Annotated in this window: 53 protein-coding genes, 2 tRNA genes and 1 pseudogene (1 of these 56 running past the window's edge); 18 read left to right on the top strand and 38 right to left on the bottom strand. The window is 69.7% G+C overall.

What is annotated here, in order from left to right; all coding sequences use genetic code 11:
- The 5 genes from clpX to ACFQV6_RS41005 all read right to left on the bottom strand — a co-directional run.
- Window positions 1–380 carry the 5' end (the start) of an ATP-dependent Clp protease ATP-binding subunit ClpX gene (gene clpX / locus ACFQV6_RS41025; RefSeq protein ID WP_378033126.1) on the bottom strand. 913 nt of this gene lie to the left of the window's left edge, so the window shows 380 of its 1293 coding nt (coding positions 1–380); its start codon is at window positions 378–380; its stop codon lies beyond the left edge, outside the window.
- 214 nt (window positions 381–594) lie between these two features.
- Window positions 595–1251, bottom strand: a complete 657-nt coding sequence (locus ACFQV6_RS41020) for an ATP-dependent Clp protease proteolytic subunit (protein ID WP_378033125.1) — start codon at window positions 1249–1251, stop codon at window positions 595–597.
- Between the two features lie 11 nt (window positions 1252–1262).
- Complete coding sequence (locus tag ACFQV6_RS41015) at window positions 1263–1895, bottom strand: ClpP family protease (RefSeq protein WP_378033124.1); 633 nt, start codon at window positions 1893–1895, stop codon at window positions 1263–1265.
- Between the two features lie 219 nt (window positions 1896–2114).
- Window positions 2115–3461 carry a trigger factor gene (gene tig / locus ACFQV6_RS41010; protein ID WP_378033123.1) on the bottom strand — a complete coding sequence of 449 codons (1347 nt, stop codon included), beginning with the start codon at window positions 3459–3461 and terminating at the stop codon, window positions 2115–2117.
- 37 nt (window positions 3462–3498) lie between these two features.
- A tRNA-Pro gene (locus tag ACFQV6_RS41005) sits at window positions 3499–3572 on the bottom strand.
- 131 nt (window positions 3573–3703) lie between these two features.
- Here ACFQV6_RS41005 and ACFQV6_RS41000 point away from each other — a divergent pair.
- A tRNA-Gly gene (locus ACFQV6_RS41000) sits at window positions 3704–3774 on the top strand.
- A gap of 81 nt (window positions 3775–3855) precedes the next feature.
- Here ACFQV6_RS41000 and ACFQV6_RS40995 read toward each other — a convergent pair.
- The 3 genes from ACFQV6_RS40995 to ACFQV6_RS40985 form a co-directional block, all read right to left on the bottom strand.
- The gene (locus ACFQV6_RS40995) at window positions 3856–3984 is read right to left on the bottom strand and encodes a hypothetical protein (RefSeq protein ID WP_378033122.1); all 129 of its coding nucleotides are present in this window, start codon (window positions 3982–3984) and stop codon (window positions 3856–3858) included.
- Window positions 3985–4061: 77 nt separating this feature from the next.
- Window positions 4062–4856, bottom strand: coding sequence for a TylF/MycF/NovP-related O-methyltransferase (locus ACFQV6_RS40990; RefSeq protein ID WP_378033121.1), 795 nt, complete (start codon window positions 4854–4856; stop codon window positions 4062–4064).
- A gap of 579 nt (window positions 4857–5435) precedes the next feature.
- Window positions 5436–5681, bottom strand: coding sequence for a hypothetical protein (locus ACFQV6_RS40985; protein ID WP_378033120.1), 246 nt, complete (start codon window positions 5679–5681; stop codon window positions 5436–5438).
- Window positions 5682–6546: 865 nt separating this feature from the next.
- Here ACFQV6_RS40985 and ACFQV6_RS40980 point away from each other — a divergent pair.
- Window positions 6547–6867 (top strand): ArsR/SmtB family transcription factor, encoded by a 321-nt coding sequence (locus ACFQV6_RS40980; protein ID WP_378033119.1) that lies wholly within the window; start codon window positions 6547–6549, stop codon window positions 6865–6867.
- Window positions 6864–7370: an SRPBCC domain-containing protein gene (locus ACFQV6_RS40975; RefSeq protein WP_378033118.1), complete on the top strand. Its 507-nt coding sequence runs from the start codon at window positions 6864–6866 to the stop codon at window positions 7368–7370. The genes ACFQV6_RS40980 and ACFQV6_RS40975 overlap by 4 nt, the downstream gene beginning before the upstream one ends.
- A 45-nt stretch (window positions 7371–7415) precedes the next feature.
- Here the strand turns inward: ACFQV6_RS40975 and ACFQV6_RS40970 are convergent, their stop codons facing one another.
- From ACFQV6_RS40970 to ACFQV6_RS40960, 3 genes are all read right to left on the bottom strand, one after another.
- Window positions 7416–8153 carry a hypothetical protein gene (locus ACFQV6_RS40970; RefSeq protein WP_378033117.1) on the bottom strand — a complete coding sequence of 246 codons (738 nt, stop codon included), beginning with the start codon at window positions 8151–8153 and terminating at the stop codon, window positions 7416–7418.
- Window positions 8154–8207: 54 nt separating this feature from the next.
- Window positions 8208–11234 carry an NACHT domain-containing protein gene (locus tag ACFQV6_RS40965; protein WP_378033116.1) on the bottom strand — a complete coding sequence of 1009 codons (3027 nt, stop codon included), beginning with the start codon at window positions 11232–11234 and terminating at the stop codon, window positions 8208–8210.
- Window positions 11235–11420: 186 nt separating this feature from the next.
- Complete coding sequence (locus ACFQV6_RS40960; RefSeq protein WP_378033115.1) at window positions 11421–12317, bottom strand: glycosyltransferase family 2 protein; 897 nt, start codon at window positions 12315–12317, stop codon at window positions 11421–11423.
- A gap of 126 nt (window positions 12318–12443) precedes the next feature.
- Here ACFQV6_RS40960 and ACFQV6_RS40955 point away from each other — a divergent pair, with 126 nt between their 5' ends.
- Window positions 12444–13316, top strand: a complete 873-nt coding sequence (locus tag ACFQV6_RS40955) for an SDR family oxidoreductase (RefSeq protein WP_378033114.1) — start codon at window positions 12444–12446, stop codon at window positions 13314–13316.
- 247 nt (window positions 13317–13563) lie between these two features.
- On the opposite strand, the gene ACFQV6_RS40950 is transcribed toward ACFQV6_RS40955, so the two are convergent.
- Complete coding sequence (locus tag ACFQV6_RS40950) at window positions 13564–14061, bottom strand: DNA-directed RNA polymerase II (RefSeq protein ID WP_378033113.1); 498 nt, start codon at window positions 14059–14061, stop codon at window positions 13564–13566.
- Between the two features lie 481 nt (window positions 14062–14542).
- On the opposite strand from ACFQV6_RS40950, the gene ACFQV6_RS40945 reads away from it, so the two are divergent.
- Entirely contained in the window at window positions 14543–15766 is a 1224-nt protein-coding gene (locus ACFQV6_RS40945; protein WP_378033112.1) for a GNAT family N-acetyltransferase, read from the top strand.
- A 35-nt stretch (window positions 15767–15801) separates the two neighbouring features.
- On the opposite strand, the gene ACFQV6_RS40940 is transcribed toward ACFQV6_RS40945, so the two are convergent.
- Window positions 15802–15951 (bottom strand): hypothetical protein, encoded by a 150-nt coding sequence (locus ACFQV6_RS40940; protein ID WP_378033111.1) that lies wholly within the window; start codon window positions 15949–15951, stop codon window positions 15802–15804.
- A 241-nt stretch (window positions 15952–16192) separates the two neighbouring features.
- Here ACFQV6_RS40940 and ACFQV6_RS40935 point away from each other — a divergent pair, with 241 nt between their 5' ends.
- On the top strand, window positions 16193–16510 hold the full coding sequence (locus ACFQV6_RS40935; RefSeq protein ID WP_378033133.1) for a hypothetical protein: 318 nt from the start codon (window positions 16193–16195) through the stop codon (window positions 16508–16510).
- A 171-nt stretch (window positions 16511–16681) separates the two neighbouring features.
- On the opposite strand, the gene ACFQV6_RS40930 is transcribed toward ACFQV6_RS40935, so the two are convergent.
- From ACFQV6_RS40930 to ACFQV6_RS40915, 4 genes are all read right to left on the bottom strand, one after another.
- Window positions 16682–17167 carry a ribose-5-phosphate isomerase gene (locus tag ACFQV6_RS40930; RefSeq protein WP_378033110.1) on the bottom strand — a complete coding sequence of 162 codons (486 nt, stop codon included), beginning with the start codon at window positions 17165–17167 and terminating at the stop codon, window positions 16682–16684.
- 12 nt (window positions 17168–17179) lie between these two features.
- Window positions 17180–18097: an alpha/beta hydrolase gene (locus tag ACFQV6_RS40925; RefSeq protein WP_378033109.1), complete on the bottom strand. Its 918-nt coding sequence runs from the start codon at window positions 18095–18097 to the stop codon at window positions 17180–17182.
- Window positions 18097–19293, bottom strand: a complete 1197-nt coding sequence (locus ACFQV6_RS40920; RefSeq protein ID WP_378033108.1) for a DUF1015 family protein — start codon at window positions 19291–19293, stop codon at window positions 18097–18099. Before ACFQV6_RS40920 ends, ACFQV6_RS40925 begins: the two co-directional genes overlap by 1 nt.
- Window positions 19294–19622: 329 nt before the next feature.
- Complete coding sequence (locus ACFQV6_RS40915; RefSeq protein ID WP_378033107.1) at window positions 19623–20255, bottom strand: DsbA family protein; 633 nt, start codon at window positions 20253–20255, stop codon at window positions 19623–19625.
- 102 nt (window positions 20256–20357) lie between these two features.
- Between ACFQV6_RS40915 and pepN the strand changes: the two genes are divergently transcribed.
- Both pepN and ACFQV6_RS40905 read left to right on the top strand, forming a co-directional pair.
- Complete coding sequence (gene pepN / locus ACFQV6_RS40910; protein WP_378033106.1) at window positions 20358–22916, top strand: aminopeptidase N; 2559 nt, start codon at window positions 20358–20360, stop codon at window positions 22914–22916.
- A 143-nt stretch (window positions 22917–23059) separates the two neighbouring features.
- Window positions 23060–23611 (top strand): Uma2 family endonuclease, encoded by a 552-nt coding sequence (locus ACFQV6_RS40905; protein WP_378033132.1) that lies wholly within the window; start codon window positions 23060–23062, stop codon window positions 23609–23611.
- Here the strand turns inward: ACFQV6_RS40905 and ACFQV6_RS40900 are convergent.
- Window positions 23608–24003, bottom strand: a complete 396-nt coding sequence (locus ACFQV6_RS40900) for a DUF5130 family protein (protein WP_378033105.1) — start codon at window positions 24001–24003, stop codon at window positions 23608–23610. The genes ACFQV6_RS40905 and ACFQV6_RS40900 overlap by 4 nt on opposite strands.
- A complete protein-coding gene (locus ACFQV6_RS40895; RefSeq protein WP_378033104.1) occupies window positions 23990–24262 on the bottom strand; it encodes a hypothetical protein in 273 nt (90 codons plus the stop codon). Before ACFQV6_RS40895 ends, ACFQV6_RS40900 begins: the two co-directional genes overlap by 14 nt.
- Window positions 24263–24462: 200 nt before the next feature.
- Here ACFQV6_RS40895 and ACFQV6_RS40890 point away from each other — a divergent pair, with 200 nt between their 5' ends.
- Together ACFQV6_RS40890 and ACFQV6_RS40885 are read left to right on the top strand one after the other, a co-directional pair.
- Entirely contained in the window at window positions 24463–24966 is a 504-nt protein-coding gene (locus ACFQV6_RS40890; protein WP_378033103.1) for a hypothetical protein, read from the top strand.
- Between the two features lie 166 nt (window positions 24967–25132).
- Window positions 25133–25774, top strand: coding sequence for a class F sortase (locus ACFQV6_RS40885; protein WP_378033102.1), 642 nt, complete (start codon window positions 25133–25135; stop codon window positions 25772–25774).
- A gap of 71 nt (window positions 25775–25845) precedes the next feature.
- On the opposite strand, the gene ACFQV6_RS40880 is transcribed toward ACFQV6_RS40885, so the two are convergent.
- Window positions 25846–26388 carry an HNH endonuclease gene (locus ACFQV6_RS40880; protein WP_378033101.1) on the bottom strand — a complete coding sequence of 181 codons (543 nt, stop codon included), beginning with the start codon at window positions 26386–26388 and terminating at the stop codon, window positions 25846–25848.
- A 189-nt stretch (window positions 26389–26577) separates the two neighbouring features.
- Between ACFQV6_RS40880 and ACFQV6_RS40875 the strand changes: the two genes are divergently transcribed.
- The 4 genes from ACFQV6_RS40875 (at window position 26578) to ACFQV6_RS40860 (ending at window position 30987) form a co-directional block, all read left to right on the top strand.
- Entirely contained in the window at window positions 26578–27675 is a 1098-nt protein-coding gene (locus ACFQV6_RS40875) for a mechanosensitive ion channel family protein (RefSeq protein WP_378033100.1), read from the top strand.
- Window positions 27676–27929: 254 nt separating this feature from the next.
- Window positions 27930–29204 (top strand): MFS transporter, encoded by a 1275-nt coding sequence (locus ACFQV6_RS40870; RefSeq protein WP_378033099.1) that lies wholly within the window; start codon window positions 27930–27932, stop codon window positions 29202–29204.
- A 19-nt stretch (window positions 29205–29223) separates the two neighbouring features.
- Entirely contained in the window at window positions 29224–29637 is a 414-nt protein-coding gene (locus ACFQV6_RS40865; RefSeq protein ID WP_378033098.1) for a globin, read from the top strand.
- An 81-nt stretch (window positions 29638–29718) separates the two neighbouring features.
- Window positions 29719–30987, top strand: coding sequence for a delta-60 repeat domain-containing protein (locus tag ACFQV6_RS40860; RefSeq protein ID WP_378033097.1), 1269 nt, complete (start codon window positions 29719–29721; stop codon window positions 30985–30987).
- 44 nt (window positions 30988–31031) lie between these two features.
- On the opposite strand, the gene ACFQV6_RS40855 is transcribed toward ACFQV6_RS40860, so the two are convergent.
- The 5 genes from ACFQV6_RS40855 to ACFQV6_RS40835 form a co-directional block, all read right to left on the bottom strand.
- Window positions 31032–31613, bottom strand: coding sequence for a YbjN domain-containing protein (locus ACFQV6_RS40855; protein ID WP_378033096.1), 582 nt, complete (start codon window positions 31611–31613; stop codon window positions 31032–31034).
- A 129-nt stretch (window positions 31614–31742) separates the two neighbouring features.
- Window positions 31743–32402: a hypothetical protein gene (locus tag ACFQV6_RS40850; RefSeq protein WP_378033095.1), complete on the bottom strand. Its 660-nt coding sequence runs from the start codon at window positions 32400–32402 to the stop codon at window positions 31743–31745.
- A complete protein-coding gene (locus tag ACFQV6_RS40845) occupies window positions 32399–32812 on the bottom strand; it encodes an acyl-CoA thioesterase (RefSeq protein WP_378033094.1) in 414 nt (137 codons plus the stop codon). The genes ACFQV6_RS40850 and ACFQV6_RS40845 overlap by 4 nt, the downstream gene beginning before the upstream one ends.
- Complete coding sequence (gene ettA / locus ACFQV6_RS40840; protein WP_378033093.1) at window positions 32805–34481, bottom strand: energy-dependent translational throttle protein EttA; 1677 nt, start codon at window positions 34479–34481, stop codon at window positions 32805–32807. The genes ACFQV6_RS40845 and ettA overlap by 8 nt, the downstream gene beginning before the upstream one ends.
- A gap of 141 nt (window positions 34482–34622) precedes the next feature.
- Window positions 34623–35132 carry a hypothetical protein gene (locus ACFQV6_RS40835; protein WP_378033092.1) on the bottom strand — a complete coding sequence of 170 codons (510 nt, stop codon included), beginning with the start codon at window positions 35130–35132 and terminating at the stop codon, window positions 34623–34625.
- A gap of 182 nt (window positions 35133–35314) precedes the next feature.
- Here ACFQV6_RS40835 and ACFQV6_RS40830 point away from each other — a divergent pair, with 182 nt between their 5' ends.
- Window positions 35315–36733 carry a trehalose-6-phosphate synthase gene (locus ACFQV6_RS40830; protein WP_378033091.1) on the top strand — a complete coding sequence of 473 codons (1419 nt, stop codon included), beginning with the start codon at window positions 35315–35317 and terminating at the stop codon, window positions 36731–36733.
- Between the two features lie 140 nt (window positions 36734–36873).
- On the opposite strand, the gene cobA is transcribed toward ACFQV6_RS40830, so the two are convergent.
- Genes cobA through cobC form a run of 3 tightly spaced genes read right to left on the bottom strand, consistent with a single transcriptional unit; the run spans window position 36874 to window position 40180 of the window.
- Window positions 36874–38067 (bottom strand): uroporphyrinogen-III C-methyltransferase, encoded by a 1194-nt coding sequence (cobA, locus tag ACFQV6_RS40825; protein WP_378033131.1) that lies wholly within the window; start codon window positions 38065–38067, stop codon window positions 36874–36876.
- Window positions 38068–38078: 11 nt separating this feature from the next.
- Entirely contained in the window at window positions 38079–39131 is a 1053-nt protein-coding gene (gene cobT / locus ACFQV6_RS40820) for a nicotinate-nucleotide--dimethylbenzimidazole phosphoribosyltransferase (protein WP_378033090.1), read from the bottom strand.
- A complete protein-coding gene (cobC, locus tag ACFQV6_RS40815) occupies window positions 39128–40180 on the bottom strand; it encodes an Rv2231c family pyridoxal phosphate-dependent protein CobC (protein ID WP_378033089.1) in 1053 nt (350 codons plus the stop codon). The genes cobT and cobC overlap by 4 nt, the downstream gene beginning before the upstream one ends.
- A gap of 248 nt (window positions 40181–40428) precedes the next feature.
- Here cobC and ACFQV6_RS40810 point away from each other — a divergent pair, with 248 nt between their 5' ends.
- On the top strand, window positions 40429–42570 hold the full coding sequence (locus tag ACFQV6_RS40810; protein WP_378033088.1) for a transglycosylase domain-containing protein: 2142 nt from the start codon (window positions 40429–40431) through the stop codon (window positions 42568–42570).
- A gap of 352 nt (window positions 42571–42922) precedes the next feature.
- Here the strand turns inward: ACFQV6_RS40810 and ACFQV6_RS40805 are convergent, their stop codons facing one another.
- Together ACFQV6_RS40805 and ACFQV6_RS40800 are read right to left on the bottom strand one after the other, a co-directional pair.
- The gene (locus ACFQV6_RS40805; RefSeq protein ID WP_378033087.1) at window positions 42923–43555 is read right to left on the bottom strand and encodes a TIGR03086 family metal-binding protein; all 633 of its coding nucleotides are present in this window, start codon (window positions 43553–43555) and stop codon (window positions 42923–42925) included.
- 270 nt (window positions 43556–43825) lie between these two features.
- Window positions 43826–45964 carry a cobyrinate a,c-diamide synthase gene (locus tag ACFQV6_RS40800; RefSeq protein WP_378033086.1) on the bottom strand — a complete coding sequence of 713 codons (2139 nt, stop codon included), beginning with the start codon at window positions 45962–45964 and terminating at the stop codon, window positions 43826–43828.
- A 136-nt stretch (window positions 45965–46100) separates the two neighbouring features.
- On the opposite strand from ACFQV6_RS40800, the pseudogene ACFQV6_RS40795 reads away from it, so the two are divergent.
- Together ACFQV6_RS40795 and ACFQV6_RS40790 are read left to right on the top strand one after the other, a co-directional pair.
- Window positions 46101–46901, top strand: a pseudogene (locus ACFQV6_RS40795) (SURF1 family protein); the annotation flags it as partial.
- A 324-nt stretch (window positions 46902–47225) separates the two neighbouring features.
- Window positions 47226–47684, top strand: coding sequence for a hypothetical protein (locus tag ACFQV6_RS40790; RefSeq protein ID WP_378033085.1), 459 nt, complete (start codon window positions 47226–47228; stop codon window positions 47682–47684).
- Here the strand turns inward: ACFQV6_RS40790 and ACFQV6_RS40785 are convergent.
- From ACFQV6_RS40785 to ACFQV6_RS40750, 8 genes are all read right to left on the bottom strand, one after another.
- On the bottom strand, window positions 47653–49230 hold the full coding sequence (locus tag ACFQV6_RS40785; RefSeq protein WP_378033084.1) for an ATP-dependent DNA ligase: 1578 nt from the start codon (window positions 49228–49230) through the stop codon (window positions 47653–47655). The two genes, ACFQV6_RS40790 and ACFQV6_RS40785, sit on opposite strands and share 32 nt — an antisense overlap.
- Window positions 49231–49298: 68 nt before the next feature.
- Window positions 49299–49583 (bottom strand): hypothetical protein, encoded by a 285-nt coding sequence (locus ACFQV6_RS40780; RefSeq protein WP_378033130.1) that lies wholly within the window; start codon window positions 49581–49583, stop codon window positions 49299–49301.
- A 74-nt stretch (window positions 49584–49657) separates the two neighbouring features.
- Window positions 49658–51136, bottom strand: coding sequence for an FAD-dependent monooxygenase (locus tag ACFQV6_RS40775; protein ID WP_378033083.1), 1479 nt, complete (start codon window positions 51134–51136; stop codon window positions 49658–49660).
- 16 nt (window positions 51137–51152) lie between these two features.
- Window positions 51153–52502, bottom strand: a complete 1350-nt coding sequence (locus tag ACFQV6_RS40770) for a dipeptidase (protein ID WP_378033129.1) — start codon at window positions 52500–52502, stop codon at window positions 51153–51155.
- Window positions 52503–52567: 65 nt separating this feature from the next.
- Window positions 52568–53659 (bottom strand): M48 family metallopeptidase, encoded by a 1092-nt coding sequence (locus ACFQV6_RS40765; protein WP_378033082.1) that lies wholly within the window; start codon window positions 53657–53659, stop codon window positions 52568–52570.
- A 145-nt stretch (window positions 53660–53804) separates the two neighbouring features.
- Window positions 53805–55331: a cobyric acid synthase gene (locus ACFQV6_RS40760; RefSeq protein WP_378033081.1), complete on the bottom strand. Its 1527-nt coding sequence runs from the start codon at window positions 55329–55331 to the stop codon at window positions 53805–53807.
- Entirely contained in the window at window positions 55328–56302 is a 975-nt protein-coding gene (locus ACFQV6_RS40755) for a cobalamin biosynthesis protein (RefSeq protein ID WP_378033080.1), read from the bottom strand. The genes ACFQV6_RS40760 and ACFQV6_RS40755 overlap by 4 nt, the downstream gene beginning before the upstream one ends.
- Before the next feature lie 37 nt (window positions 56303–56339).
- Window positions 56340–56798, bottom strand: coding sequence for a hypothetical protein (locus ACFQV6_RS40750; protein ID WP_378033079.1), 459 nt, complete (start codon window positions 56796–56798; stop codon window positions 56340–56342).
- Between the last annotated feature and the right edge of the window lie 255 nt (window positions 56799–57053).

The following is a 57053-nucleotide window of genomic DNA, read 5'->3' as shown; positions in this document are numbered from 1 at the left end:
TTACCGCACCCGGTGGGGCCGATGAGCATGATGTTCGACTTGGCGACCTCGACGTCGCTCCCGCCGCCGGGTGCGCCGTTCGACTCCGCCTGGATGCGCTTGTAGTGGTTGTAGACCGCGACGGAGAGTGCTTTCTTCGCCTGCTCCTGGCCGACAACGTAGTTGTCGAGGAACTGGCAGATCTCCATCGGCTTGGGAAGCTCTTCCCACTTCACCTCGCCGGTCTCGGCCAGCTCCTCTTCGATGATCTCGTTGCAGAGATCGATGCACTCGTCGCAGATGTAGACCCCTGGGCCCGCGATGAGCTTCTTGACCTGCTTCTGCGACTTGCCACAGAAGGAGCACTTTAGTAGGTCGCCACCGTCGCCGATCCGTGCCACCTACGTTCTCCTTGCTTTGGATGCCGGCCGTCAACCGGTCATGTCCGAGGCTGATTGCCCCGTTGCCATCTCATCGTCCGCCGACCCGCGTAACTGAGGCTGCGGACTCGACGTTACCCGCAAAGGGGCTGTTCTCCGACCCCCCAAAACGGGCGTGTCAGGGGTCGGCCAGTTTAGCTGCACCCGGCCGGCCCCTGACATCGCACTCCCGTGTTCAGACGCCGGCGGTCTGAAGGCTCTTCTTGCGGGTCGCCAGGACGACGTCGACCAGGCCGTACTCCTTGGCCTCGTCCGCCGTCATGATCTTGTCGCGATCGATGTCCTTGCGAACCTTCTCGAGCGGCTGGGTGGAGTGGTGCGAGAGCATCTCCTCCAGCTGCGTACGCATGCGCATGATCTCGCGGGCCTGGATCTCGATGTCCGAACCCTGGCCGTAACCACCCTCGGTAGCCGGCTGGTGGATGATGATCCGCGAGTGCGGCAGCGCCATCCGCTTGCCCGGGGTGCCGCCGGCGAGCAGCACCGCGGCCGCGCTGGCCGCCTGGCCGAGGCAGACCGTGCTGATGTCGGGACGCACATACTGCATGGTGTCGTAGATCGCCGTCATCGCGGTGAACGAGCCACCGGGCGAGTTGATGTACATCAGGATGTCGCGGTCCGGGTCGGTGCTCTCCAGTGTCAGCAGCTGGGCCATCACGTCGTTGGCCGACGCGTCGTCCACCTGGACGCCGAGGAAGATGATCCGGTCCTCGAACATCTTGTTGTACGGGTTCGACTCCTTGACACCCCACGAGGTGCGCTCGGAGAACGAGGGCAGCACGTAGCGGTTGTGCACCGGAGCGAACCCGGGAGGCATGGAAAGGTCGGTCATGGTTCAGCTCCTCAGTTCAGCGTTCCGGCGCCATCCGGGACCTGCGTGGCCCCGGTGATCACCTTGTCGATGAAGCCATAGTCCTTGGCTTCGGTTGCCGTGAACCACCGGTCACGATCGAAGTCAGCCGCGATCTGCTCCGGAGACTGTCCCGTGTGGTGGGCGATCCGCTCCTGGAACATCCGCTTGGTGTACAACATCTGCTCCGCCTGGATGGCGATGTCAGCAGCTGTACCGCCCATGCCGCCGGACGGCTGGTGCATCATGATCCGGGCGTGCGGCAGGGCGTAACGCTTACCGGCGGCGCCGGCGCAGAGCAGGAACTGCCCCATCGACGCGGCCATGCCCATCCCGACGGTGGAGACGTCGTTGTCGATGAACTGCATCGTGTCGTAGATCGCCATGCCCGAGTAGACGGAACCACCGGGCGAGTTGATCCAGAGGTTGATGTCCCGCTCCGGGTCCTCGGCGGAAAGCAGGAGCAGCTGCGCGCAGATACGGTTGGCGACCGCATCGGTCACCTCGCTGCCGAGGAGGATGATGCGCTCACGAAGCAGGCGGTTGTAGACCGAATCGTCGAGGTTGCCACTGAGTGCTTCGCCCCGCCTCAGCGAGGGGCTCGCGGGGATGTGGAGATCGGTCATGGCAGCCCTTCACAGCTGACTGTGTCGGCCGAGCTTCCGGCCGGCAAGTTGTCCGTCGTACGACCAACCTAACTGGTCGGATGCGCATCAGCTTCCCGCTCGGGCAGGTGTTCGCTGACAGCGCACGCGCGTCGGTCGTACCCAAGAAATGACACCGGCCACCGCGCAGCGAAAGCGCTGCACGGTGGCCGGCCATGCTCAAACGTCAGTGATTGCTCGTCAGTGATTGTGCCCCGCGTGCTCGTCGTCGCCGTTGCGCAGGTCATCGAGGGAAAGCGTGTTGCCCTCGGTGTCGGTCATGGTGACCTGCTCCATCAGCGAGGCGAGCGCCTTGCCCCGGCGCACGTCACCGAAGACGGCGGCCGCGGCACCCGAGCGGACCAGCTGGTCGTAGTACTGCTGGGGCTGCATCTGGGCGCGCTGTGCCCGGTGCACGATCTCGTGCCCGAACTCGTCGTCGGTGACCTGAACGTCCTCGGCGTCGGCGACGGTGTCGAGCAGCAGCTGGATCCGGACGCCCTCCTGGGCCGCCTCGGTCAGCTCCTGGTCGATCTGCTCCTCGGTCTTCTCCTCCGAGGCGAGGTAGTCCTGCAGGGTCGCGCCGATCCGCTCCAGCTGATCGGTCATCGCCTGCTTGCGACCATCGACCTCGTCCTTGACGACGCCCTCCGGAGCCGGGATGTCGGCGGCCTCGACGAGCTGCTTGAGCGCCTCGTCACGGGCCGCGTAGATCTGCTCGACCTTCTTCACCCGGCTGAGCCGCTCGCGCAGGTCGCCCTTGAGCTCCTCGAGAGTGTCGAACTCGCTCGCCAGCTGCGCGAACTCGTCGTTGATCTCGGGCAGCTGCTTGTCCTTGACGGTTCGCACGGCGACCTTCACGTCAGCGTCACGGCCGGCGAAGTCGCCGCCCACGAGCTGGGTGGTGAACTCCGCCTCCTCGCCGGCGGAGAGGCCGACGAGCACCTCATCCAGGCCCGGCAGCAACTGCTTGCTGCCGACCTCGTGCGAGATGTTGGTGGCCGAGCCGCCCGGCACCTCTTCGCCGTCGACGGTGGCGTTGAGGTCGAGCTGAACGTAGTCGCCCTCCGCAGCCGCACGCTCCACGGTCTTCAGGGTCGCGAACCGCTCACGCAGGCCGTTGATCTGCTCATCGATCTCGGTGTCGCCGATCTCAACCGCCGGAACCTCGACCTTGATCGTCGACAGGTCCGGAACGGTGATCTCCGGGCGCACGTCGACCTCGGCCGTAAACTTCAGCGGCGCGTTGTCAGCGAACTCCGTGATCTCCACCTCGGGCCGGCCGAGCGTCTTGACGTCGTGTTCCTGGACCGCGGCGAGGATCTGCTGGGGGATCGCCTCCTGGACGGCCTCATTGAGAACCGCGCCCCGGCCCACCCGCTGGTCGATGACCGCGGCCGGCACCTTGCCCTTGCGGAACCCGGGCACCTGCACCTGCGCGCCGATCTCCCGGTACGCCTTCTGCAGGCTCGGCTTGAGCTCGTCGAACGGCACCTCGATGGCGAGCTTCACCCGAGTCGGGCTCAGAGTCTCGACGGTGCTCTTCACAGGCGTACTCCTTGTTGCTGCGGATAGATAGTGGCAGTCGGGGTGGCGGGATTTGAACCCACGGCCCCTCGCTCCCAAAGCGAGTGCGCTACCAAGCTGCGCCACACCCCGTGGCGACGGCCAGTGTATGCGGTCGGCTCACCCGCGTGTGCGCTGGAGTCACCTGGTGGGGAATCCGGTTCGCGCGGACGGTAGATGATTCAGTAAGCTGTGCTCGAGCCCCGGGCGATCTCGGGGCTCATGCGGGCGTAGCTCAATGGTAGAGCCTCAGTCTTCCAAACTGATTACGCGAGTTCGATTCTCGTCGCCCGCTCAGAGACATCGGCCCTGGTCAGGAGGAAATTTCTCCTACCAGGGCCGACGTGTTTCACCCCTTAGTGGATCTTGCGTGCCATTAGCCGCGCTTCTTGGGCTTGCCGGGCTTCCTGGCCTTCGGGGGCCGGATGCCCTTGGCGATCCACTTGTCCATGCTGTCGGCTATCTCGCGGTCCCGGTCGCTGGTGGCGTGGCCCATCCGGTGCATCAACTCGCGGTCACCACATATCCGTTGCGGTTCGGGCGGCGGCCGTTGGGCTCAAGGCCTGGCCAGCCGCAGGGGGCCTACGGCTTGACGGCGATCCGTCCCGGGCCGAGGGGAATCAGCAAAAGGCGCGAGCCAGTCTCCGCGATGAATTCGTCGACCGCCTGCTTCGCGCCCTGGAAACTGCCGTAGTCGTCGACGATCAGGACGCCGCCGGGTACCAGCCGGTCGTACATGGTCAACAGCTCGTGGCGGGTGGACTCGTACCAGTCCGTGTCCAGGCGCAAGATCGCAATTTCGTCCGGAGCCTGCTCGGGCAGAGTCTCCTCGACCGGGCCCTTTATGAAGTGGATCTTGTCGTCCGGGTACGGGATCTGCTCGAACCCATGCTTCACGTCCTCAAGGCTCGCGACCGCCCAGATCCTCGCGGTTTTGGGCTGACCATCCAGCAGCTCAGAGACCGGCTTTCCGCTGAAGGTGAGATCCTTGTCGGTCGGCGGCGTCATTCCCTCGAACGTGTCGAAGAGGTAGAGCTCTCGCGAGGTGTCGCCGATCGCGTCCAGCGTCCGCGCGACGATGTGCATGCTGCCGCCCCGCCACACCCCGCACTCCACGATCGCGCCGGGAATCTCGTTCTCGACAACGTAGCGGGTGGCCAGGTACAGCGCGTACTTCTTCTCCTTGCGGGTTCTCGTGTACGGCGCCGCGGCGCGGATGATCGGCAGCGCCATCTCGTCGTAGTCGACGGGAAACTCCGGCTTGGACGTCGCAGGCCCACGAGCCGATGCCTTGCCGTTCTTGTTCGGATGTGCGCGAACGATCCGGTATCCCGTCGTCTTGACCAGGGCCTTGTTGACGCGGGATCTCCATGCCATGGCCGCCATGCTAGTTATCCGGCCCGTCGCACCACCAGCGTTGCGGCATTCCGCCGGTCGCGGCCTCGGGATTTTCTTTGCCACCCGCGCGGGACCAAAAGGAAGCGATCGACGTGGGCGCCTCGTGGCTCGCGTGGCCCATCCGGTGCATCAGTCCTGGGTGCGCCGCTGATTCGGCGGGCCGAGCTCCGGTGGGAACGCGATCTTTGGAGCGGCCCTGGCGACGGCATGCGCCTTTCGGGCGGAGAGCCGCTTCTGAGCGGCTCTCCGCGCGCGGACTCTCGCGGGATGAGCGGGCGGCGGGGGCGTTGCAAACGACAGTAGGCGCGCACGCAACGCCGTCCACCCACGCCCCCAACGACAGCCAGCTCGCACACAACCCGACCGTGCGCTTCTACCCACGCCGGAGCAATAACCAGCTCTCACACAACCTCACCGTGCGCGCCTGGTACCCCCGCCAGACACTCCCGGGGGTGAAAGTCCCGAATGCTGACGTGGTCCATCCGGCGCCTCAGCTCCCGGGCGCTGGCATCGGACGGCGCCGCGATGTTTGTTGCTGGACTTCCCGCCACACGCGGGTCAGTCGGGGCGACGCTCGCCGCCCGCGTCGTTCAGGCCGTCGACGAGCATCTCCGCCTCGTCTACCGAGATGACCATCGTGATGCTGAGCAGCTCGACCGCCTGCTCCCGCTGCCCGGCCTCCACGAGTGCCGCGATCCGGAGCCAGGCGAACGTGTCGGCCATGGCGTCGATCTTGCCGCCGGGCGCCGACGGCCACCCCTCCGGCGGAGCAGTGGCGTCCTGAGCCGACCGGTCTCCCGCCACGAAATCCGAAAATCCCGCGCCGGGTGACCCAGCAGACGCATCCGCAGCAGACGCACCGGAAGTCGGCGCGTCAGGAGTGGCTTCGGGAGTGGCTTCGGGAGGGGCTTCGGGAGGGGCTTCAGCAGGGGCGGAAGCACGGGTGGAAGCACGCGAGGCGGCTTCGTGAAGGCGGGCGCCGGCGATCCGGGTGGCCGCGTCCCGCAGGTGGGTATCCGCGTCCGGGGACGCAGCGGCGGCGGCCCGTGCCTCCATCTCACGTACCTGGGTGCCCAGCAGGTCCTAGCGGCCGCTGCGGCGGCGCAGGATCGCCGTGATCACCGCGATGAGCGAGGCCGCGGCGAAGAACCCGACAACCAGCTCCAGCAGGCTCGCGTCAGTGCCACCGGGACTCATGAGGTCAGGCACCCTCGAGCGGGGTCACGATCGGCAGGTTCGGGTCGACGATGTCGCAGTACGCGGATGCCGGATCAACGGCCACCGAGCTGCCATTTCTCTTGGAGGCCGACATGCATCGACAGTAGCCGGTATGGCTTTCACGCGGGAACTCGAAGCGGCCGGACCGCAGCCCGGCCACAAACAGGCGAAAAGCCTCTACGTCCGGCTCATCGGCACCTGGGTGGTTCTCCCCTAACGGACGCACGGTGACGCCGATCGGGTGTCCCGGCGAGGACGGCGACATCGTCCAGGAGGGCAGCCGCCTCGACGGCACCGGGGTTCGCTGCTTTTCACCGACCTCACAGACGGCAGTTTCCGCTGGCTGGGATATCAACGGGCGGCCGAGGAGGACCCGTGGGATCTGGAGCAGGAGATGCTGGCACGTCGCCGGCCGTTGACAGGTGACCAAAAGGTCACATAACTTGGTGTCATGACGGACGACGACCGGGTGTTCAAGGCCTTGGCCGACCCGAGCCGCCGTTTCCTGCTTGATCTGCTCTTCGCGCGTGACGGCCGCACGCTCACCGAGCTGGAGTCGGAGCTGGAGATGACCCGGTTCGGCGTCGCCAAGCATCTGAAGGTGCTCGAGGAGGCGGGTCTCGTCGTCGTGCGCCGGTCGGGCCGCGAAAAGCTGCACTTCCTCAACGCCGTCCCGATCCGGCAGATCCACGACCGGTGGATCGACAAGTACACCGAGCACCACGTCACGACGCTGATCGATCTCAAACGAACGTTGGAGGACGAGTCATGAGCACCACGCAGGTCTACCGCATCTGGATCAAGGCTTCCGCTGACCGGATCTGGACGGCGATCACCGACCCGAAGTGGAACGAGCGCTACGGCTATGCCGCGCCCCAGCACTACGAGCTCAGGAAGGGCGGCCGCTACCACTCCACGGCCAACCAGGGAATGAAGGACTACGCCGCCGCCAACGGCTTCGAGATGCCCGAGGTCATCGGCGACGGCGAGGTCCTCGAAGCCGAGCCGCCGCGCCGGCTGGTGCAGACCTGGCGGATGCTGATGGACCCGACGACCGCCGCCGAGCCGTTCACCACTGTCACCTACGAGATCGACGACTCCGGCCCGGGCGTCTGCCGGGTCACCGTCACCCACGAGCTGACCGGCGCGCCGGCCACCGCGGCGATGGTGCAGGGCAGCCCGGAGGCGGGCGGCGACGGTGGCGGCGGCTGGGCGTGGGTGCTCAGCGACCTCAAGTCGCTCCTGGAGACCGACAAGGCACTCGCCGACGCCTGAGCGGGTCATCATGACCGGCCCGCGCCTCACCGGCGCGGGCCGCGACTACATGCCGATAGCGGAGTTGAGCTGATCGATCCCATGCTGAGCCAGTTGCTGCACCTCGTTCCGCGCGGCGTTCGTGGCGATCGGCATCAGGAAACCGCGGAGACCGGCAACCGCCCGGCGCACCCGGCGCGGCTCCGGTTCCGGGTTGCCGACCTCGGCGAGCACCTCGTTCGCCGCGTCCTCGGCGTCCCGCAGATCCTCCGGGGCCAGGCCGAAAGCCGGGAGTTCCCGAATGATGGCGGCCACCGCCTCGGCCAGCGGCTCGAATCCGGGAGCGACCTCCTGGACCGAGTGATGCTGCGTCACGTCACGGTTGCCCCACGCCCACTGCCCGCCCGTGGCGTTCCCGTGGATCACCGGGCCGTTGTTGACCGTGGAACCGTACCCACGCTGATCGCGGAGATAGCCGGCGATGTCCCCCGCCCAATCGGTGACACAGTCCATGCCGTCGGTCGTGATCTCGGCACGGACCGGTCCGCGGACCTGGGCCACCTCCACCCCCTTGATCAATCCTTTGTGCGACAGGTACTCGGCCGCTTCCTGAACCTCAGCCACGACGAACCGGGCACCTTCCCAGGTTGCGCCGTCGTCCTTCACGAATTGATCGGTGATCGGCATATGGGCTCGCTCCGCCCGCTGCTCGAAGAACCAGCGCAACAGGCCCGCACGGCAGGCGCGGGCTCGCTGAGCCGGCTCGGCGATTGTTTGATCTCCAGAGCCGTCATAGTGCCGCATGATGGATCTTCCTGATAGTTGGTGACCCGCCGACAGGCATCGTACGAGGCGATGTCATCCGCCCAGACTGTTGCCGATGATCGAAAGGCGGTTGGAGGCATTCAACTGCGCTCGGTCGCGAATCGGCCGCAGCGCATTGTCGATAGAGGCGAGCCGGTGACGGTAGGTCAGGATCAGATGTGCAGAAATTGAGGTCAGAGCGGCCAGAACCGCGATTGCGGTCAGCCAGCCGGTCCATCCCGCAATGGCGCTCGACGCCATCAGCGTCAGACCACCGACCGAGAAGGCAGCCCAAAGAAGAAATACCCACAGGAAATTCGCCATGACGGTCTCCAGGCGGTCCACCAGTGGATCGGCGAAGTCAAAGGCGTCATAGATGTCGTTGATGAACGCAAAGAACGCGAGGGCCAGGGCCGGAATAACGAGAATCGCGAGCACAACGCTGAAGATGCGTGAGCCCCATGGCCAGAACCCGAATACGGTTCCGAACGTGCGCGCGGTTCCCAGTCCGACCAGGGCGGCGACCAACAGCCCGGAGGAGAGGTAGGCACCCAGTTTCAGGGAGCCCGGCTTGGGTGGGTCGTCCTGCACCGCCAGCCACTGCTCCTTGGACGCTCGCGGTTGGAACCGGCAAAAGATCCGTACGATGGCCTCGACATAGGTCCGGTCGTCCAGCATGCCGATTATCCGCTTTCGATATGGATGCACTTCATGGGCGTCGAGGATGTGATCGCACACCGAGGCGACGCGAGCCGGCATCGTCGTCTGGTAGAACTCGCTCAAGGCTCGCTCGCCCGCCGACCAATTTGGAAACTGTCGAACGTTGAGTCCGAGCGACTCGAACTCACGCATCAATTGATCGCTCGGAGTGGTGTCCTCAGAAGTCGTCTCGGACACCGCCACGACGATGCCGAGGGGAATCGCCAATCTTGGGTCTATACGCTCCACGCCGTGCGGGATGTGCTCGATGTCACCGTGATCAATGAGGTAGGCGATACGCCCGGCGATGATCCGAAGCTTTTCGGACCCGCTTTGATGGAACGGCTGCCACACCCAATCCAAACATCTGCTGTCCGGACGAATGGTGACATCGCTCAGGATCAGGCCTGCTTCTATCTCAGAATTCTGGATTAGCGTCGCCAGATGCCAGGCGGATCGCAGCGCACTGGCATCGTCGTCCCAGAGCATGGAGGCGAGCGCCTCGCTCGCTGCCGGTGTACCGACAACCGCTAGATCGTCAAGGGCCGGGAGCGAGCCCGCTCGTGCCAACGACGTCAGCGCGGTTATCGCTTGCTCACCCATGGACCGCAACGCCGCGCGAGCTCGCTGGTCGCCGGCTGCGGTGAGCCGGGAGAGAAAGTCCGCTGCCTGGGGGATCCGTGTGCCTGCGAGAGCCGCCATCGACCATCGCGCCGTCGAGGGCGGACCGTGTTCCGCCTGCGCCACCAAGAGGCTGAAGACGAACTCGCCCCGTGGCCGACCATCGGCTGCAACGGCCGAGAAGGCGGCCGCCACCGCTCGTTCGTCCCAACCTTGTGTCGTCGCGGCATGCAACGACTCGGTGATCACCTGCCGGGCGAAAATGTCGTCGATACGTTTCGCCTCAGCCAGGCATTCCAGTGCGAGAAGCTGATCCTCGCGGCGCCCGGTGGCCAGGATCCGTTGCACCACTTCGGTGCAGTCTCGGCTTGAGGCACCGCACCAGAGCTTGACCGTCTCCCGCCAGGCTGAGCGATCCGCGAAGTAACGGTAAAGCAGTGTATCGGGCTGCGCCGTCAATTCCACCGCGGCGAGATACTCCTGCAAAGTCAGATGCGGAAAAGCGTAACGCGAACTACGCCGGTCAAGCCGGACCAGCAGCTGGCTACGCTGATCGATCTCGTCGATCAGGGGTTTCGCATGCTCCGGCCCCATGTTGAGATCCGGCAATATCTGCTTCGTGATAGCGATGAGTTGTGCACCGTCAATCGACCTTCGATCCGGATGACTTGCGGGAGTGTCCTGAAGCGTCAGAGCGATACGCTGCAGCACTGCGAGTTTGTCCTGCCAGTCGTAGACGGAGATGGAGTGGTGCCGTACCAGATCATGGTCTCGTCGCAGTAGGTGGTCGATCGCCATCTCGTAGAACGCCGGCCGGGACCCCGGCAAGCTGCGCCGGCTCTTGGCCAGTACTTCGGTGTGGATGTACGCGATCATGGTGAGCAGGAGCGGGCTCGCCGCCAGGCGCATCAGGTTCTGGTTGTGCTGGAGGTCGGAGAAAAGCTTCGTGGAGTCCGACGCCGTCATTCCCGGCCAGTTGCTCAAGAATCGCCGGATGTTCGCGTCGTCGAAGTCCGCCACCTGCACATGTTCGACGAACTCGGTCTGAAGTTGTCCGAAGTACGCAGCCGTACGGCAGGTGACCAGCATCTGGCAACCCGAATAGGCGCGGGCGAAATCTTTCAGCAGGTTCGCCACTCGGCGCTGGTCATCCTGCCCCACCTCGTCCAGCCCGTCGAGCAGAAGCGCCAGCTTGCCTTCGCGGAGCGAGATGTCGAGCAGTACCGGGTTCATCCGGACGTCGTTGCGCGCCAGTTCGTCGCGAATCAACTGATCGAGAGGCACCTCGTTGCCGTTGCAACGATGCAGATCGATGAAGACCGGGAGTCGGGCCGTTCTGGGCGTGTTGTCGCCGGCCCAAATCAGCATCGAATGCTTGAGCAGCATGGATTTCCCGGCCCCTGGAGGCCCTAGAATGACGACGCGCATCTGTCGGCGCAGCCATTCGTAGACGTCCCGCCGTTCGCCGCCGGCCTGATATTCGAGCGGGACGTATATCTTCATCACGTCCACAGTGCTCATCCCGGTTTGCTCATTGACGAATCCGAGACGGTGCCTTGCGAAATTCTCCCGGACAGCCTTGCGATACTGCCCGACCAGGCGGCTACGCAGCGGACGACCGGAGGCGGCCCGGGCGAAGCGGCGGGAGAGCACCTGCATTACCCGACTCGAGGATCTTTTCGCAAGCCAGGTCACCAGTATTGTCAGCGAGACGACAAGCAGCCCTACCCACAGCACGCGCCAAAGATCATCGCCATTCACGAACGTATTATGCAAATTTGATCATGCAATGGGCAACTCGACCCTTTCGTGAAACCCTGTCACATTCATTCATTGCTTCTGGATCTTTATTTTCACGCTCCACCGCCCGGCACCAGACGTTGCTGCCGGGCGGTGAAGCGGGTCCGGTCCAACCCCGGGATTCAGCCCGGCTTTCAGCGCCGGGGTTCAGCCCACGTAACGGCGGGCGGTGGAGCGGCGCTGGGTCTCATCCAGGCGGCCGAGCCGGGCTTCGACGACGGCTGGGCGGGGACGGCGTTCGGCGAGCAGCCAGCCCAGGCCGCGGACCGCGTCGAGGGCGCCGAGCAAGGAGGTGCGGTCGCGGGGGACGGTTCGGGCCAGGAAGGCGGTGCGGCGTACGGCGGGACCGACCGGCCGCCGCAGCCAGGTGAACCAGAGCGTGTTGCGCAGCCCGACCCGGCGCCGGTGGGTGGCGTCGCGCAGCACCGAAGCCCGGTGGTGCACGGTGAGGTCCTCCAGGTAGCAGAGCTCCCACCCGGCGCTGAGCAGGTCGGTGGCGAGCAGCTCCTCCTCGCCGCCGAGCCAGAGCCGGTCGCTGAACCCGCCGGCCGCCTCGAACGCGTCCCGCCGTACCACCGAGGCACCCGCCAGGAAGCTGCCCAGTGCCGGGCCCGGCAACCAGTCCGGGCCGGGCACCGGCGAGTCTCGCAGCTCCGCCACGATCGGGTCCTCCACGCCGGCGGGCTCCACCACGATCCGGGCGTTGAGCAGGGCCAGCCGCGGGCAGGCGTCCAGCACGTCGGCGGCCCGGGTCAGGGAGCCGGGACTCCACCAGGTGTCGTCGTCGCAGAACGCGACATAGGGAGTGTGCATACGCCGTACCCCGATGTTGCGACCCACGGCACCGAGGTTCGCGCTCAGGGCGACCACCTCGAATTCCGGGAACTGCTCCCGGACCGCGCCCGCGGTCCCGTCGGTGGAGCCGTTGTCGACGAGCACGACCTGCGGGCGTTCCGGTAGGTCGCGCAAGCGCTGCAGGCAGGCGAGCGCCTCGTCGCGTCGCTGCCAGGTGATGACGACAACGCCGACCCGCTGATCCCCCATGGAACCGCCCCTTTCGTGACGGCGCCTCGGTTACCCCGGATCTGGCGATTCGCACCTGGTTATTCGCTGGTGTCCTGGGCAAGCGTTCCTTGGTAAGGCCGTACACGACTGAAGGGGCGGTGCCGGATGGATCCGCGTAGCAAGTACCCGAAGCCCGAACTGGACGGCGGCGACCTGGAGCCGCCGGGCCTGACCTCGCAGATGCCGGACCGGCCGGACCACGGCGAAGAGACCTACAAGGGCAGCGGCAGGCTGACCGGCCGGAAAGCGGTGATCACCGGCGGCGACTCGGGAATCGGGCGGGCGGTGGCCATCGCGTACGCCCGGGAGGGTGCCGACGTCCTCATCTCCTACCTGCCCGAGGAGGAGACGGACGCTCAGGACACCGTGCAGTGGATCCAGAAGGCCGGCCGTAAGGCGGTGGCGGTGCCCGGTGACATCCGCGACGAGGCGCACTGCCGGTCGATCATCGAGACCGCGCGGACCGAGCTTGGTGGCCTGGACATCCTGGTCAACAACGCGGCCTATCAGATGGCGCAGCCGGGCGGGATCACCGACATCACCGACGAGCAGTTCGACCGGGTGATGAAGACCAACCTGTACGCGATGTTCTGGCTCTGCCGAGCCGCGGTGCCCCACCTGCGACCCGGTGCCACGATCATCAACACGGCTTCGATCCAGGCGTACCAGTCGTCGAGCGCGCTGCTGGACTACGCCACCACCAAGGGCGGCATCGTCGCGTTCACCAAGGCGCTCGCCGAGGACCTGGCCGACAAGGGCATCCGGGTCAACGCGGTCGCGCCCGGGCCGATCTGGACGCCGCTCATCCCGGCCACCATGCCCGAGGAGAAGGTCAAGTCGTTCGGCGCCGACACCCCGCTCGGCCGTGCCGGACAGCCGGCCGAGTTGGCGCCCGCGTATGTGTACTTCGCCAGCCCGGAGTCCAGCTACACCACCGGCGAGGTACTCGGCATCACCGGCGGCAAACCAGTCAGCTGATTACCCCGCCGCTCCCCCGGGCCGCCGGCCCGAAACAGCTGGCTGGCTCTCAGCGGTGCTTTTTGGCCTTGAAGGCACCGCTCACGCCCAGCTGGCCGGCCCGGCTGGCTCTCAGCGGTCACTTTGCGGCCCGAACACACCACTCACGCCCAGCTGGGCGGCTCGGCTGGCTCTCAGTGGTGCCTGACGGCCCCGGAGACAACGCTCACGCCCAGCCGGCTCGGCTGGGCGTGAGGGTGGAGGGGGGTCAGGCGAACATGCCGGTCACCCAGTGGAAGGCGGTCATCACCCACTCGGTCTGGCGGAGGTGGGCGAACCCGACGCCGACCAGGAAGAGCCCGGCGACCATGTGTGAGCCGCGGGCGGTGTGCCGCGTCCGGCCCATCTGCCGTTCCAGCACGAGGCGGCCGACCAGGCGGGACAGTGCGAACACGCCCGCGGCCACGCACACCGTCACCACGAAGACGATCGCCGCCGTGACGATCGAGCCTTGGGACGACAGCACCCAGATGCCCCAGCAGACGAAGGCGAAGATCAGCGCGGCGTTGCTCCACTCACTGCCCCGGCGCAGCCGGCGGATGTGCCAGCTCAAGCTTCGCGGCTCGCGCACGGAGGAACCGTGCTCCTCCGGCCAGCCCGTCCCGGTCGGCTCGTGCTCGGCGCTGAACTGCTGCGTGCGCGGGGTGACCTGAGCCCGGCCCCGGCTGAACGGCGACTGGTCCGGAACCGGAGGCTGCGGCGCCACTGCCGAACGCGACCCGCCCTGCCCCTGCGACCCGCCCTGCCCCTGCGACCCGCCCTGCCCCTGCGACCCGCCTTGTCCCTGCGGCCCGCCGCGTCGTTGCGGCCCGGATTGACCCTGCGGCCCGGATTGACCCTGCGGCCCTGCCTGACCCTGCCGGCCTGCCTGGCCCTGCGGCCCACCCGGACCCTGGCCCTGCGGCCCACCCGGACCCTGGCCCTGCGGCCCACCCGGACCCTGGCCTTGGGAGTGCGGACCCGCCGGCGAGCGCGGCGCGTCGAACGGTGTGGTGGGCGGCGCCGACTGTGCCGTCGGCTGGTCGGCCCACGGGTCCTGCGGCGGCATGTCGAGCGTCCGCTCGGACCACTGCGGTTGCTCCGGCATGGTTCCCCTCTCGGCCTGCTTACTGCGACGGCGTCATGTCGAGCGTAGCGAGCCAACAAATAGGTCGCCCTCGCACACATCAGTCCGTTACACACAAGCCATGAAGGATGCGTTGCGGCTGCGGCCCGGGACACCCGACGATTTCCCGGCGATCGTCGATCTGCTCGACACGGTGTTCCATGAAGAGCTCGTTCCGGAGCATCGAGAAGCCAGCGCGGCCGTCTTCGAGGCGGAGCGCTCGCTGGTGGTGGAGGACGCCGGTGCGGTGGTCGCGCACACCAACATCCACAGCAGGGACTTCACGGTGCCCGGCGCCATCGTGCCCGCCGCTCATGTGACTGGTGTCGGCGTGCTGCCCACGCATCGACGGCAAGGTCTGATGACGCGGATGATGCACCGGCAGCTGCGGGATGTGGCCGAGGCCGGCCGGGAGCCGATCGCCGTTCTGTGGGCGAGCGAGACCAAGATCTACCCCAGATTCGGGTACGGGGCGGCGTCCGCCCGACTCAGCTTCTCGATCATGAATCGTGAGGTTCGTCTCCCCGCTCCGCCGGCCGAGCCCGCCGGGCAGCTCCGGATGGGCGACCCGCACGACCTGCTTCCCGCCATCAGCAAGGTCTACGAGCAGTTGCGTCCCGGCCAGGTCGGCTGGTCCAGCCGGGATGAGCGCTGGTGGCGGACCGTTCTCACCGATCCGAAGGATGACAGGGACGGCGCGACCAAACGGTGGGCCGTGGTGCACGAGGGCTCCGGCGGCCCGACCGGTTATGCCATGTGGCGCGTCAAGGACGGCTGGAACGATTACGGCTCCAACGCCGAGGTGCAGGTCCGCGAGGTGGCCGCCGCCGACCCGGAGACCTATCTGGCGCTGTGGCGCTTCCTGCTCGGCATCGACCTGAGCCGCTCGGTGATCATGCGCCTCGCCTCGGTCGACGAGCCCCTGCAATACCTGGTTGACGAGCCCCGGCGGCTGGGCCCGGCGCTTCTCGACGGTCTCTGGGTCCGCATCGTCGACCTGCCGGGTGCCCTCGCCGCCCGGCGCTACGCCGCTCCCGTCGACGTGGTGCTGGACGTCACCGATCCGCTGCTGGAGCAGAACACCGGCCGCTGGCGGCTCACCGGCGGTCCGGACGGCGCCACCTGCGAACGCACCACCGACCCCGCCGACCTGGCCTGCACGGTGACCGAGTTGGGTGCCGCCTATCTGGGCGCCACGTCGCTCGCCGCGCTCGCCGCGGCCGGGCGGGTCCGGCAGCTCACCGGCAACGATCCGGCCGTCGCGTTCGGCTGGCACCGGATGCCGAGTCCCGCAGAGGTGTTCTGAGGTGCCCGCCGCGGCGGTACCGTCGGCGTCATGGGTCACCCCGAACGCCGGCGCCGCCGCGTGCGCCCCTCCTCGACAAATGCCGAGCCGGCCACCGCGGAACCCGCCACCGCGGAACCCGCCACCGCGGAACCCGCCACCCCGGAACCGGCCACCGCAGCAGTCGCCACCGCGGAACTCGCCACCCCGCCACCTGCCGCCCCAGCGCCACCCATCCCGGCGCCTCCGACCCCAGCGCCACCCATCTCAGCGCCTCCGACCTCAGCGGCACCCATCTCAGCGCCTCCGACCCCAGCGGCACCCATCCCAGCGCCGCCCCGGTCGGTGGCCCAGGTTCCAGGGCCGCCGGTACTCGTTCCAGCACCTCCGGTGCATGCGACGCCCGTTCCGACACCGCCGCCAGGACCAGGGCCGGGCGTGGCAACCGTGGTGACGCCGGACGCCGATGGCACCAGCGCGTCGGCAGCCGACACCCGAACACCGGACCGGTCGCCGCAACGGCCGGCCCGCAACGGTTTCGGGCGGCGGCCCACCTCCGGAGCCGGCGCGGGGGCCGACGAGCGAGATACCGAACGCGGGCTGCGCGGCCTGGTCGGTTCGGGATCCTCGCAGGTCAGCGTGGGCGCCGCGCTGCGGGCACGTGACGCCGCCCGGCCGAGCGACGAACAGCTCGCCGAAGCCGACCGAGACCTTGTGATCGTCCGCCGCAACTGGCTGCCCCGCGAGGACCTGCCCCGCCGCTGACCCCGCAAAGGCGCCCCGGCAAAGGCGAGCCCCGCGAAACAGAGCCGCGAACAGAGCCGCGAAACAGAGCCGGGGCCGCCAGCGCGGGGCCAGGCAGCGCGGGGCCAGGCAGCGCGGGGCCGGGCAGCGCGGGCCAGGCAGAGCGGGCAGAGCAGGGCCGGGAGAGGCCGATCAGGCGGCGGGCGCACTCTCCGGCAGCTCGGGAAGCTCGCGCGCGACCTCGTACTCCGCAAGCTGGTCGATCCGGCGGGCGTGCCGCTCGTTACCCGAGAACGGAGTGGCGATGAACGCCTCGACGAACGCGGTGGCCTCGTCCAGGGTGTGCTGGCGGGCACCGATCGCGATCACGTTGCTGTCGTTGTGCTGGCGGGCCAGCTCGGCGATCTCGGTCTTCCAGGCGAGCGCCGAGCGGACGCCGGGAACCTTGTTCGCCGCGATCTGCTCGCCGTTGCCGGAGCCGCCGATCACGATGCCGAGCGAGCCCGGGTCGGCGACCACCTTGGCACCGGTGTGGAAGCAGAACGCCGGGTAGTCGTCCTCGGGGTCGTAGGAGTGCGGTCCCACGTCCACCACATCGTGCCCCTGTTTGATCAGATGGTTCACCAGGTGCATCTTCAGCTCGAAGCCGGCGTGGTCGGAACCCAGGTAGAGGCGCATATCGGAAGTCTTTCAGAAGGTGAGGGCCGAACGCAGGGCGGACGCCACCTGATCCGCCGCGGCCCGGGCAGCGTCGATGGTGGCCAGCTTGCGGGCGAAGCCGTGGTTCACGCCCATGTATCGGGAGTGCACCACCGGGACGCCGGCGGCGATCAGCGCGTCGGCGTAATCGGCGCCTTCGTCGCGCAACGCATCGTACTCCGCGGTGATCAGCAGAGTCGGCGGCATTCCGGACAGATCATCCACCGCGAGCGGCGCCACGTCGGGGGTGAGCCGCTGCATCGGGTCGGGTGCGAAGGTCTCCCACGCCAGCCGCATCGAGGCGCGGTCCAGGCCGTACTCGCCGACCTCGTCGTACGACTCGGCGGAGGTGAGCGGGTCCAGTGCCGGGTAGATCAGCACCTGGAAGTCGAGCGGGGTGGCGGCGTCGCGCTGGCGGCGGGCGGTGACCGTGGCGAGCTGACCGCCGGCGCTGTCACCGCCGATCGCCAGCCGGGACACGTCCACACCGAGGCTCGCGCCGTCCCGGCGCAGGTAGGAGAGCACGGTCGCGGCGTCGTCGAGCTGGGCCGGGTGGACGTGTTCGGGGGCGAGCCGGTACTCCACCGACACCACCGCGCAGCCGGACCGGTCCGCGACCCGCCGGCAGAACCGGTCCACGGTCTCCACGCTGCCGTAACACCAGCCGCCGCCGTGCAGGTAGACCAGGACCGGCGATCCAGCCCTGGTCGCGTACAGGCGGCAGGGCACACCGTCGGCGTCGAAGTCGGCGACGACCGGCAGCGGCAGCGCCGGGCCGGTCTCCGCCTCGTTCGACTCCTCCATCGCCGCACGCGCGCCGAGCAGACGCTCGTACGGCTCCGCCGCCAGCTCCTCGGCCGAGGGACGGCGGCGGAGCTCGGCGGCGGCAGTGACCTGGGGGTGCAGCATCAGTCGAGCTGGGCCACGACGAGACCGCCCCGTGCCTTGGGTGTGAACCAGGTGCTCTTGCGGGGCAGCTTCAGCCGTTCCAGGTTCACCTCGACGAAGTCGTCGACGGTGACCGGGGCGATCAGGATGGCCAGCTCGGCGTGCCCGGCGTCCACCTCGCCGCGGAGCCACTCGACCGGGTAGTCACCACCGATGTAGGCGATCCGCTTGTCACCGGGGTCCAGGCCCAGCGAGTCGCGCAGCAGGACGCGCTCGACGAGGGCGTGGTCCAGGTTCTCCACCGACGTCCCCGCCGGGTCGGAGGGCAATCCGACAGCGAACGAGCGGCCCCCCGCGTACACCTCGATGTTGCCCTTGGCGGGCAGCTCGGCGACACGCGGCAGCTCGGTGACCGTCGCACCGGCCTTGCGCAACCGCTCCAGAAGCTCGTCGAGCGACGCGGGAAGCTCGCTGACCAGGCGGTTGTAAGGCTGAATGGCCACCGATGCGGGCGTCGTCACGACGGCCAGGAAGCGCGGCAGGCCGCCGGTCTGCGCGGCGAGGCTGCGGTGGTTGCCGTCGGCGACCACGAGTTCGCCACCGCCGGCCAGCTCGAGGAGCCGGTTCTGCAGTTCGCCGGCGCCGACCACCCAGATGGCGTGGGTCCGCCCGGTCGGGTCGAGGTCGGTGGCGTCGGGCTCGCCCGCCTTGCCGGTCGCGTCGGCGAGCGCCGCGTGCAGTTCCTCGCCCTTGCCGGTCTGCAACAACAAGACCGGAGAGAGCAGGGATTTCGTACGGTCAGCCAGCGCGACCCGCTCGCGGACCTTGCTGATGAAAACGTCCTCGTTGCGGATCACCAGGCCCGGCTCGTCGGCGCTGGTGGAGATCTGCGAGGTCTCGACCATGCTCCAGAGGCCGTAGGCGGGCGCCTCACCCGGAGCGGTGATGCGGTAGAGCACCACGACGTGCTCCGCCGGCCGGTACCGGCCCTCGGCCTTCTCCCGCTCCAGGCGGACAGCGGCGTCCGGGAGCGAATCGGCGAAGGTCTTCCCGAGCGAGTCGGGCGCGAGGTGCGGCATTTCCACGGCCAGCGCGCTGTGCGGGTTGGCCGAGATGATCTCGGTGATTTCGGCGTCGTCGGCGAACTCGTCATAATTCTGGGCCCCGGTACCGCCATTGGTGATCCAGGCCCGGCTGATCGGGTGCACGACCGTCATGGGGGGCAACTTACCCGGCGAGCCTGCGATGCCTACCAACCGGCATGTTCCCGCGTGACCTGCTCAACTGGGCCTTCCGGTGCGGATTCACCGGCCGTTCCACCGGCTTCGCCGTCACGAACACCGGAGGCGCCACCATAATCGCCACATCAGGGGGCAGATCCGCCCAGTCACCGCGCTGGACACCGATGGTCGACGTCGCCACCGATTCGCTCTCCGACATGCCCGCCTCCGCGTTGGATGAGGTGTACATCACCTCATCCAACGACCGGTGGACGGCGAAGAGTCGCACTTTTGAGGGGTTGCCCCTCAACCGCAACCGAGGTGTCTCAGTCGAAGATGGGGTCGAGGTCCCGGCTGCGCTTGAGTTCGTAGAAGCCCGGGGTCGCGGCGACCAGAACGACACCGTCCCAGAGCTTGCCCGCCGCCTCACCCTTCGGGGCCGGGGTGATGACCGGGCCGAAGAAGGCGACGGTCTCGCCCGGGTTGGGGCCCGGCGCGTGGATCACCGGAGTTCCGACGTCGGTGCCGACCGGCTTCATCCCGGCGTTGTGGCTGGCCCGCAGCGCCTCGTCGCGGGCGTCGGTGCCGGCCGCGGCGGCCAGCGCCGGGTCGAGGCCGGCCTCGGTCAGCGCCTCGGTGTAGAGCTTCTCGTCGTCGATCTCGTACTTCTGCAGGTGGATGCGGGTGCCGAGCGCGGTGTAGAGGTCACGCAGCACCTCCGGGCCGGCCGCCTCCGCGGCGGCGATGCAGACCCGCACGGGGCCCCAGCCCTTGGCCAGCATTTCCTTGTAGCGCTCCGGGAGCTCGTCGCGTCCCTCGTTCAGGACGGACAGGCTCATCACGTTGAACCGGATGTCGAGGGGGCGGACCTTCTCCACCTCGAGCAGCCAGCGGGAGGTGATCCAGGCCCACGGACAGAGCGGGTCGAACCACATGTCGACGGTGGCGCGTTGAGTCATTCTTCGATGATCCTCCTTCATCGGTACCCGGTCGGGGTGAGTTACGTCGCCGTCGCCGCATAGGCTGCGAGACAAACGCAGTCAGCTCGAAGGAGAGTGCACGTGGCCGGAGTTCACAACCTGACCCAGGTCGAGGCTGCGGAGCGTGGCCGATTGCTCGAGGTGACCGGGTATGACATCACGCTTGACCTGACCGACGGGCACGGCAATCCCGGCTCCGACACGTTCCGGTCCACCACGGTGATCACCTTCCGGTGCAGCGAGCCGGGCGCTACGACCTTCGTCGAGGCTGCCGCCGCGACGATCCGCTCGGCGACCCTCAACGGCGCGCCGGTCGACCTCGGTGCCTGGTCCGCCGAGAACGGCCTGCCGCTGTCCGGGCTCGCCGCCGAGAACACGCTCGTCGTCGACGGCGACTTCAAGTACTCCGCGAGCGGCCAGGGGTTGCAGCGCAGCCCCGACCCGGTCGACAAGGAGGTCTACCTCTACAGCCAGTTCGAGACCGCGGACGCGCAGCGCACCTACGCGTGTTTCGACCAGCCCGACCTGAAGAGCGTTTTCACGTGGCGTGCCACGGTGCCGGCGCACTGGAAGGTCGTGTCCAACATGCCCGTGGACACCGAGGAGGCGGCCGGACCCGGCGCCAAGAAGGTCCACTTCGCCACGTCCGCCCGGATGAGCACCTACATCACGGCGATCTGCGCGGGGCCGTACCACGAGGTCCGCGACTCGCACGACGGCATCGAGCTGGGCGTCTTCTGCCGTGCCTCGATGGCGCGCTACCTCGACGCCGACGATCTCTTCCAGATCACCAAGCAGGGCTTCGACTTCTTCCACGAGCAGTTCGGGGTGCGTTACCCGCTGCCGAAGTACGACCAGCTCTGGGTTCCGGACTTCAACGCCGGCGCGATGGAGAACTTCGGCTGCGTGACCCACGCCGAGTCGCACTACATCTTCCGCTCGCAGGTCACCGACTACGAGTACGAGCAGCGGGCCAACACGATCCTGCACGAGCTGGCGCACATGTGGTTCGGTGACCTGGTCACCATGCGCTGGTGGAACGACCTGTGGCTGAACGAGTCGTTCGCCGAGTGGGCCAGCCACTGGTGCAACACGCACGCCACCCGGTTCACCGACGCCTGGTCGACGTTCCTGTCCATCCGCAAGTCCTGGGGCTACCGGCAGGACCAGCTCTCTTCCACCCATCCGGTCTACTGCGAGATGCCGGACCTGGAAGCGGTCGAGGTCAACTTCGACGGCATCACGTACGCCAAGGGCGCCAGCGTCATCAAGCAGCTGGTCGCCTACGTGGGGCTGGACCCGTTCCTCACCGGCCTGCGGGCGTATTTCGCCAAGCACGCCTGGGGCAACGCCACCTTCGACGACCTGCTCACCGAGCTGGAGACGGCGTCCGGCCGCGAGCTGCGCAAGTTCGCCGCGCAGTGGCTGGAGACGGCTCAGGTCAACACGCTGCGCCCGATCGTCGAGCTGGACGCCGAGGGGCGTTACACGAGTGTCGTCGTGAGCCAGGAGGCGCCGGCCGACTACCCGACCCTGCGGACGCACCGGATCGGCATCGGCCTGTACGACCTGGACGGCGACCGCCTGGTCCGGCGCGAGCTGATCGAGGCGGACGTGGCCGGCGAGCGTACGGCGATCCCGGCCCTGACCGGGGTGAAGGCACCGGACGTCCTGCTGCTCAACGACGAGGACCTGACCTACGCGAAGCTGCGCCTCGACGAGCGCTCGCTCGGCACCCTGGTGCACCACATCGCCGGATTCGAGTCCTCGCTGCCCCGGGCACTGTGCTGGGCCGCGGCCTGGGACATGCTGCGGGACGCCGAGATGGCGGCCCGCGACTACGTGGCCCTGGTCGTCTCCGGGCTGCCGGCCGAGACCGACGTCAACCTGAGCACGGCCACGCTGCGGCAGGCGGCCATGGCGCTGAACAGCTTCGCCGACCCGGCGTGGGCCCCGACCGGCTGGGGAATGCTCGCCGACCTGGCCCGGTCGCAGGTCGCGGCCGCCGAGCCGGGCAGCGGCTGGCAGCTCACCTGGGCACGGTCGTTCATCACCGCCTCGCGGACCGCTGAGCAGGCGGTCGAGCTGCGCGGCTGGCTGAGTGGGGAGTCCCGGCCGGAGGGCCTGGTGGTCGACACCGAGCTGCGGTGGAGCCTGCTCCAGGCGCTCGCCGCGCTGGGTGCCGCCACCGACGAGGAGATCGAGGCCGAGCTCGCGTCGGACCGTACCGCCAGCGGTGAGCGGGAGGCGGCGATCGCCCGGGCGCTGCTGCCCACGCCGGCCAACAAGGCGCGGGTCTGGGCCGAGCTGACCGGTCCGCAGGCGCCGCCGAACTGGCTGAACCGGTCACTGCTCCAGGGCTTCCAGAGCACCCGGCAGGTGGCGCTCACGGAGCCGTACGCCGAAAAGTTCTTCGACGTTGTGGGTGAGGTGTGGGCCCGATCGGACAGTGAGCCCGCGCAGGAGTTCGCCACCCTGGCCTACCCGGCTTTCCAGATCAGCGAGGAGACCGTGGCGCTCACCGACGCCTGGTTGAAGCGCAACGGTCAGCCGGCGTCGCTGCGCCGCCTGGTGGCGGAGGGGCGTGACGGGATCCTGCGGGCTCTCAAGGCCCGGGAGACGGATCGCTCGGCAGGCTGACACGCCCGGCGACTGAGGTCCCCGCTCCGGTCCACCGGAGTGGGGACCTTTCGCATTGTCCGGAATTGCCGTTGCGTAACACGTCTGGAACAACACTGTGTGAGTAGTCTGGCACTCCGCGGTGATGGAGGTGGCCCGTGACCATGCTGAGCCAGGGTGCCCCGGTGCGGTGGAGCGCACCGGAGGGCCGGTGGACCGAACCCGATCTGCACCTGTTCCCGCAGGACGGGCACCGGTACGAGATCGTCGACGGCAGCCTGCACGTCAGCCCGCCGATGGACGAGGCGCACGACGCCCTCGTCGAGGCGGTGGTGAGCACCCTGCGAGCGGCCGCACCGCCCGGCTGGTGGGTGTGCGCCCGGCTCGGCATCGAGATCGGCGACAGCAACCTGGTCCCCGACGTCACCGTCCTGCGCCCGCACTCGTCCGGCGCGATCTGGGTGGACCCGGCCGACGTGGCGCTGGTGGTGGAGGTCGAGTCCGCCGAGACCCGGCGTTACGACCGCCTGCTCAAGCCCGCGCTGTACGCCGGGGCCGGCATCCCCGCCTACTGGCGGGTGGAGCCGGGCCCGGCGCTGCGTGTGCACACGCTGGACGGCGCGGACTACCGCCCGGCGGGCGGCGTCGAGGGCACCGCGCAGGCGAAGCTCGACGCTCCCTACCCGGTGCGGATCACGCCTGCCCTCTGGGGCTAGTTCCGGCCCGCGTGGGTGGCCAGCTGGTCGATGCCGATCAGCAGGCCGCCGGCCAGGTCGCCGCCGGTGAACGAGGCCGCCATCGACAGCCCGGCGAGCTTCGCGTCGCGATCCGAGATCCGCTTGCGCGCCTCGGAGCCGGTGACGATCTCCAGCTGGCGCTGGCTCGGCGAGACCGCGACCAGGATCGCGCGCTGGTGGCCGCTGATCCGGCGGTGCAGCTCCTCGGCGCTGGCCCGGACGGGTTCCTCCAGGTCACCGAGGTAGATGCTGAAGGTGAGGCCGGTCACCTGGTCGGCGATCCGGAGCGCCTCGTCGAGGCGGAGCAGCTGACGGGTCGTGAAGGGACCGTCGGCGGACTGCTCCAGCTGGGCGATCTCACCACTTGTCACTTGCGCCTCCTGTCGGGCCGGGCCGGACCGGAGCGCCGGAACTGTCCTCGATGACCAGCCCGTGCTGTCCGTCCGCCGCCGCGATGGCACGCTCCGGCGTGGCGGCGAACCACATCGGCGGGAAGTCGTAGGGCCGGCCGGGCCGGTAACGGCGTGCCTGCTTACTCCGGTCGGAGCTGCCGAGCACGAGCGCAGCGACCGCACCGATGACGGCGGCCGGAATGATCACAAAGACCAGGACGGTGCTGATGACTGACAACTGAACGCCCCCAGGCGCCGGTGATCCTCTTGATTCTGAACAACAATCACGGTAGCGGAGCGCGTGTCGTCCCGGAGCGTCGGGTCTCGAACCGGGGTCTCACGCCGTCGGGATCTACGCGGAATGTGCTCGGAGGTGCGAAAATCACCCTCACGCGCCGTCCGTGTCTTTTCGGCCGCGGACGGCAGGAGGGGGATTCCATGCGCATGTCCGTCCCGGCCGCTGCCGCGGTGCTGGTCGCGGGTCTGGCCGTACCTCTTGCACCAGCCCTGTGGAACACCCCGGCCGCGCACGCCGCAGCGGCCGTCTTCGTCGAGCTCAACCCGAGCACCGTGCCCGCCGGGGACGATCTCGCGCTGCGCGCGTCCTGCGACGACAACCTGGAACCGGCGACGGTCACCTCGGAGCCGATCGGATCGGTCATCGTGCAGCCGGAGTTCGGGTTCCTCACCGCGAACGCGGAGGTCCCGGCGTCGACCGAGGCCGGCGACTACCCGGTCACCCTGAAATGCCCCGACGGGCGGACCGCGACGAGCACGCTGCACGTGCTGGCGAAGGTCGAACCCACCCGCGGGCCGGCCACCGGCGGCGGTGGCACCGCTCAGGACGCCACCGCGCCGATCCTGATCGGCTCCGGGATGGCGACGATCGCGGCCGGGGCGGTCCTCGGCGTTCTGGCCCTGCGTCGCCGGCGTCACGGCTGAGGCCGCGGTGACCAGCGGATCCGGCCGGGTGCCGAAGGCCGTTCAGCACAAGCGACCGGCCCAGGTGATCACCGCCCCGCCGCCCGGGGTGGTGACGGGCCCGTTGCCGCCCACGCCGCCCGTACAGGGTCGTTCGCCCTTTCGGGTCCCCCGTCCCCGCGGTGGGGTGAAACCCCGGCCCCGGCGCGGGCGCCGGGCCGGGCCGATCGGCGCGATCGCCCTGGTGCTGCTGTTTCTCGGTCTGTTCGTGGTGGGCATGGGCCTCGGCGCCGCCACCGGCTTCGACCTCGGTGACCTCTTCCGCGGGCCGGACAAGCCGCCGCCCCGCTCCTTCCCGGTGCTCGAACCGAGCCGCCCGGAACGGCTGGAGATCCCCTCCATCGGGGTGTCCGCGCCGATCCTCGAGGTGGGGCGGGCGAACGACGGCTCGATCGACGTGCCACCGCTGAAACGGCACAACGAGGCCGGCTGGTTCGACGGCGGGCCCACCCCGGGACAGTTCGGCCCGGCGCTGATCGTGGGGCACGCGGACACGCGTACCGGGCCGTCGGTCTTCCACGAGCTGAACGAGCTGAAGCCCGGGCAGGAGATCGAGGTGGCGCGCGAGGACGGCTCGGTGGCCGTCTTCGAGGTGAACACCGTGGAGAAGTTCGACAAGGATCAGCTGCCGATGGATCGGGTCTACGGCGATTACAGCCGGCCGTCGCTGCGGCTGATGACGTGCGGCGGGAAGTGGCTGGGCGGCCGCGAGGGGTACGCCGACAACATCATCGTCTTCGCCTCCCTGGTCGACTCCCGGGAGGTGTGAGAGGCGCCCCCCAAAAGCCGGCGACGAGGCGGCGGCGAGGCGTGAAAAAGGCGGCGCACGCCGCCTTGGCGTTACGCCGCCTCGACCTCGACCGGAGCCGGCAGATCGAGCCAGTCCCTCCAGCGGGGATCCGGTGTGCGGTGGCCGAGCACCCGCCAGGCCACACCGCGCGGTGCGGCAGGCGGGGAGTGCAGCCGCCAGCCCAGCTCGGCCGGGGTCTTGTCGCCCTTGCTGTGGTTGCACTTGGCACAGGCGGCCACCACATTCTCCCAGGCGTGCAGACCACCACGGCTGCGCGGGAAGACGTGATCGATGGTCTCGGCGGAGCCGCGGCAGTAGGCGCAGCGGCCGCCGTCACGGGCGAAGATGGCCCGGCGGGAGAGACCGACGTGCGTCCGGTACGGAACCTTCACATACCTGGTGAGGCGGACCACCGAGGGAACGGGGAGGGTCTGGTGCGCACTGTGCAGCATGCCGTCGCCGTCGGAGACGCACTCCGCCTTGGCAGTCAGCAGGAGGATGGTCGCCCGACGCACCGATACGACGCACAGCGGCTCGTAGGTAGCGTTCAGCACTAACGCGGAAGAGCCCACTGTGGGTCGTATGTCAGGCATCGCGATCACCCTTCCGGTGGCTGTTGCTGCTAACCGCTCCCATAGCCCATACGTGTGTGATGCGCGCCTCGCTACCGAAGCCCGTGCGGTAATAGTCCCTGATGAATAACCAAATTGCGAGCACAATCTGTGGCCACGCGGTAAACGTCTGAGGTCTTGCCCCACCCCGACCCGGTAGCTTGACTACCCGTGTTTCCTCTCGCTTCTACCGTCCCGAACCCCAAGCCCAGCAGCACCGTGGATGTCTTCCAGACGCCGGTGATCTCCGAGTCGTGCAACTCGGACGTGCTGTGCAGCCGGATCCTCGAGTGGACCGACAACCAGTGGCTGGCGTCGAGCAGTTACGTGGTGATCATCAAGCCGCTCCGGATAATCGGGATCATCGTGGTCGCGATGCTGATCCGGTGGCTGCTGCACCGGGCCATCGACCGGCTGGCTCAGAGCGGCTCACGCGCCGCGATGCCCGCGCTGCTGCGGCCGCTCAAGGAGAAAGTGGCGGCCACCGCCGAGGAGGGCCAGTTCATCCCGGAGCGCCGCCGCCAGCGGGCGGAGGCGATCGGCTCGGTGCTGCGCAGCTTCGTCAGCGCGGTGATCTTCACGATGGCCGGCCTGCTGGTCCTCGGTGAGCTCGGCTTCAACCTGGGACCGCTGCTGGCCAGCGCCGGCATCGTCGGCGTCGCTATCGGTTTCGGCGCGCAGAGCCTGGTCAAGGACTTGATAGCCGGTCTGTTCATGCTCCTGGAGGACCAGTACGGCGTCGGCGACACGGTCGACCTGGGCGAGGCCACCGGCGTGGTGGAGAGTGTCGGCCTGCGGATCACCACGGTCCGCGACGCGCGCGGTGTCCTCTGGTACATCCGCAACGGCGAGATCGTCCGGGTCGGCAACAAGAGCCAGGGCTGGGCCATGGTGGTGATCGACATCCCGATCGGTTTCGTCAACGCCGAGGAGGCGGTCGGTGTGCTCAAGGCGGCGGCCGAGGCGGTCGCGTCCGAGCCGGAGCACCAGACCGAGTTCCTCGAGCCGCCGGACGTGGTCGGCGTCGAGCAGCTGACGGTCGACGGCGCGGTCATTCGTACGATCGCGAAGACCACCGCGGACAGCCAGCCGATCGTCCAGCGGGAGTTGCGCCGTGCTCTGACCGAGGCGCTCGACGCCTCGGGCATCTCGGAGCGGATCGCCGCGTCGCGGCTCGGACCGCGCAGCGCCATCCCGCCGGCCTGGTTCACCGGGCCGCAGGATTCCTCATCTTCGATGGGTGACCAGCGCCCGGGTGGCGCTACCTGACCTGCGCCTACGCCACGAACGAGGTTTTCACCCTAGACCAAATGGCCGATTTTTACCCCAACTGCCCTAGCGAGGACTCGGACGATCGGGCAGAATCCGCTACAAGATTCTGTGTATAGCGCGCCGTCGCCGGCCCTTGGCGATCGTCGACAGCGATGGAGGGCTCGGTGTCCGAACACCCCGCACGGCCGGGTGATACGGCCGACGTGGTCACGCAACGTGAAGATCCAGTTACATTCAGGGACATCTTCGGGTTGCGTGAGTACCGGGCGCTCTATCTCTCGACAGTCGTCAACTGGATCGGTGACTACCTCTCGAGGGCCGCGGTCACCGTCCTGGTCTACCAGCAGAGCAACTCGGTGCTGCTCTCCGCCGCGTCCTTCGCCATCGGGTATGTGCCGTGGCTGTTCGGGCCGCTGCTCGCCACGCTCGCCGATCGGTACCCGTACCGGCGAGTGATGATCGTCGCGGACCTGTGCCGGATGGTCCTGGTCGCGCTCCTGCTGGTGCCGGACATGCCCATCCCGGTGATGCTGACGCTGCTCTTCCTCTCCGGCATGGGCGCGCCGCCGACGCAGGCGGCCCGCTCGGCGCTGCTGCCGCTGGTGGTCGGCCGCAACCGGCTGACCCTCGCGCTTGCCACCACACAGACCACCTCACAGGCCGCCCAGGTGGTCGGCTACCTGACCGGTGCCGCGGTCGCCGTGGCGCTCACCCCCCAGGTGGCCCTCGGCATCGACGCCCTCACCTTCGCCCTCTCGGCGGCGATCATCGCGTTCGGGGTGCGGCGCCGGCCGGCGGCCGACAGCCGGCCGGAGGAGCACCACCTCGTACGCGAGACCGCCGAAGGCTTCCGGATGGTGTTCGGCCGCCCCGCCCTGCGCTCGATCACCATCGTCGTCTACACGATCACCGTGTTCGCCATCGTCCCGGAGGGCCTGGCCGCCGCATGGGCCGCCGAGGGGACCCGCGACCCCACCGTCCTGGGCCTCGACCAGGGCATGATCATGGCGGCCGGCCCGCTCGGCTTCGTGATCGGCGGGGTCCTGTTCAACCGGCTCGTGCCGGAGAGCCGCCGGGCTCGGCTGATCCCGGCCCTGGCGGTCATCACCCCGCTGGCCCTGACCCCGTCGCTGGCCGGGCCACCGGCACCCGTTGTCGCGCTGCTGGTGCTGATCTCCGGCCTGTCCACCGGCTCGCTGATGCCGACCCTGAACGCGACGTTCGCGCTGGCCCTGCCGCACGGCTACCGGGCCCGCGCGTTCGGCGTGGTCAACAGCGGAGTCCAGCTCAGCCAGTTCGGCGGTGTGATGCTCACCGGGCTGCTCGCCGAAGTGTTCTGGCTGCCGCTGGTGGTGGGTGTCTGGAGCATCGCCGGCACGATCGCGATGGGACTGCTCGCGGCGGTCTGGCCCAGCCCGGCGACGTTCACCGCGGCGGTGGCGGAGGCACAGGCTCAGGACGCCGAGGCGGCTGCGGCGGCCGCGGCGCAGCGCACCCCGACGAGCGTCACACCCGAACGCTCGTAACGCCTGGCAGGATGGAACGGTGAGTGCACCCGTACCGGATGAGGCCAGCTTCTTCGTCGCCGTCGGCGGCGAACCCACGTTCCGCCGCCTCGTGGCCAAGTTCTACGAGGGTGTCGCCGGAGACCCCCTGCTGCGCCCGATGTACCCGGAGGAGGACCTCGGGCCCGCCGAGGACCGGTTCGCGCTGTTCCTGATGCAGTACTGGGGCGGCCCGAACACCTACTCGGCCAGCCGCGGGCATCCCCGGCTGCGGATGCGGCACGCGCCGTTCCGGGTCGACCCGGCCGCCCGCGACGCCTGGCTGCACCACATGCGGGTCGCTGTGGACTCGCTCGGCCTGCCCGAGCCGCACCACTCCGCCCTCTGGGACTATCTGGAGCGTGCGGCCTATTTCATGGTGAACACCATGGATTCCGCGGAGCCCGCGCACTGACCGGAATGTCATCCTGGAGTGTCGCGCCCGGCGGTGGCTCGTTGATCGGATTGTCACTCACAATCCCGGGAGAGCCGTTTCATGCGTCGTCGCCTGCTCGCTGCCGCCGCCACCGCGGTCGTCGCCGTCCCGGCGCTGGTTTCAGCGCCGCCGGCGGTCGCTGACCGTGCCCACTCGGCGGTGGTGTCCGCCAATCCGGTCGACTTCACCCCACACGTGCTGGACGGAACGGTCTGGGCGCTGGCGCTGGTCGGCGACACCGTCGTGGTCGCCGGCGCCTTCACCAAGGTCGCCGACAGCAGCCGGCGGCAGACCCTGGCCCGCAAGAACATCTTCGCGTTCGGCCTGCGGGACGGTGCGATCCGTACCTTCGCACCGCAGGTCGACGGCGCGATCTACTCGCTCGCGGCCGGGCCCGACCACTCGGTCTACGTCGGTGGCGCCTTCAAGAGCGTCAACGGTGTCGCGCAGCGCTCGCTGACCCGGCTCTCGGTGAGCAGCGGTGAGCGGGTCGGCTCGTTCCGGGCCTCGGCGAACTGGGGCGACATCCGGGCACTGGCGGTCCGCGGCGAACGGCTCTACGCCGGTGGCACGTTCTCGGCGATCAACGGGGTGCAGCGGGTCGGCCTGGCCCGGCTCAACGCGAACACCGGCGCTGTCGACCAGGGTTTCGACCCCCGTCTTGCCGGCCCGGGATTGAAGCGCACCCGCGTCGAGCACTTCGACGTATCACCCGACGGGCGCAAGCTGGTTGCCGTCGGCGCCTTCCTGCGGTCGGGCGGCAGCGACCGTACGCAGATCGCGCTCTTCGACGTCGGAGGCCCCGGTGCGGCGCTGACCAACTGGTACACCGACGCGTACAAGCCGATGTGCATGAACGGCTTCGACACCTACCTGCGGCAGGTCAAGTTCTCGCCGGACGCGTCGTACATCGTGGTCGCCGCGACCGGCCGGGCGTCGTCGGCGCAGAAGCTGTGCGACTCGGCGGCCCGGTTCGAGACCCGCGGCATCGGGCGGCACAACCCGACATGGGTGCAGCGTACGGGCGGCGACTCCCTGTACGCGGTCGCGATCACCGGACCGGCCGTCTACCTCGGCGGGCACCAGCGCTGGTTCGACAACCCGTACGGCACCGACGGCAACGGCCCGGGGCCCGGCGCTGTTGCACGCCCGGGCATCGGCGCGGTGAGCCCGAGCACGGGCAAGGCGCTGCCGTGGAACCCGACCCGCTCCCGGGGCGTCGGCGTCCGCGCGTTCCTCACCGTCCCCGAGGGCCTGCTCGTCGGCTCCGACACCGACCAGCTCGGCCGCGAATACCACGGCCGCGTAGGCATGTTCCCCCTGAGCTGACAAGCCAACGGCTCCGATTCGCCAGGCCGGCGAATCGGAGCCTGCTACAACAGAGCTCCTTCGTCGTGGAGCCAATCCACGAACGAGGTGGCGACGGCCGCGCCGCAGTCGAGCATCTCGACCAGCAGCGGGTCGTGCGCACCCGCGGCGAGGGGCACCTGCAGCTCCGCGTATATCGGGAGCTGCCCCCGCTCGGTGGGATCACCCACATACGCCTTGCAGAACCGCCGGGTGTGGTTCCACTCGTTGACCACGCGGTACGCACGGTCGGCCCAATCAGGCGGGACCGTCGCGTGCGGACGGGCCCGCATCACCAGGATCTCGTCGTCCGGGCCCTCGAGCGTGAACAGGACGGCATGCCGCTCCCACATCGCCAGGAGGCTGCCGCCACCGTCGGCGAGGAAACGGATGTCGAGCAGGTCCAGCGCTTTGCCGATGCGCGCCAGCGACACCACGGAAACCGTTTCGCATGATCCGGTCGAGGACAGTTCGGACGGAACTCCGGTACGGCCCGGCTCCCGCTGGGCCGGGACACCGACGCGGACGGTGCTCTGCACCGCAACCTCGCCACCAGTATCCGGCTCGTCACCCGCGGCCGATCCCGGACGCCATGACCACCACGGCATCGTGTGCACCTCACTCCCCAACAGACCCCCTGCCGGACGTTGCGGGGGATCCGAGGGCCGACGGTACCCGTACAGCCGGTGAAGGTCATCCCCCCAACCGGAGGGCGGGACCAGAAGAACGATATGGCGTCACCCTTTCGGGTGACTCGGCATCGGCATAACGGTCAATTTATGCACGCTCTGTCGCCACGCTACTCCATATGGTGCAGAAATTCCCACCCAGCTCCCGGCGACGCGAACTCTCGCCTCAGCGGCCTCGGTGTCTTTCGGGCCCAGAAAACCCATCCGCGCGACCGCCTGAACGAGGCGCTGAGAGATCTGGACGGGCGCACCGCCCTCCGGCGTGACAACGAGCGCGACGTGATCAAGAAGCGCGTCGCGCACAGCGCGCTGACCGACGGCCCGCCCGGACACACCGCCGGCCGAGATCTCCCGGAGGGTCCCGGCCGCCGCTGTCGCGAGCCGGGCGAGTTCCGCACCGGAGATCGACTCGACGGCCCGGCTGGCAACCGGCGGCAACGGCCAGCGCCACTGCGTGTCCCGCCGTTCCGGCAGGCTCTCCCCGCCGGCGGCGAGCACCGCGAGCAGCTCTCCCGCCGAGACCGTGGCGTCACCCGGCCCCGCACCGGCCACCTCACGGGTGACCAGCACGTCCCAGGGCAGCTGGGCCCACAGCGCGGTCCGCCCGCCCGACGACCGCAACCGCACCGGAGCCGCCGGATCCAACCTGGTCAACCGGGCCAGGAAGGCGCCTGCGTCGGGAACACCCAGCAGGCCGTGCGAACTCATGACCGAACCTCGGTGTACGGCGCCAAGAACTTCTTCTCCGCCTCGGACAACCGCCGGGGATGGCCCTTGACCAGGTTGTACGGCACACAGACCGACTTCGCCCGGCTGGCCAGCACACCGTCGTCGAAGAGATCGTAGGAGACGGTGAACGAGGCCGCCCGCAGCTGTGAGACCCACATCTCGACGCGCACCGGATCACCGAAGTCGATCGGCCGCAGATAGTCGATCTCGTGGCGGGCGATCACGATGCCCTCCTCGAAGGAGCCGAGCCCGTGCTGCTTGGCGCCGACGAAGAACATCGCCACCCGCGCCTCCTCGTACAGCGTGAGGAAGCGGGCGTTGTTGACATGCCCGTACGCGTCCATGTCGGACCAGCGCACGGGCACGTCGTAGATGAATCGATCAGTCACGGGTGAGCTTGCGGTAGGTGACCCGGTGCGGGCGGGCGGCCTCAGCCCCGAGACGGTCGATCTTGTTCTTCTCGTACGCGTCGAAGTTGCCCTCGAACCAGAACCACTTGTCCGGCTGCTCCTCGGTGCCCTCCCAGGCCAGCATGTGCGTGGCGACCCGGTCCAGGAACATCCGGTCGTGGGAGATGACCACGGCGCAGCCGGGGAACTCGAGCAGGGCGTTCTCCAGGCTGGAGAGCGTCTCGACGTCGAGGTCGTTCGTCGGCTCGTCGAGCAGGATCACGTTGCCGCCGATCTTCAGCGTCATCGCGAGGTTGAGCCGGTTGCGCTCACCGCCGGAGAGGACCTTCGTCGGCTTCTGCTGGTCCGGTCCCTTGAAGCCGAACGCCGCCACGTAGGCCCGCGACGGCATCTCGACCTTGCCGACCATCATGTGATCGAGCCCGTCGGAGACGACCTCCCACACCGTCTTGGTGGGGTCGAGGCCGGCCCGGCTCTGGTCGACGTACGACAGCTTGACCGTCTCGCCGACCCGCACCGATCCGGAATCCGGCTGCTCCAGGCCCACGATGGTCTTGAACAGCGTGGTCTTGCCGACGCCGTTCGGGCCGATGATGCCGACGATGCCGTTGCGCGGCAGCGAGAACGACAGGTTGTTGATCAGCACCCGCCCGTCGAAGCCCTTGACCAGGTCGTTGCTCTCGATGACGGTGCTGCCCAGACGGGGACCCGGCGGGATCTGGATCTCCTCGAAGTCCAGCTTGCGGGTCTTCTCCGCCTCGGCGGCCATCTCCTCGTAGCGGTCGAGGCGGGACTTGCTCTTGGTCTGGCGCGCCTTGGCGTTCGACCGCACCCACTCGAGCTCCTCGGAGAGGCGCTTCTTCATCTTGGCGTCCTTGCGGCCCTCGACCGAGAGACGGGCCGCCTTCTTCTCCAGGTACGTGGAGTAGTTGCCCTCGTAGCCGATCGCCCGGCCGCGGTCCAGCTCGAGGATCCAGCCGGCCACGTTGTCCAGGAAGTACCGGTCGTGGGTGATCGCCAGGACGGTGCCCGCGTACTTGGCCAGGTGCTGCTCCAGCCAGTGCACGCTCTCGGCGTCCAGGTGGTTGGTGGGCTCGTCGAGCAGCAGCAGGTCGGGCGCCTCGAGCAGCAGCTTGCAGAGCGCGACCCGGCGGCGCTCACCACCGGAGAGCTGGGTGACGTCGGCGTCCGGCGGCGGGCACCGCAGTGCGTCCATCGCCAGCTCCAGCTTGGAGTCGATGTCCCACGCGTCGGCGTGGTCGAGCTCCTCCTGCAGCTTGCCCATCTCTTCCATCAGCTCGTCGGAGTAGTCGGTGGCCATCTGCTCGGCGATCTTGTTGAACCGCTCCAGCTGGGCCTTGGTCTCCGCGACCGCCTCCTCGATGTTGCCGAGGACGGTCTTCGTTTCGTTGAGCGGCGGCTCCTGCGCGAGCATGCCGACGGAGTAGCCGGGCATGAGCCGGGCCTCGCCGTTGCTCGGAATGTCGAGCCCGGCCATGATCCGCAACAGGCTGGACTTACCCGCGCCGTTCGGGCCGACCACACCGATCTTGGCGCCTGGCAGGAAGCTCAGCGTCACATTGTCGAGCACGACCTTGTCGCCGTGCGCCTTGCGCGCCTTTTCCAGGACGTAGATGTACTGGGCCACGGTGTGCCCTACCTCCGAGATCGTGGTTGTCAGTCGTCAGTCCGCTCATGGGCGGTGGGTGGGGCGGTTGGATGGCGGTGCCGGAATCAAAGGACAATCTTTCCAGGTGCCGTCACCGTACGAACACCAACCCCGGTGCGCTTACTCCCCGGCGACCTTCTGCTCCTCCTGAGTGCCGTCCGAGTACGTGATCAGCAGCCGCTCGTGGTTCACCGAGAAGACGTTGCCGTCCCACGCCTCGACCGCGTAGCCCTCGTCGCCCTCGGGCCAGGCGTTGCTGAGGAACAGAGCGGTCTTCCCCTCTTCCCACTTGGCATCCGTACCGCCCTTGTTGGCGTGGTAGAAGAGCTGACCCGCCCGGTCCTGGCAGATCCAGACCACTGTCTTGCGGACCGTACGCACCTCCAGCACCTCCCGCAGCTCGCCGCTGGCGCCGTGCTCCGCGCCCATCCGCTGGGTCTGCTTCGGGCAGAGCGGGCCGTTGACCAGGCCGAGCGTGGGCGTCGGCGCCGGATCGGGCTGCTCACCGGAACGATGTTGAGCCAGCAGATAGCCGCCGACCATGCCGATGATCGTGAGCAGCGCGGTGGCGATCACCACAGGGAAGAACAAAGGCCGCCGCTGCTGGGGATGATCATCGAGGGGGGTCACCGGCTCAGGATGGCACCCGCGCCCCAGCCGGTCCATCACGGTTCTCCACCAGCCAGGACTGACCGGGGGAAAGCAGGGAAGAACACCCTTACCGGTTCCGGACCGGAGGGCAATGAGAAAGCGAGAGCTTACGCAAAGTAAGCTCGCGTTGGGAACAGAAACCACTCGGAGGTGTACTCAGCGTGGCCCAACGAAGTTCCTTCGTCGTCGTCGCCAACCGTCTACCCGTGGACGAAGTGACGACGCCGGATGGTGAGAAACAGTGGCGTCCCAGTCCTGGAGGCCTCGTCACGGCGTTGCACCCGGTCCTGACGGAGCACCGCGGTACCTGGATCGGCTGGGCGGGCGGCGACGGTGCCGCGCCCGAGCCGTTCGAGCTCGAGGGCATCCACATCCACCCGGTTCCACTCAGCGGCGAGGAGCTGGAGCGCTACTACGAGGGCCAGTCCAACGCCACGATCTGGCCGCTCTACCACGACGCGGTCGAGACACCTGTCTACAAGCGGCGCTGGCGTGAGACGTACCGGGTGGTCAACCACCGGTTCGCCCAGGCCGCCGCGGAGGTCGCCGCCGAGGGAGCCACCGTCTGGGTGCAGGACTACCAGCTGCAACTCGTGCCGTCGATGCTCCGGGAGATGCGCCCGGACCTGCGGATCGGGTTCTTCCTGCACATCCCGTTCCCGCCCATCGAGCTGTTCATGCAGATGCCGTTCCGCGCCGAGATCCTGCGCGGGCTGCTCGGCGCCGACCTGGTCGGCTTCCAGCAGAGGCTCGCCGCGCAGAACTTCGTCCGGCTCGCGCGGCACCTGCTTGGCCTGCGTTACGAGGGCCAGTCGATCCAGGTCGACGGGCGCAAGGTGAAAGCCGGCGCGTTCCCGATCAGCATCGACACCGCCGACATGGAACGGCTCGCCGCCGACCCGTCGGTGCAGGCCCGCGCCAAGCAGATCCGCGCCGAGCTGGGTGACCCGGAGACGGTGATCCTCGGCGTCGACCGCCTCGACTACACCAAGGGTATCGAGCTGCGCCTCAAGGCGTTCCGCGAGCTGCTCGCCGACGGCAAGCTGAAGGTCGGCGACGCGGTGATGGTGCAGGTCGCCACGCCCAGCCGGGAGCGGGTCGAGCACTACCAGACCCTGCGGGTGAAGGTGGAGCGCGAGGTCGGCCGGATCAACGGCGAGTTCGGCAAGGTCGGCACGCCGGCCGTGCACTACCTGCATCAGTCGGTCAGCAAGCAGGAGCTCGCCGCGATGTATGCGGCGGCCGACGTGATGATGGTGACCCCGCTGCGCGACGGCATGAACCTGGTCGCCAAGGAGTACATCGCCTGCCGCGGCGACACCGGGGGCGCGCTGGTGCTCAGCGAGTTCGCCGGGGCCGCCACCGAGCTGCGCCAGGCGTTCCTCTGCAACCCGCACGACCCGGACGGCGTCAAGGAGTCGCTGCTGCGGGCTGTCGGGACAGAGAAACCCGAGCTCCGCCGCCGCATGCGCGTCATGCAGCGGCACCTGCGAACCCACGATGTCGCACGGTGGGCCCGCACGTTCCTCGATGAGCTGGGCGTCGACGACACCGACGACGACAAACCCACCGAGGACTGACAAACCCCACTTTCGGCGCCGGGCCATCTTTGGCCCGGCGCCGTTCTTCGGGTACGGGCGAAAGCCTTCTTCCGGCACGCCGAGCAAAGCCCCCGCCCTCGTGACACGCCGGCCCCGGCTCCGCCAGCCGGGCGCACTCGTCAGCCGGCCGCCGGGGTGAACTCGTCGGCCACCGTCACCACGTCGCCGATCACGACGACGGCCGGCGGGCGGATACCCGCCGTCGCCACGTCCGCGGCCACCGCGCCCAGGGTGCTTCGCAGCGACCGCTGATGCGCCGTCGAGCCCTCCTGCACCACCGCCACCGGCGTCTCACCGGATCTGCCCTCGGCGATCAGGCGCTCGGCGATGACCGCCAGGTTCTTCAGCCCCATCAGCACCACGAGCGTCCCCCGCAGCCGGGCCAGCGCGGCCCAGTCGACGAGCGAGTCCTGGTGATCCGGCGGGATGTGCCCGGAGACCACGGTGAACTCGTGCGCCACCCCGCGGTGGGTGACCGGGATACCGGCGAGCGCGGGCGCCGCGATCGAGCTGGTCACCCCGGGTACCACCAGCACCGGGATGCCGGCCCGGGTGCAGGCCTGTGCCTCCTCGCCGCCGCGGCCGAAGACGAAGTTGTCGCCGCCCTTGAACCGGACCACGAACTTTCCCTGCGACGCCCGGTCCACCAGGATCCGGTTGATCTCCTCCTGGGCGGCCGACGGCCCGTACGGGATCTTGGCGGCGTCGATCAGCTCGACCTCGGGCCGCAGTTCCCCGAGGAGCATCCCGGGGACAAGCCGGTCGGCGACCACCACGTCAGCGGCGGCCAGCAGGCGGCGCCCCTTGACCGTGATCAGCTCCGGATCGCCGGGGCCGCCACCGACCAGGGCCACGCCCTTGAACTCCGGTGAGGCCGGCGGCGAGGCTTCGAGGGCGTTCGCCACCAGATCCCGGACCGCCATCGCACGGCGGCGGTCGCCACCGTCGGTCACCGCCACGGTCACCTGGCCGTGGCGGGTGACGGCCGGAGTCCACGCTGTCGCAGCGTCGCGGTCGTCCGCCCGTACGCAAAAAACGCGCTCCGCCTCGGCCGCCTCACTCACCTGGGCCGCCGCCTGCGGATCGTCGACAGCGACGTGCACCAGCCACGCACCCGCCACATCGCCCGGTGCGAAGCGCCGCGGCGTCCAGACCGCCCGCCCGGCGTCGACGTGCGCCCGCAGCGCCGGGGTCAGCTCCGGCGAAACGATCTCCACCTGTGCACCGGCCGCGATCAGCGCCGGAACCCGGCGGGTGGCCACCGAACCGCCGCCGACCACCAGGACACGGCGCCCGGAGAGCCGCAATGCCATCGGATAGAGGCTCACTTCTCCGACACTCCCGCCGAGTCGAACGTCGCCACCTCGTGCAGTACGCGCACCGCCGCCGACACGACGGGCAGGGCCAGCACCGCGCCGCTGCCCTCGCCGAGACGCATGCCGAGGTCGAGCAGCGGTTCCAGGCCGAGGTGGGCGAGGGCGACGGTGGCGCCCGGCTCGGCCGACCGGTGGCCGGCGACCATCGCGGCCACCGAGTCCCGGGCGAAGGCGGCCGCGGCCACCGCTGCCGACGCCGCGATCACCCCGTCGATGATCACGGGCACCCGGCGGGCCGCGGCGCCGAGGATGAAGCCGGTCAGGGCGGCGTGCTCGAGGCCACCGACGGCGGCCAGCACGCCGAGCGGGTCGGCCGGGTCCGGCGAGTGCCGTTCGAGGGCGGCGGCCACCACGGTGATCTTGTGGGCGTACGTCTTGTCGTCCACACCCGTGCCACGCCCAGTCGCGGCACCCGCCTCGGTACCGGTGAAGGCCGCGATCAGCGCCGCCGCCGGTGTCGTGTTGGCGATGCCCATGTCGCCGGTGAGCAGCGCCTTCGCACCCTGGTCGACAAGCGTCTCGGCGACCCGGATGCCGATCTCGACGGCGGCCAGGGCTTCCTCGCGGGTCAGCGCGGCGGTCACGGTCATGTCCCGGGTACCGCGGCGCACGTTCGCGTCCAGCAGGTTCGCCCCGCCGTGCAGCGGAATGGCCACACCGACGTCGACCACCATGACGTCCGCGCCGTTCTCCCGGGCGAACGCGTTGACCACCGCCCCGCCGGCCACGAAGTTCGCCACCATCTGCGCGGTGACCTCCTGCGGCCAGGGCGTGACGCCCTGCGCGTGCACGCCGTGGTCGCCGGCGAAGACCGCGACGGTGGCCGGTGCGGGCAGCGGCGGCGGGCAGGCACCGGCCAGGCCGGCGAGGCGTACCGAAAGCTCCTCCAGGGCGCCCAGCGAACCGGCGGGCTTGGTCAGCCGCGCCTGCAACTCGCGGGCGGCGGTCATGGCGCCCTCGTCGGCGGGCCGGATGGCCGCCAGGGTGGTCTCCAGCGTCACGGTCGCTCCTCGATCACTTCGCTCAGAGTCTGCACGAATCCGTCTGTGGTGGCAGTGTCGCGCACCGCAATCCGCAGCCACTGCGGGCCCAGGCCCGGAAACGTGTCGCCACGTCGCACCGCGTAGCCGCGTTTGCGCAGCTCAATCCGGATGAGGTCGGCTTCGGTCACGCGTACGCAAACGAATGCCGACGCCGGATCACCCACAACCGTGACGCGCGGCACTCGCCGCAGCCGGTCCACCAGGTGGGCGCGCTCCGCCGCGAGCCGCACCGCGATCTCACGCTCGGCCGCGACCGCGACCGGCGACGCGCAAGCGATCGCCGCGGCCAGCGCCGGCGTCGAGACCGCCCAGAGCGGCTGCGCGGTAGCCAGCCGCGGCACCAGGTCGGCCGGACCGATCAGATAGCCGATCCGCAGGCCGGCCAGCCCCCAGGTCTTGGTCAGGCTGCGCAGCACCACCAGACCCGGCAGATCCCGCCGCCCGGCCAGCGACTCCGGCTCACCCACGACCCCCGGCCGGTACGTGGTGTCCGCGAAAGCCTCGTCCACCACCAGCACGCGGCCCGGCCTGGCCAGCTTCGCCACGTCCGCGGCCGGGTGCAGCACCGACGTCGGGTTGGTGGGGTTACCGACGAAGACCAGGTCGGACTCCTCGGGCACCAGCCCCGGATCAAGCCGGAAGCCGTCCTCCTCGCGCAGCAGCACCCGCTCGACCTGATGACCGGCATTGATCAGCGCGGCCTCCGGCTCGGTGAACTGCGGGTGCACCACGACCGGACGCCGCCGGCCCCGCAACGCCTGCGCGAGCAGCACAAAGCCCTGCGCGGCACCGGCGGTCAGCAGCACCTCGGCCGGGTCCCGGCGGTGCCGCGCGGCGACGGCCGCTGTCGCGGCAGAGGCATTCGGGTACGCGGCAAGACTCCCCAGCGATTCCACGATCGGCTCGGACAGCCAGCCCGGCATCGCCTGCCGCCGCACGTTGACCGCGAGATCGACCAGGCCCGCCTCCACCTCGGCGTCGCCGTGATGATCGAGATCGAACGTCATGGCCCCAGCATGCCCGACGCCCCCGCCACCGTCGCCGCTGCTCTACTCCTACGCCCCGCCCGCCGGCCCCGCCGCTGCCGTCCCGCCGGCCTCGCCGCTGCCGTCCCGCCGGCCTCGCCGCTGCCGTCCCGCCGGCCTCGCCGCTGCCGTCCCACCGGCCTCGCCGCCTACATCTCGGTCAGGTCGCTGCTAAGTCTCACTTCGGGCGTTCCGGGCTAACGTGAGGGCATTTGTCATACCTTCGAAGGGTGACGAACCGACGCCTGAGCGTAGCCGGAAGAGTCGCCCTCCTGATCCGGGCCGGGCTCATCGCGGGCCTGGTCCTCGCCGGCCTCTCCTATCCCCTGGCCGCCTTGGCCGGGATGGGGGTTAAGGCGGGCACCGAAGCCCTGGAGAACATGCCCGAGGAGCTCACCGAGGTACCTCCGGCACAGAGCACCTACGTCTACGCCGGCGACGGCAAGACCCTGCTCACCATGTTCTACGAGGAGCATCGCAAGCAGACCTCGCTGACGAACATGTCGCCGTACATGACCAAGGCGATCGTGGCCTCCGAGGACTCCCGCTTCTACGAGCACAACGGCGTGGACGCCAAGGGCGTGGCCCGCGCGTTCGTCGCCAACCAGAAGGCGGGCGGCGTCTCCCAGGGCGCGTCCACGCTGACCATGCAATACGTGCGGATGGCACTGCGGGACGGCGCCAAGACGCCGAAGCAGGCCCTCGAGGCCACCGAGCAGACCGCCTCCCGCAAGCTGCGCGAGATGCGCCTCGCCATCGAGGTCGAGCAGCGGCTCACCAAGGACCAGATCCTGGAGCGCTACCTCAACGCCGCCTACTTCGGCCACCGCGCCTACGGCATCTACGCGGCCTCCCAGGTCTTCTTCTCCAAGTCGCCGAAGGACCTCACCCTCACCGAGGCGGCGTTGCTGGCCGGCCTGGTCAAGGCCCCGTCGGCCTACGACCCGGCGACCAAGGACCAGCGGGCAGCGCTCCAGCGGCGCAACTACGTCGTCGACCAGATGGCCAAGATCGGGTCGATCACCGCGGAACAGGCCGTCACCGCCAAGAAGTCGAAGATCAAACTCAAGCTCTCCCACCCGCCGAACGACTGCGTCTCGGTCGCCCGGAAACACAACGACTGGGGCTTCTTCTGCGACTACTTCAAAAGCTGGTGGCGGGAACAACCGGCCTTCGGCCGCTCACCCCAGGAACGTGAGGAGAATCTGCGCCGCGGCGGCTACCGGGTGGTCACGTCCATAGACCCCAAAATTCAGTCGTACGCCATGGAGCACGTCCTCGACAAGGAGAAGCGGAGCAGCGCCTTCGCCCACGGACAGGTCATCGTCCAGCCCGGCACCGGACGCCTGCTCAGCATGGCGGTGAACCGCCGTTACTCGCTGGACCAGGAGGACAACGGCCGGCACAGCGACTGGTCCCAGGACCGCGACATCAAAGGCAACTACCCGAACACCGTGAACCCCCTCCTCGGCGGCGGCGACATGGCCGGCTACCAGGCCGGCTCCACCTTCAAGATCTTCACCCTCCTGGCAGCGCTGGAAGAAGGCCTGCCACTGTCGACGTCGTTCTACTCCCCCGATCGCTACTACTCGAAATACATCACCGCCCCCGGCCCGGCGACCTGCGGCGTCAACTGGTGCCCGAAGAACTCCAGCAAGTCGATGACCGGCAACCAGACCATGTGGAGCGGCTTCGGCAAATCGGTGAACACCTACTTCGTCCAGCTGGAAGAGCGGGTAGGCGCCGACAAGGCCGTCAAGATGGCCGAACGCCTCGGCCTCCGCTGGCGTACCGAAGTCGACCGCGAACTCGCCACCCCCGACCACGCCTCCGGCTGGGGCGCCTTCACCCTCGGCGTCAGCGACGCCACCCCGGTCGAAATGGCGAACGTCTTCGCCACACTGGCCGCCGAAGGCATGTACTGCGAACCCCTACCGGTCCAGTCCATCCGCCTCCCCGACGGCAGCCAGGCCGTCCACGCCGGCAAACTCGTAGCCTCCCCCCGCTGCCACCGCGAGGTCAGCACCAACGTGGCCCGCGCCGCCACCGACGCCGCCCGCTGCGTAACCGGCTACGGCGCGGCCCGAGGCACCTGCGGCTGGGGCACCTCCGAAATGGTCCACGCCACCCTCCAACGCCCCGTCGCCGGCAAGAGCGGCACCACCGACGGCAACAAAACAGCCTGGTTCAGCGGCTACACCCCCCAACTCGCCGCCGCAGCCTTCGTAGCCGACCCCGACAACCCAGAACACGTCGTCGGCACCGGCCGCTCAACCATCTCGAAGTACACAGTCGCCGAAACCCTCCGCGACGCCCTCAAAGGCCAGCCGAAGGAAAAGTTCAAGCCCCCCTCCGACAAACTGGTCTGGTAACCACCCGCCCACCTCTCACGACCAGCTCTCCCGGCACCCCGCCACTCGCCGCCGCCGCGCCACGCCGCCCGCCACTCGCCGCCCGGCGCCGCCCGCCACTCGCCGCCCGGCGCCGCCCGCCACTCGCCGCTGCCCCGCCACTCGCCGCCGGCGCCGCCCGCCACTCGCCGCTGCCCCGCCACTCGCCGCCGCGCCACGCCGCCCGGCACTCGCCGCCGCGCCACGCCGCCCGGCGCCCGGCACTCGCCGCCGCCCGCCGGCGGTCACCGGCAACCCTGGCCGCCGTCGTCGACCCGGCGTCACCCAATCGGCGATCGGCCTTCCGCCGTCAGCCCTCACCACCGGCGGCTGATCAGTGGCGACCCAGCCGGGCCGAGGGGACGTCGCGGGTGCGGGGCGGGCGCCAGGCCGGGTCGCGGCCGGCCAGGCCGACTGCCTGGTGCAGCAGGTCTTCCTCTGCGCCGACCGGGACCACCGGACCGAACAGGCCGGGCGTACCCTCGGCCGGCCCCTGCGAGATGAACTCGACCAGCACCTCCAGCGTCCGCGGATCCGCGGCGTAATCCTGACCCGTAGCGCGAGCCAGATCCCACCCGTGCATGACCAGCTCGTTCACTGCGACTGTGCCCATAGCGGTGGCGGGCAGCGTGACACCACCGGCTTGCGCCGTCCCGCTCCAGGCAGCCGGGTCCTTCCACGCGGTAGCAAGCTCTTCGAGAAGCGCCGGAAGCCGGCTGCGCCAGTGCGGCGCGAGGTTTGCGGCAGACGGCTGGGGAGGCGGCCCATCGGTGCCGGGCACGTCGGAGCGCTTACGCGCCGCCTGAGTGAACGCGACCGACAGACCCATCAGGTGATCCAGCAGGGCCGCAACCGGCCAGCCGGGACACGGTGTGGGTGCGGCGAGGTCGTCCTCGTCGACACCGAGCAGCAGCGCCCTGAGCTGACGAACCGGTGGCTCGAGATCCAGCGGCAATCGGTCGGCCACGACCCCTCCTTCGGTTGTAATACGCCTCACGGTACGAGGGGGGTACGACACTTTCCGGGCGGCCGATCCCCTTTCGCACACACGGCGCGTTCCGGCGGCAAATCAGTCACCCCCGTCGATACCGCGACCACACCCACCCCCGAAAACCAGCCATACCAGCCAGCTGGGCGTCAGGGGTGTCTCGCGGCCACCAAACGACGCTCAGAGCCAGCTGATCCAGCCAGCTGGGCGTGAGGGGGGTGCCTCGCGGCCGACGTGGGCGTTTGCCGGTCAGGAGTGGATGGGGATGTCCGCGGTAGGGCGGCTGTCCGGGACACCAGGGCCGGAGCTTCGGGGGTCGGCGCCCGGGCCGTAGTTCGCCGGGGTGCCCTGGTTGGGCGCGGCTCCCGGTTCGTTGCCGGAGGCCGGTCCCGGACCGTTCAGTGCGCCGGGACCGGGACCGTGCACAGCCTGCCCGCCGGGGCCGGGGCCGTGCACGCTCTGGCCGCCGGGACCGGGGCCGTGCATGCCTTGCCCGCTGCCGGGCAGCATGTCCGGGCCGTAGACGGGTGCCATTCCGGGACCGGGCGGCCCTGCGGGGCCTGGTCCGTAAGGGGCCGGCGGTGAGTCCGGACCGAAAGCAGGTGGCATGCCAGGACCTGAGGTCGCGCCGGGCCCGTGCATACCGTGGACCACGTCGGGGCCGAAGTCGGGAGCCATGCCAGGGGCGGAACCGGGCGCCATCACAGGCCCCGATCCCGGAGCCATCACGGGCCCCGATCCCGGAGCCATCACGGGCCCCGATCCCGGAGCCATCACGGGCCCTGATCCCGGAGCCATCACGGGCCCTGATCCGGGTGACATGGCGGGGGCGGAACCGGGGGCCATGGCAGGGCCAGGCCCGGAGGCCATCGCCGGGACCGGGCCGGGCTGCATCGAACCGGCCTGGACCGGGGTGGGCTGCATAGGCTGCACCGGCTGCATGGGTGGCAGGGGCGGCATCGCCGGGGCAGGCGGCATTGCATTGGCGGGCGGCATCGCGCTGGCGGGCGGGCCGGGCGGCGGGCCGGCCTGGGTGCCGCTGTGAGGGCCGCCCTGGGTGCCGGCGATGGCGGCGGCGACGAGGCGTTTGGCGATCTCCGGTGCGGCGGCCCAGTGCAGTCCGAGCTGGGAGGCGTGCACCTGGCGCCAGACGAAGCCTTCCGGGTTGCCGCCGGACCAGGTCCAGGCGGGGTTCGTACCGGCGCGGGGTGTGACGATCGCGCGGTGCTGCTTGTAGCCGGTGATGCGGGCGCCGGCGGGGGCGAGGACCGACGTGCCGGGGGCGGTGGCCTCGCGATAGCCGGCGACGGTCTGTTCGCTGGTGGTGGCGGTGGCGTCGAACACGCCGCACATCGGGCGGCCGTCCAGCTCGCGGCCGAGCCACGGCAGGGCGATGCCCTCGGCAACGATCGGCCAGCCGTCCCGGGCGAACTGGGCCACGGCCGCGCAGAGCCGTCGGTTGGCGGAGAGCTCTTCCGCGTACCCCTCTGGAAGGCCCGCGCCAACGATCAGCCCGCGCGTGCCCGGCGGCAGTGCCTCGTCGCGCAGCGGATCGACGACCGCCACGTCGGCGCCGGCCGCGGTGAGCAACTCCGCGGTCTCGACGTAGGTGTAGGGAGCGCCCTGGCCACCTGCGAGGGCGATCACCGGCCGCTGGTCGAAGGCCTCGCCACCGGCTGCCTCGGCAGGCGTCCAGATGGGGCCGGGCAGCGACGGCGCGGAGCCGGCGAGGGCCATCAGCCGGTCGAGGTCGAGCATGCCGGCGACCGCCTCGCCGAGCCGGCGGACCGCGCGGCCGGCTTCGACGGTGCGGTGTGCGACCGGGACCAGGCCGTGGACACGGGCGGGAAGCACGTTGGGGAGGTCGCCGCGGTGCAGCGCGCCCAGGACGGGCATGCCGATGTCGTCCATGGCGCTGCGCAGCATCTGCTCGTGCCGTTCGGAGGCGACCCGGTTCAGGATGACGCCACCGAGGTGGACCATCTCGTCGAACATCCGGAAGCCGTGCACCAGCGCGGCGAGCGAGTGACCCATCGCGGCCACGTCGACAACAAGAACCACCGGTGCGCGCAGGGAGGCGGCGACGGCCGCGGTGCCGTCGATCTCGGGCTGACCGGTGAGGCTGTCGAAGAGGCCCATCGCGCCCTCGACGACGGCGAGCTGCGTGCCGGCGGCACCGTGCGCGAAGAGCGGCGCGACACGCTGCGCGCCGACCAGGCGTGGGTCCAGGTTGCGGCCGGGGCGGCCGGCAGCCAAACCGAGGTACGCGGCGTCGGTGTGGTCCGGTCCGACCTTGAAACCAGCGGTCGGTACGCCACGCGCCGTCAATGCGGCGAGCAGCCCGACGGCTATGGCTGTCTTGCCGTGGCCGGACGACGGTGCGCTCACGACCAGACGAGGCTGGGCGGTGATCAATTTCTCCCCCGAGTGTTCCGCGTACGGCGGGCACGTGATAGTGACTGCCGGATGTCGCAGACTACCTGGCCGCGGAGGGTGGCACTCCCTGGCCAGGTAGCCTCAGAGCGTGTACCGGTTCCTGCTGACGCCCCGCTGGCTGGCCGCCGCCGTGCTGACCGTCGTCGCTGCGGTGATCATGGTGATGCTCGGCAACTGGCAGCTGCGCCGGTACCACGAACGCACCGACATCAATGAACGCATCGACGCGGCGAACTCCGCCCCGGCCGTTCCGCTCACCTCTCTACTCGGCGCGCCGAGCGCCGCCGGCACACCCGGAGCCGCCCCCGGCAAGTCCCTGGCCTGGACAAAGGTGACGATGACCGGCCGGTACGACACGGCGCACGAAATCCAGGCGCGGGGCCGGACAGTCGAGGGCGAGGTGGGCTTCGAGATCGTCACACCGCTGCTCCTCGACGACGGGACGGCCGTCCTCGTGGACCGCGGCTGGGTGCCCCCGCCGCCCGGTGGGGCCATCGCCGCACCGGAGGTTCCACCGGCGCCCACCGGATCGGTAACGGTCGTCGGGCAGATTCACCTGTCGGAAAGTCGACCTGCCACGGTCGAGCGACGGGACGGCCGTCTGGACACCCGCCGGCTCAACATCCCCCGGCTCGCCACCGAGTTGCCGTTCCCGGTATACGGGGCATATGTCCTGGTGACCGAGCAGACGCCGGCGGCCGATCCGGCCTTCGTCCGCGTGCCGATCCCGCACGAGGACGCCTGGCAGAACGGCGGCTACGCGGTCCAGTGGTGGCTCTTCGCAGTGATGGCGTTGTTCCTCTTCGGCTGGCAGGCCCGGCGTGAGGCGCAAGGCGTCAACGGTCCGGCCGGGACCCGGCCACCCGCCCGTCCCTCCCCCGGCGCAGCCGCCGACGCCGGACGCCGCCGCGACCGCGTCGAGGAGGCCGACCAGCGCCGCGCCGAACGCCCGCGCGACCGCGTCGAGGAAGCCGATCAACGCCAGGGGCAGCGCCCGCGGGATCGCGTCGAGGAAGCCGATCAACGCCAGGGGCAGCGCCCGCGGGATCGCGTCGAGGAAGCCGATCGACGTCGGGCGGAGCGTCCGCGGGACCGAGTGGAAGAGGCCGACCAGCGTCGCGCTGCTACCGCGACGGCCGTGCCCGGCGAGAAGTCCGTACAGGAGGCCGAAGGTCGTCTCGCGGCACCGGGCGCCGCGGATTAATCTCGCGGCATGAGCTTTCCGCCGGGCGACCCGTGGAGCGCGCCCACACCAGCGCCCACGCCCGCGCCGACGCCTGCACCGACGCCGACGCCGGTCCCCTTCGATCAGGCGGCGACCGGTCCGGTCATCGTGGAGATCGCCGAGATCCAGGTGACGTCCACGTTGATCCGCACCCCGGTCGGCGACTTCCCGCTCGCCGGCTCACAGTGGCAGGTCACCGACCACTGGTTCGGCCGGCGGCAGACTCCGGTGTGGGCGAAGGTCATCGCTTTTCTCGGCATCTGCGTGACGGCCGGGCTCAGCCTCTTCTTCCTGATGGTCAAGGAGACGGTTCCGCAGGGGACGGTGCACGTCACCGTCACCAGTGGTCCCCGGCAGTATGTGGCTCGCATCCCGATGCGCCAGGAGGGCGACGTGACCTCGATCAATCAGCAGGTCAACTATGTGCGGAGTCTGGCTGCCCTGTAGCCGGTGGCTGGTGACCGCCGACCGCGCGGACCATGTCGATGGTGTCGGCCTCGGCCGCGGTCTTGTCGTCGCGGTAACGCAGCACCCGCGCGAACCGCAGCGCCACACCGCCCGGGTAGCGCGGTGACGTCTGCACCCCGTCGAAGGCGATCTCGACGACCTGCTCGGGCCGCACCTGGACCACCCAGTCGTTGTCGGACACGGCCAGCTCCTTGAACCGCTCGGTCTGCCACCGCAGCAATTCGTCGGTCAGGCCCTTGAACGTCTTGCCGAGCATGACGAACCCGCCGGTCTGCGGGTCACGCGCGCCGAGGTGCAGGTTGGACAGCCAGCCACGGCGGCGGCCGTGACCCCACTCGACAGCGAGGACGACCAGGTCCAGGGTGTGCCGCGGCTTCACCTTGACCCAGGCGGAACCGCGGCGGCCCACGTCATACGGCGCGTCGGGGTCCTTGATCACGACGCCCTCCTGGCCGCCGGCGAGGGCCGCCGCGAACGCCGCCGCGGCCTGCTCCGGCGTCTCGGCACTCTGACGGCCGACGGCCAGTTCGCCCGGAAGCGTGTCGGCCAGGGCCGCCCACCGCACCCGGCCGGGCTCGTCGAGCAGATCGGTGCCGTCGAGGTGCAGGAGGTCGAAGAAGTAGGGAACGAGAGCGATGTCCTGTGTTGCCGAGCCGCGCCGTGCACCTCGGGTGGCGGCCCGGCTCGAAGTCTCCTGGAACGGCCGGGGCCGCCCGCTCGCGTCGAGAGCCATCGCCTCACCGTCGAGGATGACCTCCCGGACCGGCAGGGCCCGCACAGCGGCGACGACATCGGGCAGGCGGGAGGTGATGTCGTCGAGACTGCGGGTGAAGACGGCCACCTCGTCACCGGAGCGGTGCACCTGGACCCGGATGCCGTCGAGTTTGGTGTCGACGATCGCCGGGGTGCCGGTGGCCAGGAGTGCGGCCGCGACGTCGGGGGCGCTCTGGGCGAGCATCGGGCTCAGCGGCGTGCCGACCCGCAGGTGGATCTCGGCGAGGGCGGGTGCACCACCGGTGAGGGCCGCGAGGGCGACCTGTTTCAGGTCGCCGGCGAGCAGGAGCGCCCGCCGCACGGCGGTGGTGGGCACCTGGGCCGCGGAGGCGATGGCCTCGGCCAGCAGGCCGGCTTGCGCACCCTGGCGGAGCTCACCGCCGAAGAGGGCGACCAGCAGCCGCTGCTCCTCCGCGGTGGCCGCGCTGAAGAGGGCGCCGACGGCGTCGCGACGGCGTGCCTGGGAACCCGCACCCGCGATCACCGAGATCTCAGCGATGGCGGCGTCGACGGCGGCCACGGTCAGGGTGGCCTCGGCGGCCGGCGGTGGCAGCTCACGCAGGCTCGCATAGCCGACCCCGGTCTGCCGCTGCCGCAGCTCACCGGCGAGATAGGCGGAGCCGGCCGGGATCTCGCCGGGTTCGAGCCGGCGCAGCGCACCGGCCAACAACTCGATCTTGGCCTTACGGCCGGAGGTCGCGCTGACGGCCGCCGAGGTCGCCGCTATGTCGAGGAAGAGCACGGATCCCATCCTGGCAGCCGGGTATGACATCGGCCCGGCGACGCGGAAAGGGAGACCAGCGACGCGGAAAGAGACCCTCAGGCAGCTTTCGGCTCCGCGACACGGAACCCCTTGGCCCGAACAGCGTCGGCGACCCGCGTCAGCTCGGAGTCGAGCTCGCAGAGCACCTTGGAAAGCTCATCAAGATGATCCTTCAGGGTGGCCGGATCCCACCCGGAGACGTCGACGTCTCCCAGAGCACGGGCGGCGATCCGCAGGCGGGCGATCGACTCGATCCGATCACGGCTGCGGAGCCGGTCGAGGGTGTCTCGCGGGCCGGCGGGCAGGGCCCGGACCACGCGGCTGGTGGCGGGAGCACTCATCGAACGCATGTTCGAATCCTAACAGGATTGATCGATAGCGCCACCCTGTTGATCCAGCTGTGGACAACCGGAGATCACCTCGCCATCGCGTGCCGGAACCGCTCCTCGGCGTCGGCCGGTTCGGCCCTGGCGGCGACGAATCCGTCGGGGCGGACCAGGTAGAAGACGCCGGGACGCAGGGCGGTGGAGGGTGCGGGCGGGAAGATGTGTACCGGGATGCCGAGGTCGGGCTCGGCGGCGCCGGTCACCCCGCCGTAGGCGTGGATCTGCCAGTCCGCGGCACGCAGAACCGTGAAGTTGTCGCCGGCCCACGGGAGCCGCCGCCCGACGACCGGATCCCGGCGCCGGCCGGTCGCCTCGGTGTCCGGGTCGAGCCGGTAGTGGATCCGGATCTGCGCCACATATTCGAAGAGGCGCGAGCCGCCGGACGAGCGGGGCAGCACCCGGACGGCGATCGGCGCCACCAGCGGGATCGCGACCCGGCGCAGGAGGCGGATCGGCAGCCGATTGGACGTGACGAGCCCGAAGAGCCGGTCGGTGGTGGCCACCAGGGTGCGGGCGACCGGGCGGCGCTCCGACTCGTACCGATCGAGCCAGGTGTCGCGGCGCCGCCCGCGCAGCACGTCGGCGAGCTTGAAGGCCAGGTTGTGGGCATCCTGCAGGCCGGTGTTCATACCCTGGCCGCCGACCGGCGAGTGCACGTGGGCGGCGTCCCCGGCCAGCAGGAACGGGCCGTCGCGGAAGGCTGCGGCGACCCGATGATGTACGCGGTACATCGCGAACCAGCGAGCCCCGCCGAAGCCGATCTTGAACTTCTCCGCCAGCCGGACCCGGGCGTCGTCCTCGTCCATCGCACCGTTGCCGTCCACGTCGCGGACCAGCCCGATCAGCCGCCAGTTACCGGTGCCGCGCATCGGGAAGCCGAGCAGGAAGTCCTCGCCGTCCGGCCGCACGTTGATCGAGTCAGGGACCAGACCGGTGACCGCGGTGGCGTCCAGGACGAAGAACCGGTGCGGGTTGGTGACCCCGTCGAACCCGATCCGCCGGGTCTTGCGGACCACCGAGTTGGCGCCGTCACACCCCACGCAGAACCTGGCTCGCACGGTGTCGTTGCCGACTTTCGCCTCGACGCCGTCCTCGGTCTGCACGACCGCCGTGACCGGGCACTCCCAGAACACGTCCCCGCCGAGCTTCTGCAGGTTGTCGTAAAGGATTTCCTCGTTGCGGCTCTGCTCAAGAACTTCAATATATGGGTACGGGGTGACGCCGTTGCCGAGCGGACCGAGCGGCACCCGCCCGAAGGCACGCGCACCGAACCCGGGCGCCAGCGCCTCAGCCCGGTGCGCCGCCTCCAGCACCTGGTCACCGATGCCGAGCTGGTCGTAGATCTCCAGGCTGCGCGCCTGCACCACGAGCGCCCGGGACTCACGTGTCGGGCCGTCCTTGCCGTCCGCGACGATCACCCGCACCCCGAGCCGGGTCAGCCAGTTGGCGAGCATCAGACCGGTCGGACCGGCGCCCACCACCAGGACCTCACACGACAACTCGGCCATCGGTCCACCCCGTTTCCTACTTCGTCGTCAAAGTCTCCGCGACGTTCTTGAGCAGCAGCGCCTCGGCGACGCAGACACGCTCGAATTCACCGAGGTGCAGGCTCTCGTTCGGCCCGTGCGCCGCCGAGAACGGGTCCTCGACGCCGGTCACGAGGATCGCGGCGTCGGGGAAGAGCTCCTGGAAGGTGGCGATGAACGGAATCGACCCGCCGACGCCCATGTCCACCGGCTCGGTGCCGTCCCAGGCAGCGCGGAAGGCAGAGCGGGCGGCCTCATACGCCGGGCCGGTCGCGTCGATCACGCAGGGCGCACCGTCGCTCTCCAGCTCGACAACCAGCTGCGCACCCCACGGCACGTTGCTCTGAAGGTGGGAGGCGACCGCCGCATACGCCGATTTCGGGTCCTCACCCGGTGCCAGCCGCACGCTGATCTTCGCGCGGGCCGACGGCTGGAGCGCGTTGGCGGCCTCCAGCGTGCGCGGCGCGTCGATGCCCAGCACCGAGATGGACGGCTTGGTCCAGATCCGGTCGGTGATGCTGCCCTTGCCGATCAGCTCGACGCCGTCGAGGATGCCCGCCTCGTGGCGGAACCTATCGGCCGGGTAGTCGACGCTCGCGCCCTCCCGGCCCACCAGACCGGCCACCGCGACCTCGCCCGCGTCGTCGTGCAGGCTGGCGAGCAGCCGGGACAGGGTGATCAGCGCGTCGGGCACAGGGCCGCCGAACATGCCGCTGTGCACGGCGCTCTTGAGCACCCTGACCTCCACGAACATGTTGACCAGGCCGCGCAGAGAGGTGGTCAGCGCGGGCTGCCCGATGTCCCAGTTGCCGGAGTCGGCGATCACGATCACGTCGGAGCGCAGCTCCTCGAGGTGCTCGTGGATGATCGCGCCGAGCGAGTCGGACCCGTATTCCTCCTCGCCCTCGACGAAGACGACGACGCCGACCGGCAGCTGGTCACCGAACGCGCGCAGGGCGGCGACGTGCGCCATCACGCCGGCCTTGTCGTCAGCGGCACCGCGACCGTAGAGCCTGCCGTCGCGCTCCTGCGGCTCGAACGGCTCGCTCGCCCAGAGCGCGGGGTCGCCGGCCGGCTGCACGTCGTGGTGCGCGTAGAGCAGCACGGTGGGTGCGCCGGGCGGGGCCGCCTTACGGCCGATCACGGCCGGCTGGCCGCCGTGACGCACGATCTGCGTCTCCAGGCCGCAGCCGCGCAGCAGCTCGGCGACGGCCTCGGCGGACCGCTCGACGTGCGAGTGGTCGAAACCCTCGAAGGCGACACCCGGAATCCGCACCAACCGTTCCAGGTCGGCGCGGACACCGGGAAACTCCCGCGCGATCGTGGCGCGCAGATCGGATTCACTCAGGCTCATGCCGCCGATCGTAGGCCGCACATGTGACAGCCTCGGCCAGGCGCGGCCCGAGTCCTCGATCAGGCGTCCGTCGTACCCCCGGTGTTGCCGTTGTCGCCGTTGTCGCCCCGGCTTCGGCGACGCGCGTCGCTGGCCCAGTTCATCGCCCGGCCGGCGGCCGATCCGGCCATGTCGGCGGCGCCGCCGCCGAGCCTGCGCATCAGGCCCACCAGGGGGTCCTGCGAATTCGCGAAATCCTCCCGGTACGCGGCCGCGGCGGCCTTGACGTCCTCGCTGACCGACGCGTCACCGTCGGTGTCCCGGCGCGGATAGTCACCGGACAGGATCCGGGCATACTCCCCGGAGTCGATCCATTTCCGCAGCTCAGCGGCCCGCGCGACCGGGACCGGATGGGTGCTCCAGGCGGTCATGCCGATCTTGTGGATGCTGTCCCGCAGGTCGCCACCCCCCTCGTACTCCGCGGCCTGCTCGAGGAACGCGGCGGTGTCGATCTGGGAAAGGTCGCCGCCGCCGGCCAGCTTCATCAACAGCCGCAGGGAGGCGGCCGGGTCCTGACCGGCGAGCAGGCCCGCACGGTCGGCGGAGAGCTCGGCCTTGCGCCACCACTCCAGCATCGCCGCGATGATCGCCCGCAGCGCGATCGCGCCCACCGGCAGCCAACTGATGCTGGCCGCCCAGCTGGTCAGGATCATCATGATCGTCTTGTAGACGGCGTGGCCGCTGCGCACGTGCCCCAGCTCGTGCCCGAGCATGGCGCGCAGCTCGTCGTCGTCGAGACGCTCCACGGCCGCCGTGGTGATCACGATGAACGGGCGGTCCAGACCGATCGCCTGGCCGTTGATCACCGGGTTCTGGGAGACGTAGAGCTCGGGCAACTCAGCGACGTCGAGCGTGCTGGCCGCCTCGGTGAAACGCTGATACACCCTCGGGTACTGCCGGTGGTCGACGCGGATCGCGCCGGCGAGGAAGGCGAGCCGGAAGCCACGCTCGTTCCACATGCCGAAGAACGTCTTCACCACGTCGTCGAATCCGCGCAGCTCACGCAGGGCGGAAAGTGCACCGCGGTCAGCCGGGTGCTCCCAGGCCCGCGAACTGATCCCGGTCAGGGTGACCCGGCGGCGTACCGGCCGGTTCTCCTCGTCGGTCGTCATCGATCCCACCCCGTTCCCCGCCGCTGACGCGGCGGTCGTGGCTCCGTCCGGCAACATCTTCGGCGCCGTGCGACCCGCATCCGAATGCCCGGCACCAGCGACAAACGTACGCCGGAAGCGCAACCCTGTCGTCAGGGGCGAACCCCTACGGGGCACCTGGCGGAAGAAACGGAAGCCCTGGTGTGACGCCCTTTTCGACCAACTGCCACAGGGCTTCCGTGTCCAGGTGCTCCTCCACGAGATCGCCCAGTACGTCCAGGGCACGCTCGCGGACCGCCGCGTACCGAGTGTCCGGGGCCACCGAGAAGCCGCGCCGCCCGGCCTGCTCCGCCGCCCGGGTCAGGAACCGGCGGCGGAACTCGTCCGACTCGAAGGCGCCGTGCCAGTGGGTGCCGGAGACGTTGCCGGCCACCGCGCCCTCCGGCCGGCCGTCGGCGTAGCGCAGCAACGGTTCCGGGTCGCCGGCCGCCACGTACCCATGATGGATCTCGTAACCGTGCACCGGCGTGCCCAGCGCGGCACCCTCCGAGCGGGCCAGCGTCTTGCGGGCCGCGAAGGTGATACCGACCGGCAGCAGGCCGAGTCCGGGCACCGTGCCGTGGCCGCTCTCCACCTCGTCGTGGATCGTCTCGGCGAGCATCTGGAAACCTCCGCAGATGCCGACCAGGGGTTTGCCCGCCGCAGCATGGGTGCGGACCGCGTCGGCCAGGCCGGTATCCCGCAGCCAGGCCAGGTCACTCACCGTGGCCTTGGACCCGGGCAGCACCACCAGATCGGCGTCGGCGATCTCGGCCGGTTCGACGGTGAGCCGCACCTGCACACCCGGCTCGGCGGCGAGGGCCTCGGCGTCGGTGGCATTGGAGATCCGCGGCAGGCGGATCACCGCGACGCGCAGCCACTCGGTGCCGTGCGGCGCGCCCGGGCGGCCGAGGACTCTTCCGTACGCCAGCGAGTCCTCCGCGTCCAACCAGACGTCCAGATGGAACGGAAGGACACCGTGCACCGGCCGGCCCGTAGCCGCGGTGATCATGTCGAGGCCGGGCCGCAGAATGCTCAGGTCACCCCGGAACTTGTTGACAACGAAGCCGGCGACCAACTCCTGGTCCTCGGCAGCGAGCAGCGCCAGGGTGCCGAAAAAGGCGGCGAAGACACCACCCCGGTCGATGTCACCCACCACCACAACCGGCAGGCCGAACCGCCGTGCCAGGCCCATGTTGACGAAGTCGCCGGCCCGCAGGTTGATCTCGGTGGGGCTGCCGGCCCCCTCGCAGATCACCACGTCGTAATCGCCGCGCAGGTCGGCGAACGTGGCGAAGGCTGTCTCGGCGAGACGCGGGCGCAGGGAGCGGTAATTGCCGGCCGTCACGGTGTCGACGGCCTCCCCCAGCAGGACGACCTGGCTGGAACGGTCGCTGCCGGGTTTGAGGAGCACCGGGTTGAACCGGATGTCCGGAGCGATGCCGGCGGCGGCCGCCTGCATGGCCTGCGCGCGGCCGATCTCCCCACCCCGGCCGTCGGGGCCGACCACGACCACGGAGTTGTTGGACATGTTCTGGGCTTTGAAAGGCGCGACCCGGACGCCGTTGCGGTGCAGCCAGCGGCAGATGCCGGCGGTGAGGATGCTCTTGCCGGCGTCCGAGGTGGTCCCGGCGACCAGAAGGCCGCCGGTCATCGGGAGGCCTGGTCTCGGCGAGCCGGCAGGGCACCACGCATTGCGGCGGCTCCTGCGGCCAGGGCCAGCGTCACCAATCCCACGGCTCCGGAGACCCGGGCCGCCCGCCGCAGATGCACCGCCGACGGCCGCGGCCCGTCTCCGAGGAACGCCCGCGTCTCGCTTCTTCCGAAGTAGACGTTCCTGCCACCCAGCCGGACACCGAGCGCCCCGGCCATGGCCGCCTCGCACTGCCCCGCGTTGGGCGACGGATGATCGTTGCGGTCCCGCCGCCACACCCGCAGAGTCTCCCGCGGTGTCCCACCGGCAACCGGCGCCACCGCCACGGTGATCAGCCCGGTGAGCCGGGAAGGCACCAGGTTGAGCGCGTCGTCCAGCCGCGCCGAAGCCGTCCCGAACCGCGCATATCGCGCCGACCGGTGCCCGACCATGGCGTCCAGGGTGTTCGCCGCCCGATATCCGAGCAGGCCCGCCGGCCCCAGCAGCGCTCCCCAGAACAGCGGGGCGACAACCGCGTCCGACGTGTTCTCGGCGACCGATTCGACCGTCGCGCGGGCGAGTTCGGCTTGGTCGAGGGCTGACGGGTCACGTCCGCAGAGGTGGTTCAGCCGCCCTCGTGCCGCTTCCAGATCCCCGCTCTCCAGGTGCCTCGCCATGATCCGCGACTCCTTGCGCAGCGTACGGCCGCCCAGCACCGCCCAGGTGGCCGTCGCCATGACGGCGGCTCGGGCAATCGGCCGATTTCGCGTCGCCCGGGCCGCAGCGAGGCCCGCCAGCACCGGTACGCCGACCGCCACCGTGGTGAATGCCGCTCCCGCAGGCCGGTTCGGCCGGTAGATGCGCCGCTCCAGAGCACCCGCGGCTGTCCCGAACCCGGCAACCGGGTGGAACCGCCGCGGATCGCCGATCACGGTGTCCAGGAGATATCCGGCGACCAGCCCGGCCGCGTCCACGGTCCACCGTCGTGACACTGACTTCCTCTCCGACAACTCGCCGTGCCCCCGAAGTTCAGCGGCCGAACGGCGTCAGGTCGAACGTCCACACGGCAAGGCCTGACTCGTCCTCCGGGAAAGGCACCGGCTCCAGCTCACCCCAGGCGATCGAGCCCGGTGCCCGATCCTGCAGAAACTCCACAACGATCGCCCGCAGATCCTGCGTCACCCGGTACTCGACGGGAAACGGCAGATCCCCCGGCTTACGGGTGCCGGCCGAGCACCGCAGCTGGCCCGCGACGGCGTCATGCCACACATAGAACGTGGCGGTGCCCTGGTGACCGCACCCGGCCACCTGCTCCCGCAGCACAGCGGCGGTCTCCTCGAACACGGTGACAACCTCGTCGGCCGACAGCCCCATCCGCTCATGCGGCGGCGCGCCGAACCAGTTGGTGTTGGCCTCCTCTGCCGCCTGGTCCTCCGGCGCGAGCACCACTGTCTCGGTCACGATGGCGCGGATCTCCTTCAGCAGCACGTGTCCAGTCTGCCGCGTAGCGCAACCGCGGACCCACCCGGGCCACTCCGACTGGCGGTCGGATGCATCGGCACGATCGGCCTATCCCCATCGAAGGATGTCCCACGCCGAGTGAACCCGGGGCAACCGGCAGCCCACCTCCCATGGCCCGCCGCAACCGGCGGCGTGGGCGACGAGCCGCAACCGGCGGCGTGGGCGACGAGCCGCAACCGGCGGCGTGGGCGACGAGCCGCAACCGGCGGCGTGGGCGACGAG

The organism is Actinoplanes sp. GCM10030250 (genome assembly GCF_042666575.1).
In the GTDB taxonomy this organism is placed as follows: Bacteria; Actinomycetota; Actinomycetes; order Mycobacteriales; family Micromonosporaceae; genus Actinoplanes.
Note: the sequence above shows the minus strand (reverse complement) of the source record. Positions and strands in the feature narration are given on the sequence as shown.

Bases quoted from the DNA above. Each gene is read 5' to 3' on its own strand.
- ACFQV6_RS41020 (WP_378033125.1), bottom strand. From the start codon at position 1,251: ATGACCGACCTTTCCATGCCTCCCGGGTTCGCTCCGGTGCACAACCGC.
- ACFQV6_RS41015 (WP_378033124.1), bottom strand. From the start codon at position 1,895: ATGACCGATCTCCACATCCCCGCGAGCCCCTCGCTGAGGCGGGGCGAA.
- ACFQV6_RS40995 (WP_378033122.1), bottom strand. From the start codon at position 3,984: ATGCACCGGATGGGCCACGCCACCAGCGACCGGGACCGCGAGATAGCC.
- ACFQV6_RS40990 (WP_378033121.1), bottom strand. From the start codon at position 4,856: ATGGCATGGAGATCCCGCGTCAACAAGGCCCTGGTCAAGACGACGGGA.
- ACFQV6_RS40980 (WP_378033119.1), top strand. From the start codon at position 6,547: ATGACGGACGACGACCGGGTGTTCAAGGCCTTGGCCGACCCGAGCCGC.
- ACFQV6_RS40975 (WP_378033118.1), top strand. From the start codon at position 6,864: ATGAGCACCACGCAGGTCTACCGCATCTGGATCAAGGCTTCCGCTGAC.
- ACFQV6_RS40970 (WP_378033117.1), bottom strand. From the start codon at position 8,153: ATGCGGCACTATGACGGCTCTGGAGATCAAACAATCGCCGAGCCGGCT.
- ACFQV6_RS40960 (WP_378033115.1), bottom strand. From the start codon at position 12,317: ATGGGGGATCAGCGGGTCGGCGTTGTCGTCATCACCTGGCAGCGACGC.
- ACFQV6_RS40955 (WP_378033114.1), top strand. From the start codon at position 12,444: ATGGATCCGCGTAGCAAGTACCCGAAGCCCGAACTGGACGGCGGCGAC.
- ACFQV6_RS40945 (WP_378033112.1), top strand. From the start codon at position 14,543: ATGAAGGATGCGTTGCGGCTGCGGCCCGGGACACCCGACGATTTCCCG.
- ACFQV6_RS40930 (WP_378033110.1), bottom strand. From the start codon at position 17,167: ATGCGCCTCTACCTGGGTTCCGACCACGCCGGCTTCGAGCTGAAGATG.
- ACFQV6_RS40925 (WP_378033109.1), bottom strand. From the start codon at position 18,097: ATGCTGCACCCCCAGGTCACTGCCGCCGCCGAGCTCCGCCGCCGTCCC.
- ACFQV6_RS40920 (WP_378033108.1), bottom strand. From the start codon at position 19,293: ATGACGGTCGTGCACCCGATCAGCCGGGCCTGGATCACCAATGGCGGT.
- ACFQV6_RS40915 (WP_378033107.1), bottom strand. From the start codon at position 20,255: ATGACTCAACGCGCCACCGTCGACATGTGGTTCGACCCGCTCTGTCCG.
- ACFQV6_RS40905 (WP_378033132.1), top strand. From the start codon at position 23,060: ATGCTGAGCCAGGGTGCCCCGGTGCGGTGGAGCGCACCGGAGGGCCGG.
- ACFQV6_RS40890 (WP_378033103.1), top strand. From the start codon at position 24,463: ATGCGCATGTCCGTCCCGGCCGCTGCCGCGGTGCTGGTCGCGGGTCTG.
- ACFQV6_RS40880 (WP_378033101.1), bottom strand. From the start codon at position 26,388: ATGCCTGACATACGACCCACAGTGGGCTCTTCCGCGTTAGTGCTGAAC.
- ACFQV6_RS40860 (WP_378033097.1), top strand. From the start codon at position 29,719: ATGCGTCGTCGCCTGCTCGCTGCCGCCGCCACCGCGGTCGTCGCCGTC.
- ACFQV6_RS40855 (WP_378033096.1), bottom strand. From the start codon at position 31,613: ATGCCGTGGTGGTCATGGCGTCCGGGATCGGCCGCGGGTGACGAGCCG.
- ACFQV6_RS40850 (WP_378033095.1), bottom strand. From the start codon at position 32,402: ATGAGTTCGCACGGCCTGCTGGGTGTTCCCGACGCAGGCGCCTTCCTG.
- cobA (WP_378033131.1), bottom strand. From the start codon at position 38,067: ATGGCATTGCGGCTCTCCGGGCGCCGTGTCCTGGTGGTCGGCGGCGGT.
- cobC (WP_378033089.1), bottom strand. From the start codon at position 40,180: ATGACGTTCGATCTCGATCATCACGGCGACGCCGAGGTGGAGGCGGGC.
- ACFQV6_RS40790 (WP_378033085.1), top strand. From the start codon at position 47,226: ATGAGCTTTCCGCCGGGCGACCCGTGGAGCGCGCCCACACCAGCGCCC.
- ACFQV6_RS40785 (WP_378033084.1), bottom strand. From the start codon at position 49,230: ATGGGATCCGTGCTCTTCCTCGACATAGCGGCGACCTCGGCGGCCGTC.
- ACFQV6_RS40780 (WP_378033130.1), bottom strand. From the start codon at position 49,583: ATGAGTGCTCCCGCCACCAGCCGCGTGGTCCGGGCCCTGCCCGCCGGC.
- ACFQV6_RS40775 (WP_378033083.1), bottom strand. From the start codon at position 51,136: ATGGCCGAGTTGTCGTGTGAGGTCCTGGTGGTGGGCGCCGGTCCGACC.
- ACFQV6_RS40765 (WP_378033082.1), bottom strand. From the start codon at position 53,659: ATGACGACCGACGAGGAGAACCGGCCGGTACGCCGCCGGGTCACCCTG.
- ACFQV6_RS40760 (WP_378033081.1), bottom strand. From the start codon at position 55,331: ATGACCGGCGGCCTTCTGGTCGCCGGGACCACCTCGGACGCCGGCAAG.